40 protein-coding genes, 1 tRNA gene, 1 pseudogene and 1 riboswitch (1 of these 43 only partly in view) are annotated in these 57,671 nt (G+C 59.6%); of the genes and pseudogenes, 17 read left to right on the forward strand and 25 right to left on the reverse strand.

Annotation, left to right across the window (positions count from 1 at the left end; genetic code table 11):
* Positions 1–257: 257 nt before the first annotated feature.
* Positions 258–479, forward strand: a riboswitch (cobalamin riboswitch).
* 123 nt (positions 480–602) lie between these two features.
* The 4 genes from ACTJKS_RS19415 to cobM all read left to right on the forward strand — a co-directional run bounded on the left by ACTJKS_RS19415 (position 603) and on the right by cobM (position 2,748).
* Positions 603–800 carry a CbtB domain-containing protein gene (locus ACTJKS_RS19415; protein WP_108182846.1) on the forward strand — a complete coding sequence of 66 codons (198 nt, stop codon included), beginning with the start codon at positions 603–605 and terminating at the stop codon, positions 798–800.
* 11 nt (positions 801–811) lie between these two features.
* Entirely contained in the window at positions 812–1,510 is a 699-nt protein-coding gene (locus ACTJKS_RS19420) for a CbtA family protein (RefSeq protein WP_103366942.1), read from the forward strand.
* Positions 1,507–1,920, forward strand: a complete 414-nt coding sequence (locus ACTJKS_RS19425; RefSeq protein WP_108182847.1) for a cobalamin biosynthesis protein — start codon at positions 1,507–1,509, stop codon at positions 1,918–1,920. Before ACTJKS_RS19420 ends, ACTJKS_RS19425 begins: the two co-directional genes overlap by 4 nt.
* A gap of 81 nt (positions 1,921–2,001) precedes the next feature.
* Positions 2,002–2,748, forward strand: coding sequence for a precorrin-4 C(11)-methyltransferase (cobM, locus tag ACTJKS_RS19430; protein WP_108182848.1), 747 nt, complete (start codon positions 2,002–2,004; stop codon positions 2,746–2,748).
* Between the two features lie 202 nt (positions 2,749–2,950).
* On the opposite strand, the gene nfuA is transcribed toward cobM, so the two are convergent.
* The 3 genes from nfuA to ACTJKS_RS19445 form a co-directional block, all read right to left on the reverse strand.
* Positions 2,951–3,535, reverse strand: coding sequence for a Fe-S biogenesis protein NfuA (gene nfuA / locus ACTJKS_RS19435; protein WP_003225494.1), 585 nt, complete (start codon positions 3,533–3,535; stop codon positions 2,951–2,953).
* Positions 3,536–3,592: 57 nt separating this feature from the next.
* Entirely contained in the window at positions 3,593–4,618 is a 1,026-nt protein-coding gene (locus tag ACTJKS_RS19440) for an acyltransferase family protein (protein ID WP_262947924.1), read from the reverse strand.
* 181 nt (positions 4,619–4,799) lie between these two features.
* Positions 4,800–7,094, reverse strand: coding sequence for a fatty acid cis/trans isomerase (locus ACTJKS_RS19445; protein ID WP_262947925.1), 2,295 nt, complete (start codon positions 7,092–7,094; stop codon positions 4,800–4,802).
* Positions 7,095–7,250: 156 nt separating this feature from the next.
* On the opposite strand from ACTJKS_RS19445, the gene metH reads away from it, so the two are divergent.
* Positions 7,251–10,961: a methionine synthase gene (gene metH, locus ACTJKS_RS19450; RefSeq protein ID WP_262947926.1), complete on the forward strand. Its 3,711-nt coding sequence runs from the start codon at positions 7,251–7,253 to the stop codon at positions 10,959–10,961.
* A gap of 50 nt (positions 10,962–11,011) precedes the next feature.
* Here metH and ACTJKS_RS19455 read toward each other — a convergent pair whose 3' ends face one another.
* Positions 11,012–18,028, reverse strand: a complete 7,017-nt coding sequence (locus tag ACTJKS_RS19455; RefSeq protein ID WP_440828977.1) for an NEL-type E3 ubiquitin ligase domain-containing protein — start codon at positions 18,026–18,028, stop codon at positions 11,012–11,014.
* A 177-nt stretch (positions 18,029–18,205) separates the two neighbouring features.
* Here ACTJKS_RS19455 and ACTJKS_RS19460 point away from each other — a divergent pair, with 177 nt between their 5' ends.
* Positions 18,206–18,424, forward strand: coding sequence for a DUF2970 domain-containing protein (locus tag ACTJKS_RS19460; protein WP_025112547.1), 219 nt, complete (start codon positions 18,206–18,208; stop codon positions 18,422–18,424).
* A gap of 6 nt (positions 18,425–18,430) precedes the next feature.
* On the opposite strand, the gene ACTJKS_RS19465 is transcribed toward ACTJKS_RS19460, so the two are convergent.
* Positions 18,431–19,504 carry an ABC transporter substrate-binding protein gene (locus tag ACTJKS_RS19465; protein WP_262947928.1) on the reverse strand — a complete coding sequence of 358 codons (1,074 nt, stop codon included), beginning with the start codon at positions 19,502–19,504 and terminating at the stop codon, positions 18,431–18,433.
* Positions 19,505–20,028: 524 nt separating this feature from the next.
* On the opposite strand from ACTJKS_RS19465, the gene ACTJKS_RS19470 reads away from it, so the two are divergent.
* Together ACTJKS_RS19470 and ACTJKS_RS19475 are read left to right on the forward strand one after the other, a co-directional pair.
* The gene (locus ACTJKS_RS19470) at positions 20,029–21,687 is read left to right on the forward strand and encodes a nitrite/sulfite reductase (RefSeq protein ID WP_041072694.1); all 1,659 of its coding nucleotides are present in this window, start codon (positions 20,029–20,031) and stop codon (positions 21,685–21,687) included.
* The gene (locus ACTJKS_RS19475) at positions 21,671–22,165 is read left to right on the forward strand and encodes a DUF934 domain-containing protein (RefSeq protein WP_041072696.1); all 495 of its coding nucleotides are present in this window, start codon (positions 21,671–21,673) and stop codon (positions 22,163–22,165) included. The genes ACTJKS_RS19470 and ACTJKS_RS19475 overlap by 17 nt, the downstream gene beginning before the upstream one ends.
* Before the next feature lie 88 nt (positions 22,166–22,253).
* On the opposite strand, the gene ACTJKS_RS19480 is transcribed toward ACTJKS_RS19475, so the two are convergent.
* Together ACTJKS_RS19480 and sohB are read right to left on the reverse strand one after the other, a co-directional pair.
* Positions 22,254–27,020 (reverse strand): NEL-type E3 ubiquitin ligase domain-containing protein, encoded by a 4,767-nt coding sequence (locus ACTJKS_RS19480; RefSeq protein ID WP_262947929.1) that lies wholly within the window; start codon positions 27,018–27,020, stop codon positions 22,254–22,256.
* A gap of 252 nt (positions 27,021–27,272) precedes the next feature.
* Positions 27,273–28,304 carry a protease SohB gene (gene sohB / locus ACTJKS_RS19485; RefSeq protein WP_041072698.1) on the reverse strand — a complete coding sequence of 344 codons (1,032 nt, stop codon included), beginning with the start codon at positions 28,302–28,304 and terminating at the stop codon, positions 27,273–27,275.
* A gap of 206 nt (positions 28,305–28,510) precedes the next feature.
* On the opposite strand from sohB, the gene ACTJKS_RS19490 reads away from it, so the two are divergent.
* Both ACTJKS_RS19490 and ACTJKS_RS19495 read left to right on the forward strand, forming a co-directional pair.
* Entirely contained in the window at positions 28,511–29,221 is a 711-nt protein-coding gene (locus ACTJKS_RS19490; protein WP_262947930.1) for a histidine phosphatase family protein, read from the forward strand.
* A gap of 48 nt (positions 29,222–29,269) precedes the next feature.
* Entirely contained in the window at positions 29,270–29,587 is a 318-nt protein-coding gene (locus tag ACTJKS_RS19495; protein ID WP_041072702.1) for an SCP2 sterol-binding domain-containing protein, read from the forward strand.
* A 134-nt stretch (positions 29,588–29,721) separates the two neighbouring features.
* On the opposite strand, the gene ACTJKS_RS19500 is transcribed toward ACTJKS_RS19495, so the two are convergent.
* From ACTJKS_RS19500 to ACTJKS_RS19545, 10 genes are all read right to left on the reverse strand, one after another.
* Positions 29,722–31,332, reverse strand: coding sequence for an ABC transporter ATP-binding protein (locus ACTJKS_RS19500; protein ID WP_262947931.1), 1,611 nt, complete (start codon positions 31,330–31,332; stop codon positions 29,722–29,724).
* Position 31,333: 1 nt separating this feature from the next.
* Complete coding sequence (locus tag ACTJKS_RS19505) at positions 31,334–32,356, reverse strand: ABC transporter permease (protein ID WP_041072706.1); 1,023 nt, start codon at positions 32,354–32,356, stop codon at positions 31,334–31,336.
* Positions 32,356–33,420 (reverse strand): microcin C ABC transporter permease YejB, encoded by a 1,065-nt coding sequence (locus tag ACTJKS_RS19510; RefSeq protein WP_262947933.1) that lies wholly within the window; start codon positions 33,418–33,420, stop codon positions 32,356–32,358. Before ACTJKS_RS19510 ends, ACTJKS_RS19505 begins: the two co-directional genes overlap by 1 nt.
* Positions 33,407–35,257 (reverse strand): extracellular solute-binding protein, encoded by a 1,851-nt coding sequence (locus tag ACTJKS_RS19515; protein WP_262947934.1) that lies wholly within the window; start codon positions 35,255–35,257, stop codon positions 33,407–33,409. The genes ACTJKS_RS19510 and ACTJKS_RS19515 overlap by 14 nt, the downstream gene beginning before the upstream one ends.
* A 224-nt stretch (positions 35,258–35,481) precedes the next feature.
* Positions 35,482–38,124 carry a TonB-dependent receptor gene (locus tag ACTJKS_RS19520; RefSeq protein WP_262947935.1) on the reverse strand — a complete coding sequence of 881 codons (2,643 nt, stop codon included), beginning with the start codon at positions 38,122–38,124 and terminating at the stop codon, positions 35,482–35,484.
* Positions 38,125–38,239: 115 nt separating this feature from the next.
* A complete protein-coding gene (locus ACTJKS_RS19525; protein WP_108182862.1) occupies positions 38,240–38,743 on the reverse strand; it encodes an RES family NAD+ phosphorylase in 504 nt (167 codons plus the stop codon).
* Positions 38,740–39,216 carry an MbcA/ParS/Xre antitoxin family protein gene (locus ACTJKS_RS19530; RefSeq protein ID WP_198758870.1) on the reverse strand — a complete coding sequence of 159 codons (477 nt, stop codon included), beginning with the start codon at positions 39,214–39,216 and terminating at the stop codon, positions 38,740–38,742. Before ACTJKS_RS19530 ends, ACTJKS_RS19525 begins: the two co-directional genes overlap by 4 nt.
* 269 nt (positions 39,217–39,485) lie before the next feature.
* Positions 39,486–42,407 carry a TonB-dependent receptor gene (locus tag ACTJKS_RS19535; protein ID WP_262947936.1) on the reverse strand — a complete coding sequence of 974 codons (2,922 nt, stop codon included), beginning with the start codon at positions 42,405–42,407 and terminating at the stop codon, positions 39,486–39,488.
* A 211-nt stretch (positions 42,408–42,618) separates the two neighbouring features.
* Entirely contained in the window at positions 42,619–43,566 is a 948-nt protein-coding gene (locus tag ACTJKS_RS19540) for a FecR domain-containing protein (protein ID WP_262947937.1), read from the reverse strand.
* Positions 43,563–44,072 carry a sigma-70 family RNA polymerase sigma factor gene (locus tag ACTJKS_RS19545; RefSeq protein WP_145598421.1) on the reverse strand — a complete coding sequence of 170 codons (510 nt, stop codon included), beginning with the start codon at positions 44,070–44,072 and terminating at the stop codon, positions 43,563–43,565. The genes ACTJKS_RS19540 and ACTJKS_RS19545 overlap by 4 nt, the downstream gene beginning before the upstream one ends.
* Positions 44,073–44,367: 295 nt before the next feature.
* Between ACTJKS_RS19545 and ACTJKS_RS19550 the strand changes: the two genes are divergently transcribed.
* The 4 genes from ACTJKS_RS19550 to ACTJKS_RS19565 all read left to right on the forward strand — a co-directional run bounded on the left by ACTJKS_RS19550 (position 44,368) and on the right by ACTJKS_RS19565 (position 49,542).
* Positions 44,368–46,086, forward strand: coding sequence for a hydrogenase maturation protein (locus tag ACTJKS_RS19550; RefSeq protein ID WP_440828978.1), 1,719 nt, complete (start codon positions 44,368–44,370; stop codon positions 46,084–46,086).
* 267 nt (positions 46,087–46,353) lie between these two features.
* Positions 46,354–47,217: a LysR family transcriptional regulator gene (locus ACTJKS_RS19555; RefSeq protein ID WP_041072725.1), complete on the forward strand. Its 864-nt coding sequence runs from the start codon at positions 46,354–46,356 to the stop codon at positions 47,215–47,217.
* A gap of 112 nt (positions 47,218–47,329) precedes the next feature.
* Positions 47,330–48,475 (forward strand): sterol desaturase/SRPBCC family protein, encoded by a 1,146-nt coding sequence (locus ACTJKS_RS19560; RefSeq protein ID WP_262947939.1) that lies wholly within the window; start codon positions 47,330–47,332, stop codon positions 48,473–48,475.
* Complete coding sequence (locus tag ACTJKS_RS19565; protein WP_145598418.1) at positions 48,472–49,542, forward strand: SMP-30/gluconolactonase/LRE family protein; 1,071 nt, start codon at positions 48,472–48,474, stop codon at positions 49,540–49,542. Before ACTJKS_RS19560 ends, ACTJKS_RS19565 begins: the two co-directional genes overlap by 4 nt.
* 65 nt (positions 49,543–49,607) lie before the next feature.
* On the opposite strand, the gene ACTJKS_RS19570 is transcribed toward ACTJKS_RS19565, so the two are convergent.
* From ACTJKS_RS19570 to mug, 4 genes and pseudogenes are all read right to left on the reverse strand, one after another.
* Positions 49,608–49,988, reverse strand: a complete 381-nt coding sequence (locus ACTJKS_RS19570; RefSeq protein WP_025113298.1) for a RidA family protein — start codon at positions 49,986–49,988, stop codon at positions 49,608–49,610.
* A gap of 171 nt (positions 49,989–50,159) precedes the next feature.
* A tRNA-Gln gene (locus tag ACTJKS_RS19575) sits at positions 50,160–50,234 on the reverse strand.
* Positions 50,235–50,372: 138 nt separating this feature from the next.
* Positions 50,373–50,513, reverse strand: a pseudogene (locus ACTJKS_RS19580) (DUF1801 domain-containing protein); the annotation flags it as partial.
* Positions 50,455–51,024, reverse strand: coding sequence for a G/U mismatch-specific DNA glycosylase (gene mug, locus ACTJKS_RS19585; RefSeq protein ID WP_262947941.1), 570 nt, complete (start codon positions 51,022–51,024; stop codon positions 50,455–50,457). The pseudogene ACTJKS_RS19580 and the gene mug, both read right to left, overlap by 59 nt.
* Positions 51,025–51,111: 87 nt before the next feature.
* Here mug and ACTJKS_RS19590 point away from each other — a divergent pair, with 87 nt between their 5' ends.
* The gene (locus ACTJKS_RS19590) at positions 51,112–52,056 is read left to right on the forward strand and encodes a LysR family transcriptional regulator (protein ID WP_262947943.1); all 945 of its coding nucleotides are present in this window, start codon (positions 51,112–51,114) and stop codon (positions 52,054–52,056) included.
* A gap of 44 nt (positions 52,057–52,100) precedes the next feature.
* On the opposite strand, the gene ACTJKS_RS19595 is transcribed toward ACTJKS_RS19590, so the two are convergent.
* Complete coding sequence (locus tag ACTJKS_RS19595) at positions 52,101–52,352, reverse strand: DUF2790 domain-containing protein (protein ID WP_262947944.1); 252 nt, start codon at positions 52,350–52,352, stop codon at positions 52,101–52,103.
* A 602-nt stretch (positions 52,353–52,954) separates the two neighbouring features.
* Between ACTJKS_RS19595 and ACTJKS_RS19600 the strand changes: the two genes are divergently transcribed.
* A complete protein-coding gene (locus ACTJKS_RS19600) occupies positions 52,955–53,317 on the forward strand; it encodes a DUF6124 family protein (RefSeq protein ID WP_041072735.1) in 363 nt (120 codons plus the stop codon).
* Between the two features lie 150 nt (positions 53,318–53,467).
* Here the strand turns inward: ACTJKS_RS19600 and ACTJKS_RS19605 are convergent, their stop codons facing one another.
* Positions 53,468–54,910 carry a caspase family protein gene (locus ACTJKS_RS19605; protein WP_262947945.1) on the reverse strand — a complete coding sequence of 481 codons (1,443 nt, stop codon included), beginning with the start codon at positions 54,908–54,910 and terminating at the stop codon, positions 53,468–53,470.
* A 625-nt stretch (positions 54,911–55,535) separates the two neighbouring features.
* Between ACTJKS_RS19605 and ACTJKS_RS19610 the strand changes: the two genes are divergently transcribed.
* Positions 55,536–56,180, forward strand: a complete 645-nt coding sequence (locus ACTJKS_RS19610) for a DUF2026 family protein (protein ID WP_085700760.1) — start codon at positions 55,536–55,538, stop codon at positions 56,178–56,180.
* A 63-nt stretch (positions 56,181–56,243) separates the two neighbouring features.
* Here ACTJKS_RS19610 and ACTJKS_RS19615 read toward each other — a convergent pair whose 3' ends face one another.
* On the reverse strand, positions 56,244–56,921 hold the full coding sequence (locus ACTJKS_RS19615; RefSeq protein WP_262947946.1) for a retron Ec48 family effector membrane protein: 678 nt from the start codon (positions 56,919–56,921) through the stop codon (positions 56,244–56,246).
* 73 nt (positions 56,922–56,994) lie between these two features.
* A protein-coding gene (locus tag ACTJKS_RS19620; protein WP_262947947.1) for a reverse transcriptase family protein crosses the window boundary here: on the reverse strand, positions 56,995–57,671 show its 3' portion. It continues 529 nt past the right edge of the window; 677 of the gene's 1,206 nt are visible here — the last part of the coding sequence; the start codon falls outside the window, past its right edge; it ends in the stop codon at positions 56,995–56,997.

Below are 57,671 nucleotides of genomic sequence, written 5' to 3' on the forward strand. Positions count from 1 at the left end.
GGGAGCGCAGCGACCGTTTGGCGCAGCCAAACACAGCGAGAGGAGGTGCAGCGAAGCAAACCGTAGGCGCTGCCCCCGGATGAATCCCGCAGCGAAGGAACCCGAGCCCAAGCGAGGGCCGAACGTCAGGGTAAAGCCCTTTGGTTACTTTGGGGCTTTTGCCAAAGTGACCCGCCGTAAGGGCGGAACCCTAAGCGGCCGTTACCGCAGCAACGGATCCACCCCCAAAATTGACTAAATTCCCCAACCCATGCTCTCCTACACAACTTGTTACGGGTGCCCTTCACAGGGTGAAACGGGAAACCGGTGAATCATGTGCTTTACTCAAAGCCATGTCAGTCCGGTGCTGCCCCCGCAACGGTAAGCGAGCGAAGCGTCGAATCCACTGTGCCATTGCGGCATGGGAAGGTGATGCTTGCAGGTCGGCCTGATGCCAACCCCTCGTGAGCCCGGAGACCGGCCCGCAACACACAGCGCGCATTTTGCGTCGCTGAACATAACAAACCCGCGGTGGGCGGGCGCTGTTCGAACCTCTGCGTGCCCGACTCGCAGGGGTTTCCATGCGCTCTATATCACCCGCTGACACTCCAGAGGGAAGCGCCATGTCGATCATCAGCAGCACCGGCAGCAACACCGACAAAATCTCCAGCACCGCCACCTTGAGCCAACGCCTGACCGCCGCGATCTTGGCGTCGATCCTGGGTGCAGGCCTCGTTTATTTCGCCGGTTTCTCGCACATCGAAGCGGTGCACAACGCCGCTCACGATACCCGCCACAGCGCCGCGTTCCCGTGCCACTGAGACCTGCCGACATGATCAAGCGTATCGCGCAAACCGCAGGCTTCACCGGCCTGCTGGCCGCCCTGCTGCTGACGTTGCTGCAAAGCTTCTGGGTTTCGCCACTGATTCTGCAGGCCGAAACCTTCGAGAAGTCCGAGCCGGTGGCCGTTCACGAACACGCCGCCGGTACAGCCGCACACACTCACGACGCTGAAGCCTGGGAGCCGGAAGACGGCTGGCAACGCGTGGTCTCGACCACCGGCGGCAATCTGGTAGTGGCGGTCGGTTTCGCGCTGATGCTCGCCGGCCTGTACACCCTGCGTGCACCGACCAAAACTTCGCAGGGCCTACTCTGGGGCCTGGCCGGTTACGCGACCTTCGTCCTCGCGCCGACCCTCGGCCTGCCGCCTGAACTGCCGGGCACCGCTGCCGCCGATCTGGCGTCGCGGCAAACGTGGTGGATCGGCACCGCCGCTTCCACCGCAGTCGGCCTGGCGCTGATCGTGTTCAGCCGCCACTGGCTGATGAAGCTGCTGGGCGTGGCGATCCTCGCCGTGCCGCACGTGATCGGCGCGCCGCAACCGGAAGTGCATTCGATGCTCGCCCCGGAGGCGCTGGAAACTCAGTTCAAAATCGCTTCGCAGTTGACCAACGTGGCGTTCTGGCTGGCCTTGGGCCTGATCAGCGCCTGGTTGTTCCGCCGCAAAAGCGATGGTCAGTACCACGCATGACCGATGACCGCGCAGCGCCGACCTTCGTGGTTGGCCTGGGCTGCCAGCGCGGCTGCCCGGCCAGCACGCTGCGCGCGTTACTCGATCAGGCATTGCAGGCGCATCGCATAGAACTCGAGGCGGTCAAGGCCCTGGCCAGCATCGACCTTAAACGTGATGAACCCGGTTTGCAGGAACTGGCCAGCCAACTGGCGCTGCCGCTGTTGTATTTCAGCAGCGAAGAATTGGCCATTTACCAGCAGCGACTGAGCCATCACTCGCAGATCGCCTATGAGCGCACCGGTTGCTACGGTGTGGCGGAAAGTGCCGCCCTGGCCCTGGCCGAGCAGTTGATTCAGGCACCGGCAAAGCTGCTGATTTCCCGGCAGAAATACGCTCAGGCGACACTGGCATTGGCCGGCGCTGCGTAAATTCCCGATAATCCCCCTGTTTGATCATGAGCAATCTTCATCTGAAGCGTTGCCCTGCCCCGTTTTTCACAGGATTTCTTCATGACCGTCTACTTCATCGGCGCCGGCCCCGGCGACCCGGAATTGATCACCGTCAAAGGCCAGCGGCTGATCCGCAGCTGCCCGGTGATCATCTACGCAGGCTCGCTGGTGCCGGCCGCCGTGCTCAAGGGACATCAGGCGGAAACGGTGGTCAACAGCGCCGAATTGCATCTGGAGCAGATCATTGAATTGATCACAACCGCCCACGGCAAGGGCCAGGACGTGGCGCGGGTGCACTCGGGTGATCCGAGCCTGTACGGCGCGATTGGCGAGCAGATTCGTTATCTGCGCGAGTTGAATATTCCGTTCGAAATCATCCCCGGCGTCACCGCCACCGCCGCCTGTGCAGCCTTGCTCGGCGCCGAGCTGACGCTGCCGGATGTGTCACAGAGCGTGATTCTGACCCGCTACGCGGACAAGACCGCGATGCCGGTGGGTGAGGAGTTGAGCAGTCTGGCGCAGCATGGCGCGACCATGGCGATTCACCTGGGGGTCAACCATCTGCAGAAAATCATCACTGAATTGCTGCCGCATTACGGCGCGGATTGCCCGATTGCGGTGATTCACCGGGCAACATGGCCGGATCAGGATTGGGTGGTGGGGACGCTGGAGGACATTGCGGCGAAGGTTGAGGCCAAGGGGTTTCGGCGTACGGCGTTGATTCTGGTGGGTCGGGTGCTGGGCAGTGAGGTGTTTAGCGAGTCGTCGCTGTATCGCGCGGGGCATGCGCACCTCTACAGACCCTGAATCATATGGGATTGGGTGCCAACCTGTGGCGAGGGGATTTATCCCCGATGAACTGCGCTTGCAGTTCCTTTTCTGGGGCTGCTTCGCAACCCATCGGGGATAAATCCCCTCGCCACACAATAAACAGGCACTCATTAATCAAGTGCATAAAAAAACGGCGCTCACGGGGCGCCGTTTTTCATGTTCGCAGTGAACACCTTACTCAGTAGTAGGCGTTTTCTTTCTGCGTGTGGTCGGTCACGTCGCGCACACCTTTGAGCTCTGGAATACGCTCAAGCAAGGTGCGCTCGATACCTTCCTTCAGGGTCACGTCGGCCTGGCCGCAGCCCTGGCAGCCGCCGCCGAACTGCAGCACGGCAATGCCGTCCTCGACCACATCGATCAGGCTGACCTGACCGCCGTGGCTGGCCAGCCCCGGGTTGATTTCGGTTTGCAGGTAGTAGTTGATGCGCTCGTTGACCGGGCTGTCGGCGTTGACCATCGGGACTTTGGCGTTTGGCGCCTTGATGGTCAGCTGGCCGCCCATGCGGTCGGTGGCGTAGTCGACGACGGCATCGTCGAGAAACGCTTCACTGAACGAATCGATATAAGCAGTGAAGCTTTTCAGCCCCAGCGCGGTATCTTCAGGTTTTTCTTCGCCCGGCTTGCAGTAGGCAATGCAGGTTTCGGCGTACTGGGTACCAGGCTGGGTGATGAAGACGCGGATGCCGATACCCGGGGTGTTCTGCTTGGAGAGCAGATCGGCCAGGTAATCGTGGGCGGCGTCGGTAATGGTAATAGCGGTCATGGAAACTCCTCGCAGGCTTGGGCGCAGTTTACGCCAATCATTGCGCCGGACAAAGTCCTAGTATTTTTGTCGGGAAAGATTCTCGCCCGGTACGCGTAGCGGTTCGCCATCGATCCGTGCTTTAAGCCACCGATAGCTGCGTTTTTCCACCCATTCGTAGCTCAACCATGACCCCACAGCGATGGCCACCGCGCAGACGATGAACATCAGATACGGGTTGACCCCGTAACGCCGCGCGATAAAACCGCCAACCGACAGCACCAGCACGTGCATCAGATACACCGAATAGGAACAGTCACCGAGCCATTTCATCACGCGGTTGCGCTCGACGTAGCGCTCCAGTGCCATGCACGCCATCACCAGCACCGCGCTCGGCACGCCCCAGTTCAACAGCCTTGGCGCCGGCGCCAGGTGATAGATCGCCGACAACGCGGCGCCCATCGCCAACAGTGGCTGCCACAGACCCGCACCGATCCAGCCCCGGCGATAGAGCACGCCAATGCCGATCCCCAGCAAAAATTCGTAGACGATGTCCGAACGGTAAAACTCGTTGATCCAGCCAAACGCCTGACAAACCGAAAACAGCAACGCGCCAACCACCAGCAAGCGCACCTGCCAGCGGAACGCCAGCGCGCATGCAAACAACACATAGAAGAGCATTTCGTAATTGAGCGTCCAGCCGACGTTCAGCGTCGGATAAATTCCGTAGCCGCCAGGATTTTGCGCAGGAATGAATAGCAGCGACGCGAGGAAATGCGCCCAGTCCACCGTCTGATCCGGCAACATTGGCCGGGCGAACAGCACCAGCAACGCCATCAACAGCGTGTACAGCCAGTACGCCGGGACAATGCGAAACAGCCGGTACAGCAGAAAGCGCGCGGGCGGCAGTGCTTTGCTTTCGGTGGAGAGGAAAATCACCAGACCACTGATGACGAAGAAAACATCGACGCCGACTGCGCCTTTGTCGATGAAGAACTGCCCGACCGGGCCGCGCGCCTTGAAGTCGAAAAAAATCTGCATGAAGTGATGGCAGACCACGGTCCACGCGGCAAGCGCGCGCAGGGCCTGCACTGAAATCAACATGATCGGCTCCCGTGCACAATTCCTGAATCACCTCCGGCCCCCTGTAGGAGCTGCGGCACGCTGCGATCTTTTGATCTTTGTTGTTAAAGAATCAAAAGATCGCAGCCTCGTTGCACTCGGCAGCTCCTACAGGGGCTTTGCGGTGTTGCTTGGAGTTGGGACAGCAGGTCGATCTCAACGATCAAAGATTCTCGTAGCGGTTCATGTCCAGCACGCCCTCTTCCACCGGTTCGGTTTCGTGGATGTACTGACTCAGGTCGTGAAAATAGAACCAGAATTGCGGATGACTGCGGCGAATCCCCCAGCGTTCGACGATTTTCTCGAAACGATCGGCATCCTTGGCGTTTTCCATGGCATCGACAAACTCCGGGACTTGCGCGGCCGGAATATTGAACATGAAGTTCGGGTAACTGCTGAGCACACCTGGATAAATGGTCAAGGTGTCGAGCCCTGGCTGATAGCGCAGGGATTCGCCCAACAGAAACGCCACGTTGCTGTGCGCACGGTTGCGCAGCAAGCTGTAGACCTCGCGTTTGCCGCTGCGGGTTTCGATGCGCAGCAGGGTGGCCTCCGGCAATTGGTCGATGACCTTCAGACCGGCGGCCGGTCGTGACGTCAGGCGGCTCAGCGCCTGTTCGGCGTTCTGCAACGCCGGATCAATGTTCGGCCGCGAGCAGTAGGCGCCGTCACAGCGGTTGATCGGATCCGGCCGCGCATTGAGGTCGCCGTAGCGTGCCAGCAGTTGCATGGCGAAGTCGTACTTCGGATCCTTCGGATCGAGTTTCAACCCGGTCGGCTTGTCATCATCGATGGCCTCGTAGTCGAGCCACATCTTGAACTGACCGCTGCTCTGATACCAATCGTCGAGGTAGTCCTCACGGGAATCGGCCGGCATCAGACGCAGGAAGTTCTGTTCGGCGCCGTTGCGAATCAGGTCGAAATACAGACGGGTCTGCGCCTGATGGGAGACGTTGCCGAACACATCGAAGTTGACTGCCAACTGGTAATAGGTGCGTTCCAGCAGCGGATAGTCGAACAGCCACATCGTTTGCGGCACTTCGCCGATCAGGCCTTTGGTTACCGAAGCGCTGTCGAAGTGGCGGAAAATGCTCAGCAGCGCGTTGTCGTTGCCGGCCCACAGGGTCGACCAGCTCGGCGCCGGCTGGTCAGCGTAGCTGTCGCGGCGCAGGGCTTCGTATTCGTTGCGCTTGTTGCGGTAGTTGTGCCACAGGCTCAGGACACTGCCGACGTCGTCGTTCTGCCCCGGCATTGCCAGCAACGGCGTGGCCTGGCCGCGATAGTTGGGGTCGGTGATGTACAGATCGTGTTCCGGGGCCTGGAACAGCGCCCAGAAGTTATCGCGGATCACATCCGTCGCAATCTGCCCACGGCACACCGGCCCGCGAATGAAGGTGCGGACGAAGTATTCGGCATTGTCGAGCATGAACTGGTACCGCGCCTGCGCCGGAATCGCTTCGAACGTGGCGAACGGGTTGGCCCGGCTCTGCGGCCCGTACCCCGGTAGCGCGTTGACTTGCCAGTTGCCGCTGTAGAACAGGCTCTTGACCCGCGCCATCTTCGCCGCGCTCAGCGGATAAGTGATGTGGGTCTTGTGCACGATCACTCCTTGCACTGGCCACAAGCGGTAATACACCTGAGTGCCCGGATCGTCATTCGGGCGTCGGGTGGCGATCAGGTCGATCGGCTGCCCTGTCGGCGTGCGCGAACGCACCCACTGGAAGTAGTGGCCCGGCTCGCCGTCCTTGAAATAGATATGGGCGAGGAACCAGTGTTCGAACAACCAGCGCCCGACCAGACTCTGCCGCGCGCCCGGGGTGTTGAGCAGGTTTTCCCACTGCACGATTTGCAGCGCTTCCTTGGCGCTCGGCGCCAGCCCCTGCTCGTCGATCGGCGCACCGGACGCCAGCCAGCGTTGCAGGGTCTGGTATTGCTGATCGGTCAGCCCGGTCACCGCCAGCGGCATGCCTTCTTTGGGGTGGGCGCCGGCATAGCCGTCAAACTCGGCGGGCATCGCGCACATGTTTTCCCGTTGCAGGCCGAGGACGATGTCTTCCGGCAGCTTGGCATTCGGGGTCAGCGGGGTTTTGTGGCCCAGTTCCAGCATCCGCGCCATCAACGCCGCCTGGCTGCCCTGGGCATCGAGTACCGAATAAAAGCCCTTCTGCTGCCAGGCACGTTTGCCGAAGGCGTCGTAGAACAGCCGCGTGGTCGGCGCCGCCTGAGTGCGTTCGCCGTCGTAGACCGGCATCTTGCTTGCGCCCCGCCCTGCGCCTTCGCCGCTGCCCAGATTGAGCTGGCACGCCGAGTCGTAGCAGGCGTGGCAGGCCACACACTTCTCGGTGAAGATCGGCTGGATGTCACGCGTATATGAAATAGAAGGTGAGATCGCGGGTTCCTGCGCAACGGCGCCCCAGCTTAAGAACAGCAAGAAAATGCTGATGACGCGGTACGACATGCCCTTGATCCCGATCGTGAAAAAAACGCCCGCGATTCTACAGTATGACGCTCGTACCAACATGAACGATATTCATGCAAAAGCAGCACGTGCTCCAAAAGCGCACAGGTTTGTTATGATCCCGGCCCTTCGTCATGGTCTTTTCGAGTAGTCCCAATGTCCGATCGCAGCGTCCGCCTTCAAGCTCTCAAGCAAGCCCTCAAAGAGCGCATCCTGATTCTCGACGGCGGCATGGGCACGATGATCCAGAGCTACAAGCTCGAGGAGCAGGATTATCGCGGCAAACGCTTCGCTGACTGGCCGAGCGACGTCAAGGGCAACAACGACCTGTTGGTGATCACCCGTCCGGACGTGATCGGCGGCATCGAAAAGGCTTATCTGGATGCCGGCGCCGACATTCTGGAAACCAACACCTTCAACGCCACGCGCATTTCCATGGCTGACTACGGCATGGAAGAACTGGCGTACGAATTAAACGTAGAAGGCGCGCGACTGGCGCGCAAGGTGGCCGACGCCAAGACCGCCGAGAACCCGGACAAGCCACGCTTCGTCGCCGGCGTACTCGGCCCGACCAGCCGCACCTGCTCGCTGTCGCCTGACGTGAACAATCCCGGCTACCGTAACGTCACCTTCGATGAATTGGTGGAAAACTACACCGAAGCTACCAAAGGCCTGATCGAGGGCGGCGTCGACCTGATCCTGATCGAAACCATCTTCGACACGCTCAACGCCAAAGCCGCGATCTTCGCCGTGCAAGGCGTGTTCGAAGAACTGCACATCGAACTGCCGATCATGATTTCCGGGACCATCACCGACGCGTCCGGCCGCACCCTGTCGGGCCAGACCACCGAAGCGTTCTGGAACTCGGTGGCCCACGCCAAGCCGATCTCGGTCGGCCTCAACTGCGCCCTCGGCGCCCGTGAGCTGCGTCCGTACCTGGAAGAGCTGTCGAACAAGGCCAGCACCCACGTGTCGGCGCACCCGAACGCCGGTTTGCCGAACGAATTCGGCGAGTACGACGAATTGCCGGTGGACACCGCCAAGGTCATAGAAGAATTCGCCCAAAGTGGTTTCCTCAACATCGTCGGTGGTTGCTGCGGCACCACCCCGGGCCACATCGAAGCCATCGCCAAAGCCGTCGCCGGTTACGCGCCGCGGCAGATTCCGGACATCCCCAAGGCTTGCCGCCTGTCGGGCCTGGAGCCGTTCACCATTGATCGCAGCTCGCTGTTCGTCAACGTCGGCGAGCGGACCAACATCACCGGCTCCGCGAAGTTCGCCCGTCTGATCCGTGAAGACAACTACACCGAAGCCCTGGAAGTCGCCCTGCAGCAGGTCGAGGCCGGCGCCCAGGTGATCGACATCAACATGGACGAAGGCATGCTCGATTCGAAGAAGGCCATGGTGACCTTCCTCAATCTGATCGCCGGCGAGCCGGACATCTCCCGCGTGCCGATCATGATCGACTCGTCGAAATGGGAAGTGATCGAAGCCGGCCTGAAGTGCATCCAGGGCAAGGGCATCGTCAACTCGATCAGCATGAAAGAAGGCGTCGAGCAATTCATCCATCACGCCAGACTGTGCAAACGCTACGGCGCTGCGGTGGTGGTGATGGCGTTCGACGAAGCCGGCCAGGCCGACACCGAAGCGCGCAAGAAAGAGATCTGCAAACGCTCCTACGACATTCTGGTCAACGAAGTCGGCTTCCCGCCGGAAGACATCATCTTCGACCCGAACATCTTCGCCGTGGCCACCGGTATCGAAGAACACAACAATTACGCTGTGGACTTCATCAACGCCTGTGCCTACATCCGCGACGAGCTGCCGTATGCGCTGAGTTCCGGCGGCGTGTCCAACGTGTCGTTCTCGTTCCGTGGCAACAACCCGGTGCGTGAAGCGATTCACTCGGTGTTCCTGCTGTACGCGATCCGCGCCGGCCTGACCATGGGTATCGTCAACGCCGGTCAGCTGGAGATCTACGACCAGATCCCGCAGGAGCTGCGCGACGCCGTCGAAGACGTGATCCTCAACCGCACGCCGGAAGGCACCGACGCCCTCCTCGCCATCGCCGACAAGTACAAGGGCGACGGCAGCGTCAAGGAAGCCGAGACCGAAGAGTGGCGCAGCTGGGACGTCAACAAGCGTCTGGAGCATGCGCTGGTCAAGGGCATTACCACGCACATCGTCGAAGACACCGAAGAGTCGCGCCAGTCGTTCGCGCGGCCGATCGAAGTCATCGAAGGCCCGCTGATGTCCGGCATGAACATCGTCGGCGACCTGTTCGGCGCCGGCAAAATGTTCCTGCCGCAGGTGGTGAAATCCGCCCGCGTAATGAAGCAGGCCGTGGCGCATCTGATCCCGTTCATCGAACTGGAAAAAGGCGACAAGCCGGAAGCCAAGGGCAAGATCCTGATGGCCACGGTCAAAGGCGACGTGCACGACATCGGCAAGAACATCGTCGGCGTGGTGCTGGGTTGCAACGGCTACGACATCGTCGACCTCGGCGTGATGGTTCCGGCGGAGAAAATTCTCCAGGTGGCCAAGGAAGAAAAGTGCGACATCATCGGTCTGTCCGGCCTGATCACCCCGTCGCTGGACGAGATGGTCCACGTTGCCCGGGAAATGCAGCGTCAGGATTTCCATCTGCCGCTGATGATCGGTGGCGCGACCACCTCCAAGGCGCACACCGCCGTGAAGATCGAGCCGAAGTACAGCAACGACGCAGTGGTCTACGTGACCGACGCCTCGCGTGCGGTCGGTGTCGCGACGCAGTTGCTGTCCAAAGAACTCAAGGCCGGATTCGTCGAGAAAACCCGCGCCGATTACGTCGATGTGCGTGAGCGCACCGCCAACCGCAGCGCCCGTACCGAGCGTCTGAGCTACGCGGCGGCGATCGCCAAAAAGCCACAGTTCGACTGGGCCAACTACACGCCGGTCAAACCGACCTTCACCGGCACCCGCGTGCTGGACAACATCGACCTCAACGTGCTGGCCGAATACATCGACTGGACGCCGTTCTTCATCTCCTGGGACCTGGCCGGCAAGTTTCCGCGCATCCTCGAAGACGAAGTGGTCGGTGAAGCCGCCACCGCGCTGTACAAGGATGCGCGTGAAATGCTCACCAAGCTGATCGACGAGAAGCTGATCAGCGCCCGCGCAGTGTTCGGTTTCTGGCCGGCCAATCAGGTGCACGATGACGACATCGAACTGTACGGCGATGACGGCAAGCCCATGGCGCGCCTGCATCACCTGCGTCAACAGATCATCAAGACCGACGGCAAGCCGAACTTCTCGCTGGCCGACTTCGTCGCGCCGAAAGACAGCGAAGTGATCGACTACGTCGGGGGGTTCATCACCACCGCCGGCATCGGTGCCGAAGAAGTGGCCAAGGCCTATCAGGACGCCGGCGACGACTACAACTCGATCATGGTCAAAGCCCTCGCCGACCGTCTGGCGGAAGCTTGCGCCGAATGGCTGCACCAGCAAGTGCGTAAAGAACACTGGGGTTATGCCAAGGACGAAGTGCTGGACAACGAAGCACTGATCAAAGAGCAGTACTCCGGTATCCGTCCGGCACCGGGCTACCCGGCGTGCCCGGATCACACTGAAAAGGCCACGCTGTTCACCCTGCTCGATCCTGAGGCCAGCGAAATGCGCGCGGGCCGCAGCGGCGTGTTCCTGACCGAACACTATGCGATGTTCCCCGCAGCCGCGGTCAGCGGCTGGTACTTCGCGCACCCGCAGGCGCAATACTTTGCCGTGGGCAAGGTCGACAAGGATCAGGTGCAGAGCTACACCTCGCGCAAAGGTCAGGAACTGAGCGTGACCGAGCGCTGGCTGGCGCCGAACCTCGGTTACGACGAATAAGCGCAACGGTCACTCCACGGATCAGCCGGGGAGTGACCGTTCACCAGGTTTTACGCGCCTGACGATTGCCCGGAGGAGCCGGGCATTGGTGCCTTGTCGGCAGACAAACCGATCCGTTCAATCGCCTGTCGCGTCAATTCGATGAGCCTGGCATTGCGCGCCGCTGCCTGATCAAACAACCGGCTCAGATAAAGCGGGTCGTCAGCACTCAGACCGTCGTCCTCGCCCTCCTCCATCAGCTGCACTTCATCCATTTGCCTGAACGCTTCGGGCTGCTGCTCCTTGAGGTAATCCAGCCAGTAATCGCGCTGGATCAGATCCTCCAGAAACCGGTCGGAGTGTTCCGCGTTAACCACCTCGGCCCGCGCATCGAACAACTGCTGAGGCGTTACACCGGAGGCAAATTTCATGTTTTTCGGCTGTCCGGGCAACTCCAGTCCATCCTCCCAGCCACCGGTCAGACCGATCCGGTAACCGAGACGGACTTCGGCTTCGTCAAAACCACTGCGCGCGGCCGCTGCTTTTGCCAGTTCATCGACCTTGTCCAGCCGGAACAGTTGGCGCGACAGGGACAACAAGGCCTCGCCACGAATTCCCGGGCGACCGGCCGGCAAATCGAGCAAAGCGTTGTAGGTAAAGACCTTGCTCTCCAGACCACTGAAGGTGAGGATTCGCCCGTCCACGCACGTTCCATGGGTGGCCGAGCCGGCGAAAATCACCTCGCGCAGCTCACTGTCGGCGGCGGCAGCCTCCATGACCCTCCAGACCCGTCGGGTCAGGTCGGCATTGGCCACGCGAAACTCCTGGGTGTCCTGCAATCGGTCAAGCAAATGGAAGAATGCCCCGCTGTCCGGTTCCGCAGCCAGTTGATCCCACAGCCGGTCTCGGGCGGACGCCTGTTCCGGCAGCAGATTCGCCAGCCACGGCGCCTTCTGCTGCGCATGGGACTGTTCGTCCGGGAGGGATTCGTCCGACTCGATGCTGTCCGTGGTTTCGCTGAGCCCGCCGGCAACGTCGTCAGCCATTTCCTCCAGTTCGGAACTCGAGAAACCGAGCACTCGCTGGCGGTCACCCGCCGTCTGATAGGCCCTGAGCCTTTCGAGGGACTCCTGCGACAGGTTGTAGTTGTCAGTCAGGTCGGTGCCGTCCATCAGCTCATCGTGCTGACCGTCCAGCGCCTCTTCGGGGATGGCGGCGATGTCGTTGCGACTGAGGTTCAGTGTCAGCAGGTGCTGCGCATCCAGCGCACCGGCCGGCCATTCCGCCAGGTTGTTGTTGCGCAGATCCAGACGTTGCAAATGCTCGAAATAGCTGACATCGAACGCATCGAGGTTGTTGTAGCTCAGGTCCAGAGCTTGCAGATGCTCCAGACCGGACAGCGCGGCATACAGGTGCTCGGTGTCGCCGAAGTGGTTGCTGGAAAGCTCGAGCCGCTCCAGCTGCGGCATTTGCCGGACGCCATCCGGCAGCGCTGTCAGCGCATTGCCATTAAGGGTCAGATGACGCAGGTGGGTGAACGACTTGAGAAACCCGTCGCTGCCCTCGGTCGTCACCCGAGTGCCTGTCAGGTCCAGGCTGCCGACATGCCCGAAATCCTCGGGCAGCGCCGGTAGATCGCCCAATTGCAGGCCGTTGAGATCCAGAACCGCATCGCCCCCGGCAACCGCTAATCTGGCACGCCAGCAGGTGAGGATGCGCCACGCCGCGAGGCTGCGCGACTGCGAGGAGATGACCCAGTCGGCTCCACGGGTTTCCCGGGTATACAGCCAGCCGTTGAGTCGGCGAACGAGGGTTTCGAATGTCTGACTCCAGCCCGTGATCCGCTCCTCGATCTGCACATCGGTGGCGCCATCGCTACGCAGCGCCTCGATCACTTGCATGGCTTGTTCATCGCTAAAGGCCGGCTGCAACCGCTGCAGATTCTGGCGCATGCGTGCCAGCCCGGTACTGACAGGTGCTGGCGTCAACGGCAGCAACTGGCGGGCCACGGTCAAACCGTTCTCCGCTGGAGGAAACGTCGCCGGCACCGGCTCCCGGGCAAATGCCTCCAGCGCGCCGGCAGGAAGGCCCAGTTCGTGCTCGAGCCGCAGTTGCGCCGACCGCAGCTGCGCCGACGCCGCTGCGGTCAGGGGCGCGCCGGTCAGGTTGGTGTTGAGCAGTGAGGTGCTCTCGAGCACGGCAGGTGGCAGCGTGCTGATACGGGTCTCGCGCAGGTCCAGCCACGACAGTTGCGGCAAGCCTTCTGCGCCTGCCGGCCAATGTTGCAGGTGCGTACGCTGCAGGTCGAGGGCCTTCAAGCGCTGCAGACTGCCGACGTTCAAATCGCTCAGCGGATTGTTGCGCAGATTCAGTTGTTCGAGCGCAGGCAATTCACCCAATCCGCTCTGCAGGCGCGAACTGTCGGTCAACAGATTGTCGGCGAGGTCCAGGTGCATCAGGCGCGAAAGACGCTGCGACTCGATCGGCCATTCGTGCAAGGCATTGTTACTCAGATCAAGGGTGCGGACTTCGCTGAAAGCGCTGATGAAACCGCGCATCTGCGCACCGGCAACCCGCTGGCCATTGAGCAGCAGCGTGCGTACATGCGCAAAGGCGTCTGCCGGCAACACCGGAAGTTCGCTGAGCCTCAACCCCGACAAATCCACGGTCGAGGCGCTGATCGTTGCGCCATAGCGCTTGAACAGTCCGTTGCGCCAACTGGCTTTGAGAACATGCGCCAGGTTTGATCGCGCGATCAGTTCGGACAGCGATTCTGCCGACACCACCAGGCGCTGCTGCCACTGACTGAGTTCACGTTCCAGCGCAGCATATTGATCGCTCAAGGCATTGATGGCGGTGAAACGCTGCTGCTCATCCGGCCATTGCTCGAAGAAACGATGGAATATGCCCTCGGTGGATTGATGCACACCCTCGCCCAGACGCCGCAACTCGCCGCGACAATAATCCCTGACCATCGTCTCTCGATCGATCAGGTGTTCCGGCAGGCTTTTGGCGTATTCGTACACGCCCGCGAAGTTTTCCCGGGAGAATTTTGACCAGTCCAGCGACAGCCCCGACCAGAGTTTTTCGTGCCCTTGCAACAGCTTGGCGGGCACGGTGCTGATGCTTGTATCCCTGAGGTTCAGACGCTCCAGGGCCGGCAACTCCAGCGCACCCGCAGGCCAGTCGAACAATGAATAGGCGACGATGTCCAGGCTGCGCAAATTGCGCATGCCGCTGACGTCGAACGCCAGTGACTGGTAACTCGAGGTACTGACACTCAATGCTTCAAGTCGGGTCAATTGAGCCAGGCGTGCCGGCATGTCGGCGGCATAGGGCATCGCGCCGTAGAGCGTCAGGTCAGTCAGTTCCGGCATGTTCTGCAGCACCGTCGGGACGTTGGTAAACGTTTCTGCGGTGCCATTGATGCGCAGCGCCTTGAGCCTGGGGAAACGGCTCAACAGTGCATCGCCGTTGGCATCGGTGATGCAACGCCCTCTGATGCGCAGGTCGCGAACATGCGAGAAATCTGCCGTCAGCTCCGGCAACGGCTCGTCGCACGTCAGATCGAGGCGTGCGGCACTCGCCTGACTCTCGGCCAGCGGCGCATGGCGCCAGCTCTGCTTGAGGCTGCGCACGACGCTGGATTTGCCGCCGATCATCGATTGCAGCGTCGGCTCCGGAGAAGGCACACCTTCCCATTGCGCCAGTGTCGATTCGAGCGCCTGCCATTCACGCAGGCGCCGTTGCAACATCTCGTAGATCTGCGCGTCAGTCCGCCCGGCGGCCAATTGCTTGAGGATGAACCCGCCCGCCTGCTGATCGGTGAGCGCCGGATACACGTCCTGCACGCGCGTCACCAGCAGCGGGTTCACGCCTTCGCCGCGACCGCTGGCGTAATAACCCAGGCCATGCTGGCGCACCCGCACCGGCGCCTTGAAGCGTTGCTTGTGGCCATGGCGCCTGCTCGCTAGCCGAGCCAGTTCGGTGCGATGGCGGGCCACATACTCGATCACTGCCCGGCGCAGTCCGGCCCTACGCGAAACCTCAGCAAAACCCAGAGCCTGTCGCGTCTGATCGGGCAACGCATGGAGGATCGAGGCAAAAAAGTTGTCCCCGCGCCGCGGGACGCCGTTGAGCGCTTCCCCGTGCGCGTTGTACGCCTGATAGACCGGCCCGCGCTTGACCAGATACTGGGTCTGGCCGGCGCTTTCGCTGCCGATGCTATCGATCAACGGCCCGTCGACACTGCCTTCGCGTACTTCCAGACGCACTTCGTCCGACCAGCCCGGCAGCCGCTCCAAAGCGCGCAAGGCCAGCCATTGGCTGTCGCCGCCGGCCGAATTTTCCATGTGCAGACCGGCAATCGCATGGTTGAAACGCCGCTGCCGGGCATATTCACGGGAGATCTCCAGCAGCCGCAACGGTACCCGCCCACCGTTTTGCAGACGCGTCAGTTCCTCGTCGTTCGCCTCGAGCAGCACACGGATTGACGCCGAGCTGCCCAGCCCCGGTGTGGCGGCTTGTAGCCTGGCGATTCGCGGGTCGTTCAACGCGGGTTCGTCATACAGCCTGTCGAACATCGCCGGCTGCCGGGTTCGCAGGTAATCGGCGATCTGTTTGCGCAACTCCAGCGGCCGGGATTCCATGACTCGCGCTGGCTCCGCGCCCAGCAACCAAACAGTTTGCGGCTCATCCAGCGTTGCCAGAATGCGCTCAGGCAGTTGGCCGTCGAGCACGTCGGCGCGGGTGATCCGGATCGGCGCACGCGTCGGGCCCTCGATTGCACCTGACTGCGCGCCGAACAGACGGCTGGGCCCGGACAACTGCGGTCCGTCGAAGACTTCCAGCATCTGCCCGCTCGGCCAGCGCGGCATTTGCGTAAGCATGGGCAGCGTCAGCAGGTACGAATCGTCAAGCCTGGTTCCTCGTTCGACCTGATCGATCAAACGCCCGACCTGCTGATTCGCCTCATACAGGCGCAAGGTATCGGCCAGGGCCAGTGGCGCCGGCTGGTGATCGAGGTGCATCTGGCGCAGGGCATCATCACTGACACCACTGAGGTCGGCGATTTCGAGCAATTGCTCATCCGAAAATGCGTCAGTCGAGTGACCGATGCGCCGCAGCAAGGTCAGTCGATCCCAGTGCAGCGGCCGCTCGTGGGTGTGGCGCCAGGCGCCCATTCGATTGTGCTCGAGGATCGGTTGATACGCCGACGGATCCTGCGGGTGGAGGATGCGCCAGTTATTCAGGTTCTCGTCGTAGTGCGTCTGATAGAGCTTGCCCTGCTGGCGAATGAACGTCTTGCCGTCGAACCGATACACGCCTTGCGCGTCGGGCCCGACAGTCGCTGGCAGGACAATATCGCTGGCGTAGGCATCGAGGTCGGGTTTCCACAGGCGAACCGAGCCGTCGGGCCGCTCGACCGGTTGCAGGTGCTCGATCACGGGTTCGGCGGAGGCCGCTCGCAGTCGGCTTACGCCCTTGCCCACAGCGCCCATTACGCCAATCAGCGCCAGGTTCTGCGCCACATCGACCAGATGCGCCTTGGCAGCCTGACGATCGCCTTCCGACCATTCGATGGCGCCTTCGAAGGACTCGTAGAGCAGTTGCCCCGCCATCACGGTCATCATGATTTCGCCCAGCACCGGTACGAACATCGACACCATGTTCAACCCCAGCATGCCGAGTTCGAGCAAATGACTGAGTTTGGCTGCGCGGACCCGGGCATCGACATCCGCCGTTGGGACGGCATGGGCGCGCGCGTCGGCGATGAATTTGGCCCGGTGCTGTTCGTAAAGGTATTGCCACAAATCGGTGTTGGCGCCCCAGATCCCGGCAACGTCCTGGCGCGTGATGGCAAACGGGTCGAGATACGGGTCAGGGTGTGGCTCGCGCTTGCCGGGGACTTCGGGTGGCAACTCCTTGATCTGCACGATAGTGGACAGCGGCGGTATCAGCTGTGCGACCTTGACCCAGATCGAATGCAACGGGTCACTCGGGGCGTCCGCAGCCTTTTGGGTGAACTGACTGAAATAGTAAGGGCGGTCGGCGTAGGCCACGAACTGACTGAAAAACCGCTGGTAAGCGGTCGGTCCTTGTCCGGTAGCCGTAGTGTCGGTCGCCGTGAATTTGCGTTTGAACACCTCCCGCATCTGCGCGCTGCTGTAACGCTTGAGCGGGTGTTGCGGGTCATGGGGAATGTAGACGATGAATTCGTTGGTGTAGCGGTAGCGCTCGCTGATGCTGAACACGACGCAACCGGTCATCCGCCGCTTCATCAGGCTCAGATCGCGAAACCACACGGCCTTGCCGCCAAGTTGCGGGTGGATCTGACCGTCCACCACCGACAGAATCATCCGGTAGTCGGCAGGCTCGATGTCCTTTTTCAGCAGCGCCCATTGCGCGGCGGCACGCAGCGCGGCTTTCTGACTGGCAATGAACTGTCCACGCAAGGTGTCGTTGTTCTCGAAAAACGCTTTGATCCGTGTCTGATAACGCGCACCGACGTCGAGTGAACGACACAGCGTCAGAAACTGACTGACCGAGATGCCGATTTCTGCGGCCTGAAACTCGCCGGGGGTCGCTGTCTCGACCACGAAACCGGATTGGGCGTGATAGGCCCCTGCTTCACATTCCCAGGCCTCGAAGTTGTGCAGTGCCGCTTGCAGCAATGGCAGTTTCAACACTTCGAAGGTGGACACTTCCACCTCCAGCACTCCGAGTTCGAGGGGCCGTCTGAGACACAGCAAGGTCTTGCCGAGATCGACCGTGACGTTGAACTGATCCTTGAGGGCCTCACCAAGCAACGTTTGGGCAAATGCCTCGACGCTTTCGAGGCCGGCCATGGTCTTGTCGAGTCGGGTCTGGGCGACAAAGGCAGCCGTGACCTGGTCTTTCAAGGCTTGTTGCTGTTTCTGCGGGAATTCGTGATAGCCGGGCGGTGGACGGGTACTGGCCGCTTTCATCGCTGATTGCCGGGCTGGCGAGGCGGCAATCAGCCAATCGGGGATCATCTGCTCAAGCAACCTGCCGTGGACGCTGGCGCTGACGGGTGCACGGGGCAACGTCGGGGAATGATGGGACATCCTGTCTCTCCTGAATAATGGGAGCACAGGACACCATGTCCGCCGCAGTGACCTGCGGTACATAGTTATCGCACGGCCGTGGACGTATGACCGGACACGTCAGGATCCCCCGTGCGACCACGGCACAACCGGCAGGATTGACTATGCTGTCGGGACAGCCTTTCGGACGGGGGATTTATGGACGATCCAGTCGACAACAAACCACCGAGCTTCTGGCAGATGCTGCACAGCGTGATGGCGGCGGCATTTGGCGTGCAAAGCGGGAAGAATCGGGCAAGGGACTTCACCCATGGCAAGCCCAGCCATTTCGTGATCCTGGGGATCGGCTTCACCGCCGTGTTCGCCCTGACCCTGTTTGCCATCGTCAAACTGGTGCTGCATTTCGCCGGGGTCTGAGGGCTGTCAGTGCATCAGGGTCTGCAGCTCGAACGGGTAACGATACGAGGCCGGACGCCCCTTGGCGGACAGCTTGCGAAAGCTCACCCCGTAACCCGGTGTCGAGCCCATGGCCAGAATCTGCCGGGCCTGATGCTTGTCGATCAGTTGCAGCAACGGCACCTGGCGATCACGACCGCCGTAACGGGCCAGGTCGACGCCCTGGTCATAGTCATGCAATTCCACCAGCGCCCAGCCGCCGAGGGTGAAATGACCGCCCACCAGTGCGCTCAGGCGTCCATCGATCACGGCCTGCAACGCCTCGGATGAGGTATTGACCGCACTGAACAGCACGTCCTTGCCCGGCACCTTGCCCGCTTCGGCAAATGCGCGCATGGCGCCGAACGCCATCTCGTCATTCGCCGACCACACCAGTGACACCTTCGGATACCGGCTGACCAGTTGCCGCGCCTGTTCGTAGGCGCGCTGCCGTGTCCAGCCGCTGTACACCAGTTGTCGCAGGCGCACCTGAGGATGTTCGGCCAAGGCGCGCTGCATGCCGCGCTCGCGCAATTGCGCCGACGGCGTGATCTTCAGGCCGGAAAACGCCAACACCTCGATCGGCTCGTCTCGCGCCACTGGCGGATGCAAGCGAATCAGCTCTTTCATCATCAGGTAGCCGCCCTCCTCGTCATTGGGCACCAGGCTGCCAATGCGATCGGCACGCTCGCCGACCAGCGCCTGCTGATCGGCGGTCAGCACCGCGTTGACCATGAACAGCTTGACCCCGCTGCCTTCCGCCAGCCGCAGGATCTGTGGTGCAACGTACTGCTCGTTGACAAACATCAGGTAGTCGGGACGGTTCGGTCCCTGCAGGGCAATCCTGGCCTGGGCCACGGTGAGTTCGGGCTGGCGTCGGGAATAGAGGATCTGCAAATCGACGCCAAGGTCGTGGGCCGCCGCTTGCATGAATTGCGAATAGCTGACCCAGAACGCTTCCTGAGTCGTACCCGGGTTGAGGAACAGCACCGACTCGGCCCGGGCTGCGGATCCGAAAACCGCACCGAACAGCAGGAGGCTGAGGCAGAAAAACTTCAACATGAAAGACCCGGGCCCAAGGAAAAATGGCCGCGCATTATAGCCCCCGAATCAGCGGCTATTGACGCCTGATCCCGTTTTTTGTCCGACAATCGTCGGAAGCGGACCCGGATCGGTCGTTTACTGATGGCTGACCCAGAATACCGCTGTCCCTACGACCAGAATAATCAGGAACAGAATGGCCCATGCATCGACACTGCTATCGCTTTTCTTTGCCTTGGTCGGATTGCTCATTGCATCGCCTCTTGTCGGTTTTATCGGTGATTGCAGAAAGACTCGATCACAGTTAAGACGATGATTGTCCCCGCGACAAATGTGGGTTAATCAACAACTATTCTCGTTAGGCGATTTGGTTCTTTACATATACTCAAACATCACTTTTGCGCATAACTGCAAACGGGTATATTGCCCCGGCTCCGTTAGGGAGTGCGCGGCCGTGCGCGCGTAATTGCAGAGGCACCATCGGACTCCAGCAAGCGAAAACGCAGCGTTTTCCGAGTAGCCCAAAGCCTGAGAACAGGACTTATATGTACGTATACGACGAGTACGATCAGCGGATCATCGAGGACCGCGTCAAGCAGTTCCGTGATCAGACCCGACGCTATCTGGCAGGTGAGCTGAGCGAAGAAGAATTCCGCCCCCTGCGCCTGCAAAATGGCCTGTACATCCAGCGTTTTGCGCCGATGTTGCGCGTGGCGGTGCCTTACGGCCAACTGACTTCCCGTCAGGTGCGCATGATGGCGAAGATTGCCCGTGACTACGACAAGGGCTACGCCCACATCAGTACCCGGCAGAACGTGCAGTTCAACTGGCCGGCGGTGGAAGACATTCCGGACATCCTCGCGGAACTGGCCACCGTGCAAATGCACGCGATCCAGACCAGCGGCAACTGCCTGCGCAACGTCACCACCGACCAGTTCGCCGGTGTCGCCGCCGATGAGGTGATCGACCCGCGCCCATGGTGCGAAATCGTCCGTCAGTGGACTACATTCCACCCGGAATTCGCCTACCTGCCACGCAAATTCAAGATTGCCGTCAACGGTTCGACCGCTGACCGTGCCGCCATCGAAGTTCACGACATCGGCCTGGAGCCGGTCCACAACGCCGCCGGCGAACTGGGTTTCCGTGTACTGGTCGGCGGTGGCCTGGGCCGTACTCCGGTGGTCGGCGCCTTCATCAACGAGTTCCTGCCGTGGCAGGACCTGTTGAGCTACCTCGACGCCATCCTGCGTGTGTACAACCGCTATGGCCGTCGCGACAACAAATACAAGGCGCGGATCAAGATCCTCGTCAAGGCGCTGACCCCCGAAGTCTTCGCGCAAAAAGTCGATGCCGAGATGGAGCACCTGCGCGGCGGCCAGACCACACTGACCGAAGCCGAGCTGCATCGCGTCGCCAAACACTTCGTCGATCCGGACTACAAGGCGCTGGAGAACCAGACCGCGGCCCTGGCCGAACTCGACAAGGAGCATCCGGGTTTCGCCCGCTGGCGTTCGCGCAACACCCTGGCGCACAAAAAGCCGGGCTATGTCGCGGTGACCCTGTCGCTGAAACCGACCGGCGTTGCCCCGGGCGACATCACCGACAAGCAGCTCGACGCCGTCGCCGACCTGGCCGAGCGCTACAGCTTCGGCCAACTGCGCACGTCCCACGAGCAGAACATCATTCTGGCCGACGTCGAGCAGAGCCAGTTGTTCACCCTGTGGGGCGAACTGCGTGAAAGCGGTTTCGCCACGCCAAACATCGGCCTGCTGACCGACATCATCTGCTGCCCTGGCGGTGATTTCTGCTCGCTGGCCAACGCCAAGTCGATCCCGATCGCCGAATCGATCCAGCGCCGTTTCGACGACCTGGATTACCTGTTCGACATCGGTGAGCTGGACCTGAACATCTCCGGCTGCATGAACGCCTGTGGTCACCACCACGTCGGTCACATCGGCATTCTCGGGGTGGACAAGAAAGGTGAAGAGTTCTACCAGGTATCCCTCGGTGGCAGCGCCAGCCGTGACGCGAGCCTGGGCAAGATTCTCGGCCCGTCCTTTGCTCAGGACGACATGCCGGACGTGATCTCGAAGCTGATCGATGTGTACGTTGAACAACGTACCGAGGACGAGCGCTTCATCGACACCTACCAGCGTATTGGCATCGACCTCTTCAAGGAACGCGTCTATGCAGCGAATCATTAAGAACAACGAAGTCGTCGACGAAACCTGGCACCTGCTGCCGAAAGATTTCAACATCGACGACATCAGCAATTGCGACGATCTGATCGTTCCTTTGCAGCTTTGGCGTGAACACAGCCGCATGCTCAAGGCCCGCGACGGCGGGCTGGGTGTGTGGCTGGACGCTGATGAAGAAGCCGAGGAAATCGGTGACGACGTCGCGCAGTTCCAGGTGATTGCCCTGAACTTCCCGGCCTTCACCGACGGCCGCAACTACTCCAACGCCCGCCTGCTGCGCGACCGTTACGGTTTCAAAGGCGAACTGCGGGCGATTGGCGATGTGCTGCGTGACCAGTTGTTCTACATGCACCGCTGCGGTTTCGACGCGTTCGCCTTGCGCGCCGACAAAGACCCGTACGAAGCACTGGAAAGCCTGAAGGACTTCTCGGTCACTTATCAGGCCGCCACCGACGAACCGCTGCCGCTGTTCCGTCGTCGCTGATCGAAAAACGCCTTGAGCCTGCAATCGGGCTCAAGGCGTTGTTCATTCCGGGCGTTAACGCCAAGCGTTGCGTGCAAGCGACGCCTCATCAAGCCTCCATCATTTCAGCCGTCGCGGCCTTTGACACGTCAGGTTCGGCGTGGCGTGCCAATGCCTGATCCGTCAGTTGCCCGATCAATTCCCGGCGCTGATTACTGAAGTTGTCGAGGATCGCATTCATCTGCGTCGAGGCCGCCTCGCGCGTCAGTTCGATCTGCCCTTCCAATTGAGCCATCGCCCGCGACGTCTGTTCGTTCACCACGGAAAACCGATCACCGTGAGCCGACTCCAGATACTCGACCCAGAACGTCTGCGCCATGCTCCAGTCGCGTAACGCGCCGCTGCTCTCGGTCTTGAGCACCTGTTGAAAGGCCTGATCCAGAACGGTCGGCGACACCTCGACAGTCAAGGGGCTGCTCAGCGTTCGCGGCTGCGCCGGCAGGTTCAAGCGTTGCGCCAGACCCACCCGATAGGCCAGGCTGACTTGCAACGCCTGATCGTAGTCCATCGGCGCGGTGTGGAAACGTGCGCTGATGTCCGCCAGCGCCAGGCTTTCCACTTCGTGCAAACGGAACAGGCCCCTGAGCAGACTCACCAGTTGCTCTTCCAGCGCCTGCACACCGGCGGTAGCTGCCGCCCTCGCACGGAAACACAAGACCAGCACTTCCATTTCGCTGAACAACGCGCTGTACCCGTCGACACTGACCCTGGCACTGCGCGCCGCACTGAACAATGACCGGCGCAGGCGCTGATCGCCGGCCGCCGCGTCCACCACATCCCAGACACGCTGACGCAAATGCGGATACACGCGGGTGAATTCCGCGGTGTGCACCAGTTGCAACAGCACTTGGAAAAAATCCGTGGAATCGGGTAACGCGCGCAGCGCCTCCCATACCTCGCGCCGGGACGACGCCACGCTGGCACTTTCCCCAGCCAGCCACTGCACGCTTTGATCTTCCCGCGCCACGGTTTGCAGTGGAGATTTGCGCCCCTCCATGGCCGTCACACCAAAACGACCATTGGAGGTCTGCTGATAAGTCGCGATGTTTTTCAGCGTGTCGGAGGACAACGGATTGCCGTGCAAGCGAATTATCTGCGGCAATTGGGTAGTGTCGAACGCCTGTGCTGGCAAGGTTTCAATAAGGTTGTCGCGCAGATCCAGCAACTGCAATCGACGCAGCCCGGACAGGCGCGGTGGCCAATGTGTCATCCGGCTTGCGCGCACGGTCAACTGCTCAAGATGCGCCAGCCCACCGAGATCGGGCAGCTGCGCCAGGTTCGGGTTGAAATCAAGGTGCAGCACCCGCAGGTCTTTCATCCGCCCCAATTGAGCAAGCGATGCTTCAGAGGACTGCAGGCGATTGCTGCTCAGGTCCAGATGCGTCAGCCAGCGTATTCGCTCCAGCGACTCGGGTAACTGGCTCAACTGATTGTCGCTCAGCGACAGACTGCGCAACTGGCTGAAGTTGCGCAGAAAATCGTTTAGTCCGGCATCGGGCATTACACCGTCCATGATGACCCGCCCGACATGGCTGAAATCGGCCACCACCGACGGCAGCTCCCCCAAAGGCTCCGGCGCGAACCGCAAGGTGCCATATAGACTTTGGTCTGCAGCCACATTCCCCGGCTCTTTGCGCCAACTGCGAATGATCGCGCGCATGGCACGCAGCTTGCTGCCACGGGAAGTCGGCTGCCGTGTGCCATCGGCGCTCAGGTGCCAAGTCTGACGGCTGACCCAGCGACTCAAGGTTTCCCTGAGCGCGAAAAACTCCAGCCGCAGTGCTTCGAGCTTCATCAGCACCTTGATTTCGTTAGTGCCCAAGGCGTTGAGCAAACGATGAATCTGCGCAGGGGTGTGCATCGGATAAAGCTCCAGGGCCCGGCGCACCATGACGTTGGTGACTTCGCCGGAGGCCGCACTCGACACAATGGCAGGACGTTCGGCCAGTCCCATGGGTGACAGCTCTCCGAGACGCGCGCCAACGGTGTGCGCGAAGATCGTCCGTCGCTCCTGCGCCGCTCGGGTAATTTTTTCCTGCAGCATGACGGCACCATTTTCCGCCTGTACGCCCAGCGCCGTCCTGCGCTGTGTCGAAAGCCCCATCCAGAGCGCCCTGAAATAGTGTTCGCGGGTGCGCCTGGTGAATGTGACAAGCGGTGCGTCGCTGCCCTGGATAACGTTGATGCGATCCTCGAACACGCTGACCACCGTGCGCTCGCTCGCTGTCTCCGGTCCAATCGCGGCTGCCGAATCATGGGTCGCGGTCCATTCGAGTATTTGCACGAACGCGGCGTCCGACCAGCCCGGGAGGTGTTTGAGTGCATCGAGCACCAGTCGATTGGTGTACTGCCCTCCCACTCCGTCGAGATACAGACCTTCGTAGGCGCGACAGACACGGATCATCTGCTGATAACGCCGGGCCTCCTCCGCCAGCCGCAAGGGCACGCGTTTCGCGTCCAGCTCGTGCCATTCGCCACTGAACGCATTGTTCACCAGCTCTTCGGCGGCACTGGCGGGCAGCTCGGAAAAGTGTTGCATCAGTACCGCGACCCGGGGATGACTTGGGACTTGGCTACGCTGGTATACCCGCCGGAACAAATCGGGGCGCGCGGTTTGAGCCTGTTCGGCAATGATCCGCGCCAGTTCCTGCGCTTGCACTTCAGTGTTCGTCGACGCGTTGCCGAGCAGGCTTTCTCGCTGATTGCGCGAAAGCTTCGACAGCAGCGAACGGTGTAACTGACCGTTGTGCAGCGCGTCCTCAGTCAGCCGGATAACGCTCTTGGCGGTTTGCGAACCGTAACGGTTGACTGGGTACTCCAATGCGTTGACCACGCTGATTGCGTTATCGGAGGGCCATTTCACCGCGGCGGTGAGCACATGCAACTGCAGATCAGGATCGGCCAACGCTGCAGCACTCGGCGCCTGCAATTGTTCGATAAACGCCCTGACTGCAGCGTCCGCCATGAAACGTTGCACGGTATCGACCAGCAGTGCCGGGGTCTGCACCTGATCGATATGCACCTGCCGCAACACGCTGTCATCAAGTCCACTGACCGCCAGAACACGCGTCGCCACGGCGTCCGGGATCGCTTCTCTGGCGTAGCCGAAACGACGAAACAACGTCAGCCGCCCCCACTCCTGCACCCGCTCCGAGTCATGGCGCCAGGCACCGCGGTCATTGGTTTCGAGCAACGGACGGTAGCCTTCTGCTGCGCCCGGTGGAGGCAGCACTTCCCACAATTCGGTTTCAGGTTGCTGATGCACCGCGTACCGAACGGTGTCGAGGGTGACGTAAGCCTGTCCCTCGAACCAACGCAGTCCGCGCTCATCGACGGGCAATCCTTTGGGCAACCGCCGATGCTGACGATAAGCCCTGAGATCCGGCTTCCACAGACGCAAGCGTCCACCGCCCGGATTGACCGCAATCAAACGTTCGATGAAGGCCGACGACCTGACGGTTTTATAGGCTGCCCCGATGGCTTTCGTCCCGGCGGCGAAAGCGGCCATCAGAATGATGTTTTCGATGACATCGAACAGGTGATCCGTGGCCTGCTCCTGCTCGCCACGGGTCCAGCTGGCAATGCCCTCATACACGTGCGACAGGAGCTGCAGAGTGCCCAGCGTCAACAGCACTTCACCCACTCCGGGCAAAAACGAGGCCGCGACCAGCAGTAGATTGATACCGATTTCCTTGAAAGTCTCCAGGCGTGCGAGGCGAGTTTTCTCGTCTTCATCATCCGTGGGAACCACCAGAAGCCGGGCATCGGCCAAAGTCCGCGCAACCTGCTGACGATGTATCCGGGTAAAGGGATCGCCCTCGATATCGACACCCGTCAACGTCACGTAGGTGCCGGAGCTCGTCAGTAGTGAACTGCCACCGGGGTACAAGCGAATGTTCAGTTCCTGTTGAAAGGCCGCGCGCTCGCCCAGCTTCAGGAAGCCCATGAAAAACGTCTTGAACGCCGGATTTTTCAGGCGTCTGCTCAACTCGACCTCAAAGTCGGTGAACGAGGCATATTCTTTCAGCGGATGCAGCGGATCGCCCGGCAGGTAAACGACACAGCGATAATCATCGTCGGCGTGCTCACTGACAGGTCCGATGAACAGTGGGCCATGCAGGGTCATGTTGAACATTTCCAGACTCTGATACCCCAGGGTGTTTTCCCCCAGTTTGATCGTGCTGTCGCCGTCCTTCACGGACTTCAACATTTGATGAACCGACGTGCTGATATGTTTTCTCATCAGCGCAATATGCCGATCCACATCAAAACAACTTCGCACATGGGCAGCGCACTGGCTAAGCACATTGCTCGATTCGACGTTAAGTTCAAATACCGATTCAAGATGAGTCTGATATTGCTTGCCCAGGTCCAGTGTCCGGCACAATCGCGCAAACTCATGGGGTTGTATTGGCAATATCGAAGCCACGCCACCGTTCAGTTCCTGCGGTATATAGATCAGTGAAGTGTCGCTGTAGTTATTCGCCTCGGTTTCGCGGGATTCGAAGTTCTCGCACGCGGCGACCAGCAGATCGCGATTGATCGGCAGCACCAGTTTTTTGCGCAGTCCCAGCAGGCTCGACGTTGAACGCACGTGTTGAAATACCACGCCGGTCACGTCCAGTGGCATGGACAGCTTGTCGGACATGGCCTTGGCCAGCAAGGGCGAGCAAAACTGCTCGGGCGACTGCAGTTTGTTCAGGAGTTCGCCTGCGGTACTGCGCGTGCGATGACTTTCAATGAGGCTGTCGTAGAGTTCGCGGCGCAACGCCTCGGGAGCCGCCAATATCCAGGACGGTGCATTCTTTTTGATCAAATCAAAAAAGAGGCCTTTCTGTTCTGAAGTTGGCGTGGCTGGGGTAGTTATATCGGCTGACGAGGACATGATGATCTCAAGCACTTAAAGGAGTCATCAGCTTAACGAGCCGAACTCTTTATAAAAGCGCGAATAACAGATCAAACCAAAGGTCGCACAATCAACATTTCAAACTTAAAAAATACATATATACCACCTCAATAAAAAAGGCCCTTCATTGCAGAACAATGAAGGGCCTTTTATACAAGTGGCTTACCAGAAGCGTTGCTGGGTCAGGCGACTCCAGCCGTTCACCAACACGCGCTCCACCGAACCACTGGCGGCCATGCCGATGCGTTCCGGCAGGCTTTTGCGCTCGGCGTAATGCAGGTGGTAGACCTCGGCTTTCTTCGCCTTGTCGGCCAGGTATTCGTCGCTGGTCTTGAGTTCATCGACCAACTGTTTGTCCAGCGCCGCGACACCCAGCCAGACTTCTCCGGTAGCCACTTCATCGATGGCCAGTTGTGGCCGATAACGGGCCACGAAGTTCTTGAACAACTGGTGGGTGATGTCCAGGTCTTCCTGAAACTTCTCCCGGCCCTTCTCGGTGTTTTCGCCGAATACGGTCAGGGTGCGCTTGTACTCACCCGCGGTCAGCACTTCGAAATCGATGTCGTGCTTTTTCAGCAGACGATTGACGTTGGGCAGCTGCGCGACTACCCCGATCGAGCCGAGAATCGCGAACGGGGCGCTGATGATCTTTTCGCCGATGCACGCCATCATGTAACCGCCGCTGGCGGCGACCTTGTCGATGCACACGGTCAACGGCACGCCGGCCTCACGGATCCGCGCCAGTTGCGATGAGGCCAGACCGTAGCTGTGCACCATGCCACCGCCACTTTCCAGGCGCAGCACCACTTCGTCCTTCGGCGTGGCGAGGGTCAGCAATGCAGTGATTTCGTGACGCAGGCTCTCGGTGGCCGAGGCCTTGATATCACCGTCGAAATCCAGCACGAACACCCGGGATTTGGCCTCGGGTTTGTTCTTTTGCTTCTTCTCGGACTTCTCCGATTTGGCCTGGCCCTTGCGCAGGGCCTTGAGCTGATCCTTGTCGAGCAGGGTCTGCTCCAGGCGCTCACGCAAGCCTTTATAGAAATCGTTGAGCTTGCTGACCTGCAACTGCCCGGACGACTTGCGCCGGCCCTTGCTGCGCAATGCAGCAAAACTGGCGAGCACCACCAGAATGGCGACCACCAGCGTTACGGTCTTGGCCAGGAAGCTGGCGTATTCGGTGAAAAACTCCACAGAGACTCCTTAAAACAATGCGCGGATGCAAAAACACGCGCGGGATGGTTCCAGCATACCCATGCGCCGCCTCCTCGGCCAGCCGTGAAACCTCTGGCAACAGGCCTGTAACGAGCATTTCAAACAAGCGTATGTTTTTTCATTGACAGCACTCCATCATCCTCATAACCTCGCCACAACCTTCAACGTACCGGGATGACGCGGACGTGGGCAGCATCTATCTGATTCGACATGGCCAGGCCTCCTTTGGTGCAGACGACTATGACGTCCTGTCGCCCATCGGTGTGCGCCAGGCAGAAATCCTCGGCCAGCACCTGGCCGAGTTGGGAATCCGTTTCGATCGCTGCCTGGCGGGCGACCTGCGCCGCCAGCAACACACGGCCAGCAGCGCGCTGGAGCAATTCAGCGCCAAGGGCCTTTCGGTACCGACGCTGGAGACCGACTCTGCGTTCAACGAGTTCGACGCCGACGCAGTGATTCGTGCGCTGATCCCCGCCATGCTGGAGGACGAGCCGGAAGCCATCGACATCCTGCGCAACGCTGCGCAGAACCGCGCCGAGTTCCAGCGCATCTTCGCGCTGGTCATCGAGCGCTGGCTGGCAGGCACCCATGACACCCCGGGGCTGGAAAGCTGGCTGGGTTTCGTCGAACGGGTTCAGGGGGGGCTCCAGCGCATCCTCGAACAAGCCGACAGCAATCAGAAAATCGCCGTATTCACCTCCGGCGGCACCATTACCGCCCTGCTCCACCTGATTACCCAAATACCGGCCAGGCAGGCCTTTGAACTGAATTGGCAAATCGTCAACACCTCGCTCAACCAGCTGAAATTCCGCGGTCGCGAGGTGACTCTGGCTTCCTTCAACAGTCATGCGCATCTGCAACTGCTGAAGGCCCCGGAACTCATCACTTACCGTTGAGTCCGGATAACTGTGACCCTGCTGCAATCAACCCATAAGGATCGAACCATGACCTCCGTAGCTGATGCCGTAAAAGCGATGCAAGCCAAGTTCAACCCAGCCGCCGCTGCCGGTCTGGATCTGGTCTTCGGTTTCAACATCACCGACGAAGACAAGCACTACGCGCTGATCGTCAAAGACGGTACTTGCGACATTCAGGAAGGCGAAAACGCCAACGCCAACTGCACGCTGGTACTGGACAGTGCAACCCTGAAAGACATCGTCAGCGGTGAAACCGACGGCATGCAAGCGTTCATGGGCGGCAAACTGCGCGTTGAAGGCGACATGATGCTGTCGATGAAGCTGTCCGAGCTGTTCCCGTCGTAAGACTTGCGTTCGGTTTGAAGAAAATCCCGCCCCTGTGGCGGGATTTTTGCGTCAGTCCCCTGTAGGAGCTGCGGCACGCTGCGATCTTTTGATCTTGCTTTTAAAGATCAAGATCAAAAGATCGCAGCCTCGTTTCACTCGACAGCTCCTACAGGATTTCGCGCCAGCCTCGCCTCCACAATGGATGCCGCCAGCAACTCCTGCGTGTAGGGATGTTGCGCCGCACTGAACAGCGCACTGGTCTCCCCCCGCTCCACCACCTCCCCCTCCTTCATCACAATCAAATCGTGGGCCAACGCCCGCACCACCGCCAGGTCATGACTGATGAACAGATAAGTCAGCCCATGCTCTTCCTGCAGTCGCCGTAATAAAGCAACGATCTGCTTTTGCACCGTGCGATCCAGCGCCGAGGTCGGCTCATCGAGCAAGATCAGATCCGGTTTGAGCACCAGCGCCCGGGCGATTGCAATCCGTTGGCGTTGTCCGCCGGAAAATTCGTGCGGATAACGATGTCGGGTTGCCGGATCGAGGCCGACCTCGCGCAGCGCGTCGATCACCGTCTGTTCGCGCTCGGCAGCATTCAAATCGCTGTGCACCTGCAGCCCCTCGGCAATGATCTGCTCCACACACAGGCGCGGGCTGAGGCTGCCGAACGGATCCTGAAACACCACTTGCAGGCGCTTGCGCAGGGGGCGCAGCTGCTTGCCGCTCAACTGTTGCAGCGCCTCACCGGCAAAGTGAATGCTGCCCTCGGCGTCGATCAGACGCAGAATCGCCTGGCCCAATGTCGACTTGCCCGAGCCCGACTCGCCGACAATCCCCAGCGTTTTGCCGCGCTGCAGATTCAGATCGATGCCCTTCACCGCGTCCAGCCAGGTTTTGCGCCGCAGCCAACCGCCGCTCAGACGAAAACGCACCTTCAGATCGCGCACTTGCAACAAGTCCTCTGTCGCGTCGAGACACAAGGCATGCCCGCCCGGCTCGGCATTCAGCAATTCAATGCTGTAAGGATGCTGCGGCGCACTGAACAACTGCTCGCACGGCGCCTGTTCGACGATCCGTCCACCGCGCATCACCGCCACCCGCTGCGCGAGGGTGCGCACCAGATTGAGGTCATGGCTGATGATCAGCAGCGCCATGCCCAGGCGCTGCTGCAATTTCTTGAGCAGCAACAGAATCCTGCGCTGCACCGTCACGTCCAGCGCAGTGGTGGGTTCGTCTGCGATCAACAATTGCGGCTCACAGGCCAGCGCCATGGCGATCATCACCCGTTGGCGCTGGCCGCCGGAGAGTTGATGCGGATAGGCCTTGAGCCGTTCGCGCGGCTTCTGAATGCCGACCAGTTCGAGCAGTTCAAGCATCCGTTCACGGGCCTGCGCGCCCGCCAGGCCTTTGTGCAGCGCCAGGCTCTCGCCGAGTTGCCGCTCGATCGTATGCAGTGGATTCAGCGAACTCATCGGCTCCTGAAAAATCATCGCGATACGGTTGCCGCGTAACTGGCGCAGATAACGCTCATGCACGCCGAGCAGCTCTTCGCCGGCATAACGAATGCTGCCATCGAGCCGCGTGATGTTAGGGTCGAGCAATTGCAGGATGCTGTGAGCGGTCACCGATTTGCCCGAGCCGGACTCGCCGACCAGTGCCAGGCATTCGCCCTGACGAATATCGAGGTCGATGCCATGCACCACAGGCTGGCCGTTGAATGCCACACGCAGGTTACGTATTTCGATCAGATTTTCGCTCATCTCAAGTCCTTGGATCATAAGCATCTCGGCAAGCCTCACCGATGAACACCAACAGAGAAAGAATCAGCGCCAGGGCAAAAAACGCCGTCAGCCCCAACCACGGCGCTTGCAGATTGCTCTTGCCCTGACCGATCAATTCGCCCAGCGAAGCGCTGCCGGCGGGCATGCCGAAACCGAGAAAATCCAGTGCCGACAGCGTGGCAATCGCTCCGGTGAGAATGAACGGCAGATAGGTCAGGGTCGCGCTCATCGCATTGGGCAGGATGTGCCGACAGATCACCTGCACATCGCCAACGCCCAACGCCCGCGCGGCTTTCACGTATTCCAGACCGCGGCTGCGCAGAAACTCGGCGCGCACCACATCCACCAGACTCAGCCAGGAAAACAGCGCCATGATTCCCAGCAGCCACCAGAAATTCGGCTCGACAAATCCGGACAGAATGATCAACAGGTACAACACCGGCAGCCCCGACCATACCTCCAGCAACCGCTGCCCAAGCAGATCGACCCAACCGCCGTAATAGCCTTGCAAGGCGCCGGCAGCGATGCCGATCAGCGCACTGGCAGCGGTCAGCGCCAAGGCAAACAGCAACGACACCCGCGTGCCGAAGATCACTCGCGCGAGCACATCCCGCGCCTGATCGTCGGTGCCCAGCCAGTTCTCGGCGCTCGGCGGGCTCGGTGCCGGCTCGCTCAGGTCGTAATTCACCGTATCGAAACCGAACGGGATCGGCGCAAACCACATCCGTCCGCCCTGCTCTTCGATCAGTTGCCGCACCTGCGCGCTGCGATAGTCCGGCTGGAACGGCAGTTCGCCGGCAAAATCCTGCTCGGTGTAGCGCTTGAACGCCGGGAAATACCATTGGCCCTGATACTCGACCAGCAGCGGTTTATCGTTGGCGATCAGCTCGCCGCCCAGGCTCAGACCGAACAACAGCAAAAACAGCCACAACGACCACCAGCCACGCCGATGCGCCTTGAACCGCGCCCAGCGCCGCTGTCCGATGGGAGATAAGGTCAGCATCAGGCAGTCCTCGCGGTGAAGTCGATGCGCGGGTCGACCAGCGTGTAGCACAGGTCGCCGAGCAGTTTTATCAGCAGGCCGAACAGGGTAAAGATGAACAACGAACCGAACACCACCGGGTAGTCACGCGACACCGCCGCCTCGTAACTGAGACGGCCGAGGCCATCGAGGGAGAAGATCACTTCGATCAGCAACGAGCCGCCGAAAAATACCGTTACCAGCGCTTGGGGCAGCCCCGCGACCACCAGCAACATCGCGTTGCGGAACACGTGGCCGTATAACACCTGACGCTGGCTCAGGCCCTTGGCCCGAGCCGTCACCACGTACAGGCGCGAGATTTCGTTGAGAAAGCTGTTTTTGGTGAGGATGGTCAGCGTGGCGAATCCGCCGATCCCCAGCGCGGTGACCGGCAGCACCAGATGCCAGAAGTAATCGGCAACCTTGCCCCACGGCGACAACTCGGCGAAGTTGTCCGAGACCAGTCCGCGCACCGGAAACCAGTCCAGCGCGCTGCCACCGGCAAACACGATGATCAGCAGCAGCGCGAACAGAAAGCCCGGCATTGCGTAGCCGATGATGATCGCCACGCTGCTCCAGACATCGAACGCCGAACCGTTGTGCACCGCTTTGCGGATGCCCAGCGGAATCGACACCAGATAGGTGATCAACGTCGCCCACAAGCCCAGCGACAAGGTCACTGGCAGCTTCTGCCAGATCAGTTCGGTGACGCTGGCACCACGGAAAAAGCTCTGACCGAAATCCAGGTGCGCGTAGCTTTTGAGCATCAGCCACAGGCGCTCACCGGCCGGTTTATCGAAGCCGTACTGACGCTCGATGTCGGCCACCAGTTTCGGGTCCAGGCCTCGGGTCGCGCGGGATTCGCCGCCAATGGTTTCGACATGACCGCCGCCCACCGCTGCGCCGACTCCGATGCCCTGCAAGCGCGCGATGGCTTGTTCCACCGGGCCACCCGGCGCGGCCTGCACGATCACGAAATTGACCAGCAGAATGGCGAGCAAGGTCGGCACGATCAGCAGCAGACGCCGCAGGCTATAACCCCACATGGGCGTACTCCTTTTGCTGTTGCTGCATCTGCGTGGCGGTCAGCGCGGTCGGGCTGATTTCCCACCAGGTATCGAGCCCGGCGTCATACAGCGGCGCTGTCGCCGGGCGGCCAAAACGGTTCCACCACACCGTGGAAATTCCCGGCGGGTAGTAATTGGGAATCCAGTAGTAACCCCACTGCAACACCCGATCCAGAGCGTGGGCATGGCGCAGCAGGCTTTCGCGGTTGTCGGCCTGCACCAGCCCTTCGAGCAAGGCATCGACCGCCGGATCACGCAGCACCATGTAGTTATTCGAGCCGGGATCGTCGGCGCCGTCGGAGCCGAAGTAATTGAACATCTCTCGCCCCGGCGCCTGACTCACCGGGTAACCCACGACGATCATGTCGTAGTCGCGATTGCGCACGCGATTGGTGTATTGCGCGGTGTCGACCTGGCGAATATCGAAGCCGACACCGATCTGCGCCAGGTTGCGCTTGAACGGCAGCAGCAGCCGTTCAAAACCCTTCTGACCGTTGAGAAAGGTGAACTGCAGCGGCTCGCCTTTGGCATTCACCAACTGATCGCCACGGGGTTTCCAGCCGGCGGCTTCGAGCAGTTTCAGGGCCTGTAACTGCTCGGCGCGAATGTTGCCGCTGCCGTCGGTTTTCGGCGCTTCGAAGACTTGCGTGAACACCTCGTCGGGGATCTTGCCGCGCCACGGTTCAAGGATTTTCAGTTCTTCGGCGTCCGGCAACTCGGTGGCCGCCAATGCGCTGTGCGAGAAGTAACTGCGCTGACGCAAGTACATGCTGCGCATCATTTGCCGGTTGCTCCATTCGAAATCCCAGAGCATGGCGATCGCCTGCCGCACCCGGCGATCCTGAAACAGCGGCTTTTGCAAGTTGAACACGAAACCCTGCGAACCTTGCGCGGCACCTGGCGCCAGATGTTCGCGAAGCAATTTGCCCTGTTCCAGCGCGGCCCCGGCATAGCCGATGGTGTAACTGGTTGCGGAAAATTCGCGGTTGTAGTCGAAGCCGCCAGCCTTGAGCACTTGCCGTGAAACATCGGTGTCGGCGAAGAACTCCACACTCAAGTGATCGAAGTTATACAGGCCGCACGTGATCGGCAGGTCCTTGGCCCACCAGTCGGCAACGCGCTGAAATTTCACGCTGCGCCCGGCATCCACCGCGCTGATGCGGTACGGGCCGCTGCCCGGCGGGATCTCGAAACCGGCGCCCTCGGCGAAGTCACGCGTGCGCCACCAGTGTTCGGGCAGCACCGGCAATGTCGCCAGATCCAGTGGCAAGGTGCGGCTGTCGTTGTTCTTGAAGTTGAAGCGCACTTGCGTCGGCGACTCCACCACGACGTCGGCGACGTCACGAAACTGTTGGCGGTATTTGAGGCTGCCCAGAGTGGTGAACAGCTCGAAGGTGTAGCGCACGTCTTCGGCAGTGATTGGCGTGCCGTCGTCGAACCGGGCCTTGGGATTGAGGTAAAAGCGCAACCAGCGGCGATCTGCATCCAGTTCCATCTGCTGCGCCACCAGGCCGTAGACGCTGTAGGGTTCGTCCTTGCTGCGATAGGCCAGGGGCGCGTAGAGCCAGCCGTCGATGTCGGCAACGCCCGTGCCTTTGTCGATGTACGGAATCAGGTGATCGAACGGGCCGCTTTCCAGCGAGGAGCGGCGCAGTGACCCGCCCTTGGGAGCGTCGGGATTGGTGTAAGCCAGGTGCTGGAAGTCCGGGGCGTATTTGGGGGCTTCGCCGTAGACCGTCAACGCGGGTTGTGGAGCGGCCCAATTGAATGGGCTTAGCAGCGCAAAAGCGCTGAACAGAATGAGCCTGGAGAACATTGGCAGATCCTTTTTGCACGGCGCTGTTTATGGCCTCATCGCTGGCAAGCCAGCTCCCACACGTTTTGCGATATTCACAAATCCCTGTGGGAGCTGGCTTGCCAGCAATGACGCCCTAACAATCACCAAACCTTCTGCCTACCTGTGATGTGCAACAGGCCGGCGATTTTTATAGGGCAGGCTTAGATCAATAAGTGACTAAAACCTGCCACCCCTGGGCATTCTCAGAACTTGTAATTGACCCGCGTGTACAACGTCCGCCCGAACGGGTCGCCGTACTTCGGGTCGTAGCCGCTCTGGAAGGTGTAGGTCTGGTTGCTGAACGGTGGTTCGCGGTCGAACAGGTTCTTCGCACCGAGGGTCACACTCAGGGTTTTGCGCCAGGTGTAGGTGCCGGCCAGGTCCCAGACGTTGTACGAGCCGACGTAATCGTGAGTCTCACGGTCGGAGTCGTGGTAACCGCTGGTGTAGCGGTTGGTCAGCGCCACCCCGTAGGGGCCGTAGTTCCAGCTGCCGGTCAGGCTGTGGCGCCAACGAGCCACGGCGCCGGCCGAGGAAAAGTCGCCGCCACGAAAATCGCCGAGCTTGTCGATGTAATCGCCCTTGAGCTGCTGCTGGTACTCGTAGCGGCTGACATAGGTGCCTTGCAGACCGATGCCGAAGTTGCCGTACGGGGTGCTCGGCAGGCGGTAATCGAAGCTGACGTCGACGCCATTGGTCTTGATCTTGCCGAGGTTGGCCAGCCCCGTGACGATGTGATCGATGGAGCCGTCAGGCTTGCGTACCAGGCGATCCGGGTACAGCTCCGGGTTCTCGAACACCGCTGACTCGGGGAACTCGGCGATCTGGTTGGCGATGTTGATCCACCAGAAGTCCAGCCCGGTGCTCAGGCGCTCGAACGGCTGATAGACGAAACCGAGGGTGACGTTGCGCGCGGTTTCCGGGCTCAGGTCAGTATTGCCACCGGTGCGGCTGTAAAACTGTTGGGCGCAGTCGCGGTTGGCGATGCCGCCGTTGCTCGGATTGCCACCGGCACACAGCCGTGGGTCGTTGTAGTTGGCGACGGTGAACGTGGTGAAGTTCGGGTTGTACAACTCGTAAAGCGACGGCGCGCGGAAACCCTCGCTGTAGGCGCCACGCACCACCAGTTGCTTGAACGGCTGGAAGCGGAACGAGTACTTCGGGTTGGTGGTGCTGCCGAAGTCGCTGTACTTGTCGTGGCGCACGGCGGCGGACAATTCCAGGCTGTCGAGCACTGGCACGTTGACCTCGGCGTATTGCGCCGAGACGCTGCGATCCCCGGCGACGCTGGCATTCGGATCGACACCCAGGCTCTGCACATCGGCGGCGAACTGGGCGAAGTCCTGATGGAAATCTTCCTTGCGGTATTCGCCACCCAGCGCCAGCGCCGACGGGCCGGCGCCGAACCAATCGCCAATCTCGCGGCTGACACGCCCGTCAATGGCCTTCACCCGACCGACCGCCGTCGAGTAATCACCGTCCACTGCATTGGCTGCCAGCAACGCCTGCCCGGCAGCGGTCTGCGCGCCAAACGGATTGATGATGCCATTGGCGATACCGGCACTGACGGCGCGGTCGTTGACGTACCCGGCCTCAATGGCATTCACCACTTTGTTCTGGTTGTACGACGCGCCGACGTTGTAGTCCCACCCAACCACGCTGCCATCGAAGCTCAACAGCAAACGCTGGCCGGTGTTGTCGTCTTCATGCTGACGCGCGCCGACGGCGGTTTCGCGCCAGTTCACATCCACCGGTTGCGTCGGGTCGAGGGCGAAAACGCTGGGGCCGGGGGTAATGCCGTTACCGGGATAGAACGTCGTGCCGGGATTGACCTGATTGCCCATCAAGGTGCCAGGGCCGATCTGCGTACGGTTTTCGTTGCGCGCCCAGAAATATTCGAGGCTGACATTGTGATCGTCCGCAAGCTTGCCGGTGGCTTTGGCGAAAGCCGAGGTCTTCTCGGTTTCCGGTACCAGATCGAGGTAGTTCCACAGGCTCTGGCGGCAGATGCCGTTGCGCGCCAGCAATCCTGGCGCGTTGCAACCGGAACCGGCCAACGGGTTGGTGGCGTTGCTGCCCTGACTCCAGTTCGCCGGCGATGCGGTGCCGGAGGTGTAATCGAGACCGCGTCCGGGCTGATAGTTGTAGGTGTAGCCACGATCCTCGGCAGCCAGGCGTTGCTGCTTGTCGTAACTGACCACACCGAACACGTTGAAGCGGTCATTCTGCAAATCGCCAAAGCCCCAGCTGCCACTGAAGTTACGACTTTCACCACCGCCGGCATGAGTCGGCGTGTCGTAGTTGGTGCTGAGCTGGCCTTCGGTGAGGCTGGTCTTGGTGATGAAGTTGATCACCCCTCCGATCGCATCGGTGCCGTACAACGCCGAAGCGCCGTCACGTAGCACTTCGACGCGATCAATGGCGGCGAACGGAATAGTGTTCAGGTCAACCCCGGACCCATTGATCGCGTTGGTCGCGTTGTTGCTCAGGCGCCGGCCATTGAGCAGCACCAGCGTCTTGTTCGGGCCGATGCCACGCAAATCGGCATACGACGCCCCGCCGCTGCTCGAACCCACTGAGCGGCCGGAGCCGACCGAGGACTGGTTGGCGGAAATCCGGCTCACCAGTTCTTCTGTGGTGCTCACGCCCTGCTCGCGCAATTCTTCAACTCGCAGAATGGTGACCGGCACCGCGGTTTCCGCATCGACCCGGCGAATCGCGGTGCCGGTGACTTCGACCCGTTGCAGCTGGGTCGTGGGTTCGTCGGCAGCAACTGCCGGCAAGGTATTGATCGCCAGCAGCAAGGCCAGGCTCAAACGGGATCTAACGGGTGAAAAATGGATCATGAACAGCCATCCCTGCGTTTTGGTTTATGCAGGGATGTGCAATGGACAGCAGGGTTTTATAGAGCCCGATTTAGACCGTTGGGTGATGAGGTTATGCAAAAAAACCAGCTGTGTATCAAACCAGTTCCATCTCCCTCAGCAACCGGGTATCCAGCCCAAACCGCTCCTGAGAAACCATCCTGAACTGGCCCTCCGCCAATTCGCAGCTCACCAGCAAATTCCACGAATGGCGGGTTGCCGCCGAGGGGATCAGTACAAACGGATGTTCTGCCAATAACGAATCGGCAAACAGTTGTTGATTGGGTGAAGGTTTGGCGGGGCTCAACCAGTAAGGATTCGGCACTTCCTCAGGCTGCACTATTTTCACTTTTGCTTCGTTGATGACCTCAAAACACGTGAGTACATAGGGTTCACTGTCCAGCGCATCAAAGCTGTGATTGGCTGCCACCTCCAGAATGGCCGACGACGGATCGACCGATGCATAAACGACTCGTCGTCCGGGTTTGTTCCATCGGCCACCATTGAGATTTGAACCCATCCCGCTGTCCCAAGTCCCGCCATAAACCTCGGGATCCAGCCGCCAGGCATACCAGTGCTCGTCCCAGGGCAAGGGATTCATGTGTAAACCCCGTATATCAGCTGCCCCAGATACTGCTCCACCATCTGAAACCCCAGTGAGTGCCGAATAAACTCCGCGGGGACGCGACCGTTCAGGTAGGTGCTGGGCTTGCGCAGCCACGCCTCGGCCCGTGACTGCCTCCCGAAGGCGCGAGTGGCCTTTTCCAGCACCAAGGCATATTGGTAGGCGACGACGCTCTGCTGCGGGTCAAGCCGTACCGTTTTACCTTCCTTCAGTAATCGGCGTACGGTGCTGACCGACTTGCCGGTGATGCGTTTGACCATGTCGCCTTGCAGATAAAGCTCAGAGGTTGAAAGCATGTTGACGACATCGTTCAGCTCAAAACCTTCGTCGGTCAGGTCAACGATCAGAAAGGCATCGTCACCTATGTTCCGGCCATTCACGAGCAAGTCGACAGGTCTGCCCTCGGCCCTCTTCACCCCCGTCAGCCGGGGTACCTTGACGCTGGGCATCGTGACCTCCTCCATGGGGCATCTGGCACGATCGGTGCGCCAGTGAAGGCGATGGGAATAAGCAGGCGTTTCGTATTCGAGGTGGGGAGTTCGCATAATCCATCCGTTATCAGAGGCCTGAGCGTCCAAGCCGTTTACGACTTCAATGTCAGCTCCGATGCTATAGATCACGCTTCCGACGACCAACCTGAGATTGTCGTCGGAAATATCCCCGTTTCTGCAAAAAACTCCCCCGTTTCCGTAGGACGTTACTCACATATTCCACGTGCTCAACTGCCGAAGTGATAACTCACATCCAGCCACCACTGCCGCCCGTACGGGTCGTAGTTGCCGGTCGGGTAATACGGCCAGCCGGCGGAGTCGTCGTGCTTGATCTGGTTGAGCACATTGTTCACGGTCAGGCCGACACTGGCGCGGTCGTTGAGTTTGTAGCGGGCGCTGGCGTTGAACACCGTCCATGGCGACAAACGCCCGTCGCCCGCGCCATTGGTCACCGAGCCGTAACGAATGCCCATCAGCGTCGCCGTGGCCTTCTGGTAATCCCAGGTCAGGCTGGCGTTGACCTTGCTGCGCCAGTCGTAGTTGGTGCGTGAGGTGCGCCAGTCCTGAGTCGGCGCCTCGTCGGATTCCTTGTAGAAATGCGAAAGCACCAGGGTATAGCCCAGCGCCGAGCTGAACGCGCCGTACTGGCCGGCGCCCCAGCGAATATTGCTCTTGAAGTCCAGACCACTGACCCGCTCGCTGGCGGCGTTGATCGCGTTGACCCGCACCCGTTGCAACTGATTCGGATCGATGGCGGCATTGCCCGGATTGCGGTCGATGCGCGCCAGGGTCGACTGGCAGTTGGCCGAGTTGATGTCCTGGGTGCCGTTGCGGCATTCGTTCTCTTGCTGCAACAGGCGGTTTTCGTCGACGGTGGTCAGCAGGTCATCGATCTCGACCCGCCAGAAATCGGTGGAGAAATCGAAATTGCGCGACGGCGACCAGACAAAACCGTAGGTCCAGGATTTGCCGCGCTCGGACTCAAGGTCCGGGGTGCCGCTCTGGGTGTAGTCGACCCGTCCGCGATCACACGCGCCCTGCACGCCCTGGCTGCAACCGTAGTAGTCGATCTGCGCCGGGTAGTAACCGTTGCTGTCGGACTGGTAGATGTAGTTCAGATCCGGCGCGCGGAAACTGGTGCCGTAACTGCCGCGCAGCAAAAGACTGGTGATCGGGCGCCATTCCAGGCCGAGGTTGTAGGTTTTCTGCTGCTCGCTGCGACCGCTGAATTTGTATTGGTCCCAACGCCCGGCGGCGGTGGCCAGCACGGTGTCGGTCACCGGAATGCTGAACTCGCCACCGGCGGCGTAGCGCTTGCGCGAACCGCCGGAGCTTTGCGCCGGGCTCACGCCATAAAAAGTGCCGTCATTCAGACCGTCGTCCGGGTCGACGCGATATTCCTGCTTGCCCGCTTCCAGCACCCCGGCAAATCCGACCGGGCCGGCCGGCAGGTCAAACAGATCGCCATTGATCGAGGCGTTGTAGCTGGTGGAAACCGACTTGCTGCGCTGGGTCAGGTTGCTGCGAAACTGCTCCCACTCTTGTGGCGTCAGCGGACGATCAAGCCGCGAGGCGTCCGGGGCGAACAGCGGGTAACCGTCACGCGTGCCCAGTTGCGGGCCGAGGTAGAAATCCTGAATCGAGGACAGCGGCGTGTAGCGCGTGGTTCTGACGCTGCGATATTCCGAGCGGTTGGCCGCCAGGTCATAACGCCAGCCGGTGTCGGCGATCTTGTCCGAGAGGCCGAGGGTGCCGGTCCACGACGTGTCGGTCCACTTGCTGTTGTTGCTGGTGCGGCCACCGATTTCCTCTTCGCCGTAACGGCGATACCAGCGCTCCAGATTGCCGCTGTTCTGGTTGATGAAGTCCGGCGAAGTAAACGTCGGGCCACGGGTGTTGTTCTGAATGTGATCGAGGCCATACATCAAATCGGCAAACACCTGACCGCTGTCGCTGAAATGCCAAGTGCCACGGGTGTAGCCGTCGTAGTTTTCCTTTTGCGTCTGAATGGTCCAGTAATCGTTGTACATCTGATCGGTGCGGCAGCGTCCGCCGCTGTTCAACAGCTTGTTGTCGAAAGTGCCTTGATAGGCACCGCAACCAGGGCCGAGGTAGCGGTTGTTGCTCAGGTCGCGGCGGTAACCGACGTCCGCCAGCGGGCCGCTTTGCATGAAGCCGCGATCATCGGCCCAGATCGGATCGCGGTTGGTCAGCTCGAGACCGAACAAGCCGTCGAAGTCGCCCCAACTGCCGCCGCCGCTGATTTGCAGGCGCTGATTGTCGCCACCGCCACGCTCGCTGGTGCCGCCCTTGAGATTGACGTCGATGCCATTGATCTGCTTCTTGAGGATGATGTTGACCACCCCGGCAATCGCGTCCGAACCGTAGATCGCCGAAGCGCCGCTGCTGAGAATTTCGATGCGTTCGATGACTGCCGAAGGAATGTTCGCCAGGTTGGTGAAGTTGACTTTGCCGTCGTACGGCGTCGGGTAATCGGCGACGCGCCGGCCGTTGATCAGCACCAGCGTGTGATTGGGGCCGAGGCCCCGCAGGTTGATCGCGCTGGCCGCCGGTTGCCAGGTATTGCCGTAGTCCTCGCCCTGGGTCATGCCAGTGTTTTGCGTCTGCGTCGCCAAGGCGTCATAGACGTTCTTGTAGCCGCGCGCTTCCATCTCTTCGTGGGTGATGACGTTGACCGGGGTCGCGCCATCGCTCTGTGCACGAGCGATTCGCGAGCCGGTGACGGTGACTTTTTCCATGCGGTAATCGGCGCTGGTGGCCGGGGCCGCGGCGCTGACTTTGGCCGCTACCGGCGTACTCGCCGCGCCTTCGCGCACGCTCAGGCCCTGGGCACTCTGCTCGACATGCAGGCCACTGCCGAGCAACGCTTTCTCGACCGCCTGACGCCCGCCCAACGCGCCGCGCACGGCACTGCTTCGTTTGCCCTCCACCAGATTCTGACTGAAGGAAATCGGTACGCCGGTCTGGCGCGAGATATCCAGCAAGACCTCATCCAGCGGGCCGCTGGCGATGTCGAAGGTATAGACCTGGGCCGCAGAATCCTGCGCATACACCGCGATCGGCCCCAGCCCCATCGCCAGTGCGGCGGCGAGGGTCAGGCGCGGTAATTGTTGTTTGAATGAAATCATCAAGGGCTTCCCTGTTGAAGGCGTCTGCAGGGAATGAGCAGCGGGCCGGCGCTTTTTATAGGGCGGCGATTAGGCCAAGAAGTCATAAACCTATAACCGGAATAAACGCACCTCTGCGTAGGAGCCGCCGAAGGCTGCGATCTTTTGATTTTGTTTTTTCAAGATCAAAGGATCGCAGCCTGCGGCAGCTCCTGCAGGGTTTGCAGTGGGCTTAAGGGCGAGGCTGGATGCTGACCCAGTAAGGGTTGTGCCAGGTGACGCGAATCGGCAGCGAACGCTCCAGCAATTGCAAAGTGCGGTCACTGTCGTCCAGCGGATAGAGGCCGCTCAGGCGCAGATCGGCCACTTCGGGACTCAGGTGCAGAATGCCGCGACGATAGCGGCGCAGGCTGTCGATCACCTCGCTCAGTGGTCGGTCGCGCACTTCCAGGCGACCTTGCACCCAGGCGCTTTCCTGTCCGTTGCTGTGCTCAAGCGCCAGAATGTCCTGAGCATTGAACAGCAGACTCTCCCCCGCCTCCACCACTTGCCGCGCACCGCCAGCGGTGACCACTTCGACTTGCGAATGCAGCATCACCAGCCGCGTAAAATCGTCGCCCTGTTGCACGAGAAATTTGGTGCCCAGCGCCCGCATCCGCCCATGTTCGGTCTGGACCACGAACGGCCGCGCGGGATCCTTGGCGACGTTCACCAGCAACTCACCCGAGCGTAACGCCAGCAAGCGTTGAGTCGCATCGAATTGCGCCACCACCCGAGTCCGCGCATTCAGGCTCAGCGCACTGCCATCCTCCAGGGTGAAATCGCGTCGCTCGCCGGTGCCGGTCGCTAACTCCCCCGCTTCCGGCAGCCAGCCATAGCGGCGCCCGAGCAACCCGGCCAGCACCGCGACACCGAGCACGCTCAAGCTGCCACTGAGAAAACGCCGACGACTCGACGGCGCATTCAGGCTGTGCAACAGACTGTTGCGTGGCAGCCCGCGCAAGTGCGGATGGCGCAGCAGGTTCAGGCCACCGCCCATTTGCTCGATGATCCGCTGATGTCGCGGGTCAGCTGCCCGCCACGCGTCGAACGCCGCACGTTCGCCAGCGCTGGCATCACCGGACTGCAACAGCGCCATCCACTGCGCCGCCTCATCGATCACCGCGTCGTCCGGCCTCATGCCTGCATCGCCTGATAGCAGCGTTTGAACGCCTCGACCATGTATTGCTGCACCCGACTGGTGGAAACCCCAAGCCGTTCGCCGATTTCGCTGTAGGTCAAACCGTCGAGCTGATGGTAGAGAAACGCCGCTTTGGCCTTGGCCGACAAGCCATTGAGCAGGCGATCGACCGCCAACAGCGCTTCGATCACCAGCGCGCGTTCCTCCGGCGATGGATGCACCGGTTCCGGCGCCAGGGCCAGGCTTTCCAGATAGGCGCGTTCCAGGTCCTGGCGACGCCAGCCTTCATACATCAGCCGTCGGGCGATGGTGGTCAACAACGCCCTGGGTTCACGAATCGCGGTCGGGTCCGGCAGGGTCAATACCCGCAGAAAAGTTTCCGAGGCGATGTCCTGTGCACTGTGCGGGCAACCCAGCGTGCGGCCAACGGCAGCGCACAGCCAGCGATAGTCCTTTTGGAACATTTGCCCAATCATCCGGTCATGCGGATTTTGAACATCACCCATGTCTTGCTCCCTGAAACGGGTCCCACCCGCTGCGAAAAACCATCGTTCTGCCGGGATCGTCCGACTCCTGATCTGGCGCGACTGTGCAATAGCGCTGCTTACATTTGAAGTAATAAAAAATCAGGACAGTCAAACCTTTGAGAATAAGGAACTTGCTCGCCGGGGAAATATTGACTCACACAACGTTGACCCGGATCAGTTGCCAGCGCTGCAGCACTGACTAATCTGCGCGCTCCATCGAATGCCAGGGACGGCTCATCAGGAGCCCACGGCAGCCCTTTCAAGGAAGAAAATCATGCGATCACTGAAGATTATTCTGCTGTCCTCGGCCTTCAACGGCCTGACTCAACGCGCCTGGCTGGAACTGCGCCAGGCCGGGCACTCGCCCAGCGTTGTGGTGTTCACCGACGAGGCTTCGGTGTGCGAACAGATCGAACACAGCGGCGCCGATCTGGTGATCTGCCCGTTCCTCAAGGACCGCGTGCCGCAAGCGCTGTGGAGCAATCTCCGGCGGCCGGTGGTGATCATTCATCCGGGCATCGTCGGCGATCGTGGCGCCAGCGCGCTGGACTGGGCGATCACCAACGAACTCACAAGTTGGGGCGTGACCGCCCTGCAAGCGGTGGAGGAAATGGACGCCGGCCCGGTCTGGGCCACCTGCGAATTCAATCTGCCGCCGGGCTTGCGCAAGTCCGAGTTGTACAACGGTCGGGTCAGCGATGCGGCGATTCGCTGTATTCGCGAAGTGGTCGAAAAATTCATCGACGGCTTTGTCCCTGTCGCACTGGATTACAGCGATCCCAAAGTCCGCGGCCGCCTGCAACCGAACATGAAGCAGGCCGACCGCACCTTCAGCTGGCACGACTGCTCGCGATTCATCAAACGCTGCATTGACGCCGCTGACGGCCAGCCCGGTGTACTGGCGAGTCTGGCCGGCGGGCAGTATTACGTGTACGACGCGCACCTCGATCAGCGCACCGGCATTCCCGGCAAGATCCTCGCGGTGCATGACGATGCGGTGCTGGTTGCCACCGGTGATCACAGCCTGTGGATCGGCTCGTTGCGGCGCAAACCACTTCACGGCGAAGAAACCTTCAAGCAACCGGCGCGGCACGTGCTGGCCGGGCAACTGGCCGACGTGCCGACGCTCGACTGGTCAATCGCCCGCGAGCCGTTCAATGAGGAGGCGTATCAGCCGATCCGCTACCGTGAATCCGGGCATGTCGGGGAGCTGACCTTCGAGTTCTACAACGGCGCGATGAGCACCGAACAGTGTCAGCGCATGGTCGAGGCGCTGCGCTGGGCCAAATCGCGGGACACCCGCGTGCTGTTGATCAAGGGCGGGCGCGGCAGTTTTTCCAACGGTGTGCACCTGAACGTGATCCAGGCCGCGCAGGATCCGGGCGCCGAGGCCTGGGCCAATATTCAGGCGATCGACGATGTCTGCGCCGAGCTGCTCAGCGCGCAGCAACTGGTGGTCAGCGGCGTGACCGGCAATGCCGGAGCCGGCGGCGTGATGCTCGCACTGGCCGCCGACATCGTGTTTGCCCGGGCCGACATCGTGCTCAATCCGCATTACAAAAGCATGGGCCTGTATGGCTCGGAATACTGGACCTACAGCCTGCCCCGCGCCTTCGGCCCGACGGTGGCCGAACAACTGACCCAGGCCTGCCTGCCAATCAGCGCCACGCAGGCGCTGCAACTGGGCATGGTCCAGGAGATCGGTCCGCGCTGCCCGGACGAGTTTTCGTTATGGTTGCTGCAACGGGCCAATGCGACATTGACCGACCCGACCTATGCCGCCGTGCGTGAGCGCAAATTGCGGGTTGATCAGGTGCTGATCGAGCAATGCCGGGAAAACGAACTGCAGGAAATGCAGGAAGACATGCTCTACAACCGCAACCAGTTTGCCGAGAAGTGCAGCCACTTCGTCTACAAGCGCAAGGCCTGCGGCACGCCGGCGCGGCTGGTGGAAGACTGGGCGCGGGTGCGCAAGGTTGAGTTGGCGGATTGAGCTTCAGCGCCCACTGAGGCCTCATCGCTGGCAAGTCAGACTCCCACAGGATTCTGCGTCCGACACAGTACCTGTGGGAGCTGGCTTGCCAGCGATGGCGGTGTGTCGGGCGACACTGGTTTGGCAGACATTCCGCCTTCGCGAGCAGGCTCACTCCTGCAGGGGTTTGCATCACTCACGAAATCCATGGAAACCGCAGCGCAATGAACGATGACGCGGTGGCGAGCCGGCACTTACAATGCCCGCACCTCAGACACCGGCCCGCCCATGGACATCGACCTCGCCCGCACCTTTCTGGAAATCGTCCGCCACGGCAGCCTCGCCGCGGCGGCGCAGAAGTTGTTCGTCACACAAACGGCGATCACCGCCCGGGTGCAGAAACTCGAAAGTCAGCTGGGCAGCACGCTGTTCGTGCGCAACCGCGCCGGGGCGAAACTGACGGCCAATGGCGAGGCCTTCGTGGTCTACGCCAATCAACTGGTGCAGACCTGGGAAGCCGCGCGGCGCGACCTGCCGCTGCTGGACGGCTATCACAACGTGCTGCACATCGGCGGTGAAGTCAGCCTGTGCAACCCGTTGATGCTCAGTTGGGCCGCCGAACTGCGCGAAAAAATCCCCGGGCATGCCCTGCGCATGGAAATCCGCGACGGTGAAAACCTGCTGCGCCAACTCGAACTCGGCGTGCTCGATGCCGCGCTGGTCTATCAGCCGGAATATTGGCCCGGCCTGCAAGTCGAGCAGGTACTGGAAGAAAAACTGATTCTGGTGCGTGCGCCAAACCGCCCGGATCCTTACGTCTACATCGACTGGGGGCCGGACTTCCGTCGCCAGCACGACGCCGCCCTGCCAGACAAGGCCAAAGCCGCGTTGAGTTTCAACCTCGGCCCGCTGGCCCTGCAATACATCCTCGAACACGGCGGCAGCGGCTACTTTCGCACCCGTGTGGTGCGCAGCTATCTGGAAACCGGTGCGCTGGAAGCGGTGACCAAAGCCCCGGAATTCGGCTATCCAACCTATCTGGTGTACGCCCGCGAGCGAGACTCGGCGACCCTGCAACAGGCCTTCGATCTGTTGCGCCAGGTGATCGAGACCGATGACGACTGGTCGCAGCGCTGGAACCCGTTGAGCTGAGTCGGCCGCTTTGCACCGGAGCATGGCACAACTGACCTCAAGGTCCGGCCTGCACAAACGGCCCGATCGGCTAATCTGCCGGGTATAACAACAATACCCGCAGGTGAACGCATTGAGGCAGACCACCGAGGCATTCCGCAGCCGCTACCGTGCGGCCATTCATCCGTTGTACAACCCGTGGCTGCACGGCGCTTTCGTGCTGCTGTTCGGCGTGCTGGCGATCGGCGCCTTCTGGAGCAGCGCACGCCAGGTACAGCCACTGGAATGGCTGAGCGTGCCGCTGACCCTGCTGTTGTTCAACGTTGGCGTGTACATGGTTCATCGTCATCTCGGCCACCACAAAAAGACGTTCGCCAAGCTGTTTTATGCGCGGCATGCCGGTGACCACCACAGTTTTTTCACCCCCGGCCACATGACTTACGACGGCGCTCGCGACTGGCGGGTGATTCTGTTTCCGGCCTGGCTCATCGTCGTGCATACACTGGTTTTCACCCTGCCGCTCTGGTGGCTGCTCGCACAGTTCAACGCCAATGTCGCCGGGCTGTTCGGCGGCTGCATGGTGCTGGGCTACCTGACCTACGAGGTGTTTCACGCCTGCGAGCATCTACCGCCGAATAATCCGCTGACCCGCCTGCCGTGGATCCGCCAGATGCGTCATCTGCACGAATTGCATCACCGCCGCGAGTGCATGCAGGAGCGTAATTTCAATATCGTTTTCCCGCTGATGGATTACCTGTTCGGCACCCTCTACTGGGAGCCGCAACCCGCCCCGTTGCGCCATTCGAGACCCGCCATGACCCGCATGCAGCACCAGATCGATATCGCCGGCGAACCCATGGCCATCCTTCGCTACGCTGCCAGCGTCAACCACTGGCCGCAGTGGCATCCCTCGTCGCTGAAGATCGACGGCCCGCAAGGCCCGCTGCACGCCGGCGCACGTTTCGAAGAAGACATTCATGCCGGCGGGCGCGCCGGTCATTTGCGCTGGGAGGTCACCGAGTATCTGCCCGGCCGGCGCTGGTGCGCGCGGGCGCGCGGTGACCACGGTCTGTCGTTGCGGCTGACCTACGAATGCACGGCCGAAGGCGACGGCACACGGTTCGTGCGCACCCTGGATTATCGCTTCGACGGCTTGGGCATGCGCGTTGCCAACCTGTTGCTGTTGAAGCGCCGCATCGAACGTGAATCGGCCACATCGATGCACGCCCTGCGCGACATGGCACTCAAGCACCTGACGCTGACGGGGCAACACTCATGAAGCGCCTGCTGTTACTGCTGGTCGTCCTCGTCATCGCGTTTTTGCTGTTGATGCCAACCAGGGTTCAACCGGTGGCGTGGAAACCGCCAGCGGCACCGTCACTGAGCGAAGGGATATATGCCGAAAACCAGCGACTCAAAGCCGTCGAACAGATTGGCCCGGGCGACATCGATGGCCCGGAAGCACTGCTGCTGGAAGGCGACTTCCTGATCACCGGCCTGCATGACGGGCGGCTGATTCGCACCAGCCTCGATGGCAAGACACGCCAAGTCCTGAGCGACACGGGCGGCCGCCCTCTTGGGCTGGCGCGGCATCCCAACGGTCTGCTGGTGATTGCCGACGCGGTCAAAGGCCTGCTCTCGCTTGACGCTCAGGGTCGACTGATTCCTCTGACGACCGAGGCCAATGGCCTGCCCTTCGGTTTTACCGACGACGTGGCGATCGACAAGTCCGGGCACTACGCCTATTTCAGCGATGCCAGCAGCCGCTGGGGCTATGGGCACGACGGTGAGGCGATCATCGAACATGGCGGTGACGGGCGTTTGCTGCGCTACGACTTTCAGACCGGCAAAACCAGCGTGCTCCTCGACAAGCTGCAGTTTGCCAACGGCGTGACACTCGGCCCGGACGACGCTTATGTGCTGGTCAACGAAACCGGCGCCTACCGCATCAGTCGTTACTGGCTGACGGGCCCCAAGGCCGGCACCCATGACCTGTTCATCGACAACCTGCCCGGTTTGCCGGACAACCTCGCGTTCAATGGCAGCAACCGCTTCTGGGTCGCCCTCTACGCACCGCGCAGTGCCTTGCTCGACGGCACCGCCGGGCATCCGTGGGTGCGCACGATGATCGTCCGGGCACTGACTGTGCTGCCCAAACCGGTGGAGAAACGCGGGTTTGTGCTGGGGCTGGATCTGCAGGGCAAGGTGATCGCCAATCTGCAAGATGCCAGCAGCGGCAATTACTCGCCGATCACCACGGCGCGCGAGTATGGGGACTGGTTGTATTTGGGTTCACTGAAAGCCAGGCACATGGCGCGGTTGCCGCTGGCTGATGCGCTGAAGTAAGTGCGCAGACGAGTGCTGGATGGCCGGGCGTCATCGCTGGCCACCAGCACGGTTTTGCAGGTTGATCAGGCCTTGGCGGCCATCGCGGTGACTTCCACGCGCATGCCTTCCACCGCCAGCGACGCCACGCCCACCGCCGCGCGCACCGGCCATGGCTTGGCGAAGAAGCGCTTGTAGACTTCATTGAACGCAGCGCGGTCGGCCATGTCGGTGAGGTAAATGGTCAGGTGCATCACCCGATCCATCGAACTGCCCGCCCGCTCCAGCGCCACTTTCAGCGCCTGCAGGGTGCATTCGCTTTGCAGGGTGATATCCCCCAGTTCCAGGCTGCCATCGGCGCGGGTCGGGATCTGGGTCGAGACCAGAATGCCGTTGAAACCGACAACATCGGAGGAAATCGAATCCGCATCCGGATCAGGGGTGAAGCTGAGGTCGTGATTAGCCATGTAAGTCTCTTGTCTGGAGAGAATGAGGGTCGCCGGCCAACAACCCGCCGGGACTTTTCGCGGGGCAGTTTACAACAGTCTTCCGGTGCGGCTCAGGCAACCCTCGCTGCCGGACCAAAATCGCGCGCATAAAAAAACGCCAGCCCTTTCGGACTGGCGTTTTTCTGAATATGGCAGGGGCGGCTGGATTCGAACCAACGCATGGCAGGATCAAAACCTGCTGCCTTACCGCTTGGCGACGCCCCTGTATCTCAAGCTCTGTAACAAGCTCTGCGAGAATGGGCCGCAATTTACCAACCTTTTTTTGATCTGGGAAGCCCCGAGTGCAAAAAAATTTGTTTTAAAACAGCCAGTTATTTTCTGAATCAAGGCAACCGTCACGATTCACTTCGACACCTTCAGCGCAATCGCCTTGCGAATCAGCGCTTTCAAGGCCTGCGCATCGCCCGGATCGACCTCGTGAAAATCAATCGCCCGGCGGGTGTTGCCCTCCAGGCTGGCGTTGAACAACCCCGCTGGATCGGCCTGCGATCAATGCCTGATGCAATTCCTGATAGGCCGCGACCAATTGCTCAAGGGAGAAGGCCCGATTGCGCCCACTGGGATTAGGCAATACCCACACGTGCGCGCCACCCAAAGTCTTCGCCTGCGCTCCCCACGCCACCACTGTCTGCCCCGACAACGCGGCATACGCAGCCTTGCCGAGAAACGCCACATAACGCGGCGCATAGCGGCGGATCTTCTGTTCAAAGCCCAGAGCCGCCGCGACGAATTCCTGCGCCGCCAACTGATCTGCCCGCGCCGTCGGCCGCTCGACCACCGCCGTCAAGCCGCAGCCAAATTGCAGGATGCTTTGATCGTCCTCCGCCTGCACCTCATGCGGCGTAAACCCGGCCAGATGCAAGGTGCGCCAGAAGCGATTCCCGCGCCCGGCAAAATGATGCCCCTGCGCCGCCGCGAGTAACCCCGGATTGATCCCGCAGAACACCACCGAAAGCCCCGGCGCCAGAATGTCTTCCAGCCTTTCACCCGCCATGCGCCCGCCCCTCGCTCGCAAACAATTGCAACACCACCCACGGCAAACTCTAGAATGGCCATCCCATCCACAGAGCCAACAACAACGATGGACGTTATTCAGACCCTGCGCTGCTTCGTCGCCGTGGCCCAAAGCGGCAGTTTCACCGCCGCGGCCGACGTGCTCGACACCACCACGACCAACGTATCGAAAGCCGTCTCCAGCCTCGAAACCCGGCTGCACACGCGCCTGATCAACCGCACCACCCGCCGCCTCGCGTTGACCGAAGCCGGCGTACGTTATTTGCAGCGCGCCGAAAAAATTCTTGATGACTTGCGCGACGCCGATGAAGAAGCCGGCACCGCCCAGACCTTGCCGGTCGGGCGTCTGAAGATCCACGCCATGGCCGCCATCGGCAATCACTACGTGATCAACGCCATTGCCCGCTACCGCGAGATTCACCCCACGGTGATGTTCGACCTGACCCTGAGCAACCGCCTGCCCGACCTGCTCGAAGAAAGCTACGACATGTCGATCGTCCTCGCCCGCGACCTGCCGGATTCCGGTTTCGTCGCGCAACGCCTGGGCACCACTTACAGCATTCTCTGCGCTTCACCAGCGTACCTGGCCAAACGCGACCACCCCGCTACGCCTGCCGACCTCGCCGCGCACGATTGCCTGCGCATCGTCAACACGGTAATGCCCGCAGAAAACTGGGTGTTCGAAGGGCCACAGGGCATGGAAACCCAGAATATCCCCGACTCGCCCTTCCACATCAACACCGCCGACGGCATGGCCACGGCGATCAGAAATGGCATGGGCATCGGCATTCAGCCGCTGGCATCAGCCGTCGAAGGATTGGTTGGAGGCTCGCTGGTGCGAGTCCTGCCGCAGTACCGCCTGGAGGAATACAACCTGTTTGCGATTTACCCGTCGCGCAAATTCGTCGACGCCAAAATCAAGACCTGGGTGGAGTTCCTGAAAACCGCCATTCCGCAACTGCTGGCGTCCGATGAAGACATCGCCGGGGCCAAAGAACTCGCCAAGGCTTAATGCCGCAGACCTGGAGTGTCGACCCTCCAGCGCCGGCACCGACATCAACCGTTGGAACAACCGCTGCCCATCACTTGGTATTGCACGACATGTTGCGCGCCGTTCGAGTCTTCATAAGTCATCTGCACCGGCACCGCGCCGCACTGATTGGCCGCGTCGGAGATCGACACCACGTGGGCGATGTCTAGGTGAGCGGCGGCGTTGTACGCCTCGACTGGCGCGGTGTCATCCGCCGCAAACGCCTGCGCGCCGATACCGCCAAAGGCCAGAAGAAGAGCGATTTTTGCAAGTTTCATGATGTTCACCGTCTCGTGGGAAACCGTGTTGTGTCACGGGTTGCAGACGATGTTAGGGATTGAAGCGCACGACAAAAATCGGTCGGCTGGACAAACACTGTGTCCGGAATGGTGATGAATAAGACCTGAGAACCTTGGACAGGCCATTCGCGAGGGGATTTAGCGAAACGTCATACTGCCCCGCTTTCCTCTTTGCCAAACCATCCATTCACGAAAAGCGCAGCCCCGAAAACCCTCACGTTTAACCCTTTCCCCGCACACGTTTAAAAACACTCGCCGTTACGTCAACCCAGGCTACAACGCCTTGCGCCATTGCCTACGACTACGCCAGAATCCGCCGGCTTGTGCGCCCAGGGTGCGGGTTCTATCGTGGTTCGGTCGCTGAAAAGCAGCGATCGGGTTTGGTAGCCCGGCACTTCCAGGTCGCATAGTTCCCCTTTTGCAGAGGTCGATTTTCCGTCCCTGTTTTATGGTGGTCATGCGTAGGGCGTCTTCGGGCGCGCCGGGCTCCTGGGCCGGTCTACCAACCTGTGCATGGCCGCCACCCTTCGTTTGGTAGCGAAGCGTGATGGCTCCTTAATCGTTTTCCCAGGAGTTACATCATGTTCAAAGTCACACCAAACCCGCCCGAAACCGAAACAGTCTCACCCTACGAATCCCCCGATTCCCGAAAACTCAGCGAAGCCGCCGAACGCGCCCTCGACCACTACCTGAACCCCGCCAGCCCAATCATGGCGACGCCCTACACACCCAACGCCATGTTCCTCGCCAACCCCAAAATCGCCACCGAGGAATTGCTGGCGAACGCCAGTGAATCACTGGGTTCGGCGACGGTGATGTTGGGGGACGTCGCGGCGCTGGTTGAGGGCCCGATTCGCAAGACCCTGCTGGGCATTGCGCAGGTCGTGATGCTGGGAGAATTGGCGGTGAATCAGGCGTTGGATAATGTTGTGCCGACGGCCTAGCGAATATTCCCGCTTGGCGCTCTATGGTGAGCGCCGAGAGGGATCTGTCAGAAATCGACTGCGTGATTTGTCTGCTTCCGGCCAAAAGCAGTCGTTCAGGCAGGACTGCTTTCGACCCACAGTTGCCCTTGGTAATTCTGAGCGCATTGATTATTTTGCGAGATTAGTCCCGAAAGGTATTAAAATATTTGATTTCTCATCAAAGTCACACGTGATAGTAAGCTGGGATTTTGGAATCATCATCTGTGTCGTTATCATATTTACCAGGTGGTCGTATCTTATTGGGTGACCGATCACCCCTTCGGCATACTTATTCAGATTTTTACTGATGATATTGGTCCCCTCAAAGAAAATTCCAGTAATGAATTTCTCACCTGAATCTAGTTGTTGTGACTTTATGTCGATGTTGATTTGCCTCAACTTTCCAGGGATCACGTAAAATCGATTTTGATAGGTTATCAGTACATCAGAGATCAGCTCAAAGCTCGGCATCAGCGTCTCAATTTTTCGCAGCTCAAAGAGCTCGTCAAATTTCGAGGTCTTAAACGCGTCTCTGATCTCACCTTTTGAATTAAAGAACACCTCAAACAGCATGCCATCCAATATAGACTTTCTTTTTTCTATGGACAGTTCAGATGTGTTTTTATTGAAGTCAGTAATATAATGCGTTGCATCGTTCGACGATCCACATGCCGCCTGATAGATATTTCTTCCCAAGACAAATAGTGAGTTTACATCTGACGCTTCAAGATTTTCCCTGGTAAGTTTGTAAATGGCAGGATTTTGAATGTACCAATTTCTTGACTTTAACTCTCGAATGCACTCAGCAATTGGTGTGCCGATCGGAGGGATGAACGTCGAGTCTGCGATAGCAGCGGCGCTGTAGATTGTGAGGCGTCGCCCGGCGCTAATGTTAAAGAAAAAATCGCCAGAAAGGGAGGTGTGCTCCCAAGATGTCTGTTTATTGCTCGTGGTAACGCTGAGCGTGTTTCTAACTCGCTTGAAAAGATCCTCTACGGAAATATCGAGTGTGTTGATGTGCTTAAGAAGCGCCTCAGTATAACTGCCGTTGCGATTAGGACCGTCTGCTGCTACCTCACCTGGCGATGTAGCAAACGCGATAAGTGTTCCTTTTGGAGTGTAGACCGAAGCCAGCCCGGTCAGTTCTGGACCACGATTCCAAGATCGCACAAAAGGATTGTTTCGACATGCATCCAATATTATTAAGTTAGTTGGATTTGAGCAGTCGTCCATAATCTCTATAAGCTGATTTAGGGCGAATGATGTGTGTTTTACTGAGATTTCATCAAAAAAATTTGTGTCGGTTGTTATCAGGTAGTTCTCGCCTTTGATTTGTATTCCATGGCCGGCAAAATAAAACAACCCAACATCGTTACTATTTAAATTGTCTTTGAAGTTTTCTATGGCTCTATCTATGTCCTCTGCGGTGCAATCAACCTTTAGTATTACTGAAAAGTCCAAGGCTTCAAGTACTTCAGCCATGTCGATAGCATCATGCGTTGCATTAGCTAGAGCTGCTCCGCCTGGATAGTTTGAAATTCCAATTACGAGTGCCGTTAAACGCCGTTTCATTCGGTCTCTTCCTTGAATAAAGGTATATCTAGGCTACTATTTTGACATCACTCCGTCCAACGAATTCATAAGAAGTCGAAATTCCGACGATCTAGGGTGAGGCCGCTAAGCCCATGGGCGGAAGTTAAGTATTTAAGCTCCGTCAACACGTTGTGTGAGCGAGCAGCCTGTTTAGTTACGTTTGGTTGCATTGACTGGCCGCGTTTGGCCGACTCCCGCCTGATGTGTCGGGCAGAGAGCGGCCAGAAGCGGACATCGGTAAGCGACCGCTGTCGGCCAAAAGCGGCCAGTCATCAAAGCCCCAATAAATGGGGACAGATCCATTTTCGAAAATAAATCCGTCCCCTTATGCCATATGTGCGCTAGCGGAATACTGAAAGTTGAACAGCCCCAGCCTTCGTAGGCGCACTCATCCTCTATGGCCTCTTTCCAGCTGATGCGCGGTAGCCCGCTTTTGGCCGATTTCCGCCCGAGGTATCGGGCAGAGAGCGGCTAATAGTGGTCGGTCATGAGTGGCTACTCATCTGCCAACAACTTCGATACGCTCAATTTGTGTTTAGGCCATGGCATGATCTACGTTTAAGTTGGCCGAGGGCAAGCCACATACTTATCGATAAGGGCGCATATGAGCAAAAAATCGACCGATTTACTCCCGCTATTGGACTACCTGAGGATTCATCGCGTAATCCGAAGCGTCCTGGACTCTGCTAACGCAGACACTGCTCACGCTTGCTGGTACTTCAGCCTGGCAGGCGCAGCAATACTGCGCATACACTACAAGAAAGAGGCTCATGCCTTGGCAGGTGCCATGTGCCTGATGAGCGATATGAGAGACTCAAGCGTCATGTGCTTCGCAAAAATTGAAAATAACGAAGTCCATAGCTCCGTCGATGCTTTTCATGCGATGGTCGCTTGTGACGGTTACCTCATTGACTTCATGACTCCGATTTTCCCCGAAACGGCCGCATCCTCGAATCATGCATTTTTGCCCCCGGCGAAATCTTTTCAACGAAAGATCGAGACGATGAAGCCTTCCCCGGCAGACCTCGTAAGGGATGGTGACTTCTTCTTCGATCCGAATATGGAGCTGACCGACAGCCTGTTGAGGAAAGTCGCGGAAAACCAATTTCTGACTGACGTAGTTCAGGGGTGCAGCGACTGGTACAGAAAGCCACCAAAAACCATTCCCTCAGTCCTCACCATACGTAACGAAAAGGGTCAGGTGAGCCATGTGAGGCTTAAAGATGCTTCGGTAATTGGAGCTTGGTGAACAGACTCCGAGCCTCTCAGAATCAGCCGTACCTCCCCCCTGGGCCTGCCAAATCAAATGCACCTATCTGTAAATGCGCCTTTCAAGCTTTGTTCGATCATCCCCCCCGCAAAAAGATTTTGAAATTGAGTCAAGCAATGAAAGCACTTGAGTTTCAATTTCGTAAAAATCTTTCTTCGGCATAAATTGAAGATTGAATCCAATCCCCTCCAAAGCTTTGATCATTTCCGCTTGGTGGTCTTTGTAGATAAAAGGCCCTTTACTAGCCTTATAAGATCTAAAGTTCGAACCAGAGATAACCTCATTAAGCTGACCAACGAACTCAAAATACGAATTAGACAATGACATATCTCCCTTTCTTGAGTTCGAATAGATAAGGCCGTAGATTTTATGAGGATCAAATGATGACATAGAAAGTAAGTCCCTCTTCCTTACTTCCTCCACGAAGAAGCTCTGAAACAGAGAAAGGTGAGATATATGGTTTGTAAAATACGACGACTTGAGTGTAGACAAGTAACTCAACAGCGCCACAAAAATCGCACCGACAGTAGCAACAAGGACAATGAGATCTAACGTTGACTTAGCAATATTGAAAGCCGTGCTATAATGTTCATACAGGCTTATAAAACACTTATTGGTAAAGCAAAACGGTAACAGGTAAAGCTGATCTGCAAGAAAAATCGTCACAAATATAACAAAAGAAAGACCAAAACCGACACCTCCGATTGAGGCAAGCAACATAATCAAGTACTTAAAATAAGAATGCTGACTTGAAAAAAAATCTCGCATACCTTTAGAGGGCCACGCTATCAATTCATAAAGACTTATCAATTACGTCCTCACTCGCAGGCTTGAGCCTTCTTAACTTATTCCTTAACTGCTTAGAAGTTATGTCGTAGACACGATCTAAAACTATCAGCCGCTCCATAACTCGATGAAATCTAGACTTGTACCAGTGGGTATGCTTTTTGGTGTCAAAATCTTTTTCTAAGCGTGCAACCATATCTTTAGCTCTATTAACATCACGTCTTGATGGCAAAGGCTTAATGGAATTAAGTCTATTTAGAAGCGCTTTATGTTGATTATGGCGAACCCTATGGAGTTTATTCACCCGCCCCATACAGCGATTATAATCATGCCTGTATCCGTGCGTAGTTCTATAGCTAGGCTCGGCTGCGAGAGACTCTAAGTTGCGAACCGCTGCTCTAATTCTACCTACCTCATCAGCAGGAAGTCGCGGAGTATTAAAACTTACTCTCAGTCCGTGGACGGTCAGTGGTTCAGTGGAGGTTCTAAATACTCGGGTCTTACCTTCATTGATAGGGAGGTCTTTGGCGGTCAACATATCACTAATAATTTTAAGCGAATACGTGAAGTCGGTATTTAGCGACTTTGATGAAACAGTTATATCATCTACCAATCTAGTGTAGGTGAAGCCTTTTCTGTTAAGTCGCTCAACAACATCTCCCTCAACATCATATAAGCACAAAG

The organism is Pseudomonas sp. 22189, assembly GCF_052045635.1.
Taxonomy (GTDB): Bacteria; Pseudomonadota; Gammaproteobacteria; order Pseudomonadales; family Pseudomonadaceae; genus Aquipseudomonas; species Aquipseudomonas parakoreensis.

Coding starts and splice junctions, on each gene's coding strand:
- ACTJKS_RS19415 (WP_108182846.1), top strand. CDS start 603: ATGTCGATCATCAGCAGCACCGGCAGCAACACCGACAAAATCTCCAGC.
- ACTJKS_RS19420 (WP_103366942.1), top strand. CDS start 812: ATGATCAAGCGTATCGCGCAAACCGCAGGCTTCACCGGCCTGCTGGCC.
- ACTJKS_RS19425 (WP_108182847.1), top strand. CDS start 1,507: ATGACCGATGACCGCGCAGCGCCGACCTTCGTGGTTGGCCTGGGCTGC.
- cobM (WP_108182848.1), top strand. CDS start 2,002: ATGACCGTCTACTTCATCGGCGCCGGCCCCGGCGACCCGGAATTGATC.
- nfuA (WP_003225494.1), bottom strand. CDS start 3,535: ATGACCGCTATTACCATTACCGACGCCGCCCACGATTACCTGGCCGAT.
- ACTJKS_RS19440 (WP_262947924.1), bottom strand. CDS start 4,618: ATGTTGATTTCAGTGCAGGCCCTGCGCGCGCTTGCCGCGTGGACCGTG.
- ACTJKS_RS19445 (WP_262947925.1), bottom strand. CDS start 7,094: ATGTCGTACCGCGTCATCAGCATTTTCTTGCTGTTCTTAAGCTGGGGC.
- metH (WP_262947926.1), top strand. CDS start 7,251: ATGTCCGATCGCAGCGTCCGCCTTCAAGCTCTCAAGCAAGCCCTCAAA.
- ACTJKS_RS19455 (WP_440828977.1), bottom strand. CDS start 18,028: ATGTCCCATCATTCCCCGACGTTGCCCCGTGCACCCGTCAGCGCCAGC.
- ACTJKS_RS19460 (WP_025112547.1), top strand. CDS start 18,206: ATGGACGATCCAGTCGACAACAAACCACCGAGCTTCTGGCAGATGCTG.
- ACTJKS_RS19465 (WP_262947928.1), bottom strand. CDS start 19,504: ATGTTGAAGTTTTTCTGCCTCAGCCTCCTGCTGTTCGGTGCGGTTTTC.
- ACTJKS_RS19470 (WP_041072694.1), top strand. CDS start 20,029: ATGTACGTATACGACGAGTACGATCAGCGGATCATCGAGGACCGCGTC.
- ACTJKS_RS19475 (WP_041072696.1), top strand. CDS start 21,671: ATGCAGCGAATCATTAAGAACAACGAAGTCGTCGACGAAACCTGGCAC.
- ACTJKS_RS19495 (WP_041072702.1), top strand. CDS start 29,270: ATGACCTCCGTAGCTGATGCCGTAAAAGCGATGCAAGCCAAGTTCAAC.
- ACTJKS_RS19500 (WP_262947931.1), bottom strand. CDS start 31,332: ATGAGCGAAAATCTGATCGAAATACGTAACCTGCGTGTGGCATTCAAC.
- ACTJKS_RS19505 (WP_041072706.1), bottom strand. CDS start 32,356: ATGCTGACCTTATCTCCCATCGGACAGCGGCGCTGGGCGCGGTTCAAG.
- ACTJKS_RS19510 (WP_262947933.1), bottom strand. CDS start 33,420: ATGTGGGGTTATAGCCTGCGGCGTCTGCTGCTGATCGTGCCGACCTTG.
- ACTJKS_RS19515 (WP_262947934.1), bottom strand. CDS start 35,257: ATGTTCTCCAGGCTCATTCTGTTCAGCGCTTTTGCGCTGCTAAGCCCA.
- ACTJKS_RS19520 (WP_262947935.1), bottom strand. CDS start 38,124: ATGATCCATTTTTCACCCGTTAGATCCCGTTTGAGCCTGGCCTTGCTG.
- ACTJKS_RS19525 (WP_108182862.1), bottom strand. CDS start 38,743: ATGAATCCCTTGCCCTGGGACGAGCACTGGTATGCCTGGCGGCTGGAT.
- ACTJKS_RS19530 (WP_198758870.1), bottom strand. CDS start 39,216: ATGCCCAGCGTCAAGGTACCCCGGCTGACGGGGGTGAAGAGGGCCGAG.
- ACTJKS_RS19535 (WP_262947936.1), bottom strand. CDS start 42,407: ATGATTTCATTCAAACAACAATTACCGCGCCTGACCCTCGCCGCCGCA.
- ACTJKS_RS19540 (WP_262947937.1), bottom strand. CDS start 43,566: ATGAGGCCGGACGACGCGGTGATCGATGAGGCGGCGCAGTGGATGGCG.
- ACTJKS_RS19545 (WP_145598421.1), bottom strand. CDS start 44,072: ATGGGTGATGTTCAAAATCCGCATGACCGGATGATTGGGCAAATGTTC.
- ACTJKS_RS19550 (WP_440828978.1), top strand. CDS start 44,368: ATGCGATCACTGAAGATTATTCTGCTGTCCTCGGCCTTCAACGGCCTG.
- ACTJKS_RS19555 (WP_041072725.1), top strand. CDS start 46,354: ATGGACATCGACCTCGCCCGCACCTTTCTGGAAATCGTCCGCCACGGC.
- ACTJKS_RS19565 (WP_145598418.1), top strand. CDS start 48,472: ATGAAGCGCCTGCTGTTACTGCTGGTCGTCCTCGTCATCGCGTTTTTG.
- ACTJKS_RS19570 (WP_025113298.1), bottom strand. CDS start 49,988: ATGGCTAATCACGACCTCAGCTTCACCCCTGATCCGGATGCGGATTCG.
- mug (WP_262947941.1), bottom strand. CDS start 51,024: ATGGCGGGTGAAAGGCTGGAAGACATTCTGGCGCCGGGGCTTTCGGTG.
- ACTJKS_RS19590 (WP_262947943.1), top strand. CDS start 51,112: ATGGACGTTATTCAGACCCTGCGCTGCTTCGTCGCCGTGGCCCAAAGC.
- ACTJKS_RS19595 (WP_262947944.1), bottom strand. CDS start 52,352: ATGAAACTTGCAAAAATCGCTCTTCTTCTGGCCTTTGGCGGTATCGGC.
- ACTJKS_RS19600 (WP_041072735.1), top strand. CDS start 52,955: ATGTTCAAAGTCACACCAAACCCGCCCGAAACCGAAACAGTCTCACCC.
- ACTJKS_RS19605 (WP_262947945.1), bottom strand. CDS start 54,910: ATGAAACGGCGTTTAACGGCACTCGTAATTGGAATTTCAAACTATCCA.
- ACTJKS_RS19610 (WP_085700760.1), top strand. CDS start 55,536: ATGAGCAAAAAATCGACCGATTTACTCCCGCTATTGGACTACCTGAGG.
- ACTJKS_RS19615 (WP_262947946.1), bottom strand. CDS start 56,921: ATGTTGCTTGCCTCAATCGGAGGTGTCGGTTTTGGTCTTTCTTTTGTT.